General features: G+C 38.8%; 55 protein-coding genes and 1 other annotated feature (1 of these 56 running past the window's edge). Of the genes, 7 read left to right on the forward strand and 48 right to left on the reverse strand.

The features are described from left to right. Positions 1-69: 69 nt before the first annotated feature. Complete coding sequence (locus BGM26_RS10460) at positions 70-447, reverse strand: YybS family protein (protein ID WP_302053229.1); 378 nt, start codon at positions 445-447, stop codon at positions 70-72. Between the two features lie 620 nt (positions 448-1067). Here BGM26_RS10460 and BGM26_RS10465 point away from each other — a divergent pair. Then, positions 1068-1640, forward strand: coding sequence for a hypothetical protein (locus tag BGM26_RS10465; RefSeq protein WP_217039756.1), 573 nt, complete (start codon positions 1068-1070; stop codon positions 1638-1640). A 255-nt stretch (positions 1641-1895) separates the two neighbouring features. Here the strand turns inward: BGM26_RS10465 and zur are convergent, their stop codons facing one another. Genes zur through BGM26_RS10480 form a run of 3 tightly spaced genes read right to left on the reverse strand, consistent with a single transcriptional unit; the run spans position 1896 to position 3967 of the window. Beyond that, complete coding sequence (gene zur / locus BGM26_RS10470) at positions 1896-2306, reverse strand: zinc uptake transcriptional repressor Zur (RefSeq protein ID WP_217039757.1); 411 nt, start codon at positions 2304-2306, stop codon at positions 1896-1898. Between the two features lie 24 nt (positions 2307-2330). After that, positions 2331-3170 carry a metal ABC transporter permease gene (locus BGM26_RS10475; RefSeq protein WP_217039758.1) on the reverse strand — a complete coding sequence of 280 codons (840 nt, stop codon included), beginning with the start codon at positions 3168-3170 and terminating at the stop codon, positions 2331-2333. After that, positions 3167-3967, reverse strand: a complete 801-nt coding sequence (locus tag BGM26_RS10480) for a metal ABC transporter ATP-binding protein (RefSeq protein ID WP_217039759.1) — start codon at positions 3965-3967, stop codon at positions 3167-3169. Before BGM26_RS10480 ends, BGM26_RS10475 begins: the two co-directional genes overlap by 4 nt. A gap of 178 nt (positions 3968-4145) precedes the next feature. Between BGM26_RS10480 and BGM26_RS10485 the strand changes: the two genes are divergently transcribed. Continuing rightward, positions 4146-4400, forward strand: coding sequence for a DUF2624 domain-containing protein (locus BGM26_RS10485; RefSeq protein WP_217039760.1), 255 nt, complete (start codon positions 4146-4148; stop codon positions 4398-4400). Between the two features lie 87 nt (positions 4401-4487). Here BGM26_RS10485 and BGM26_RS10490 read toward each other — a convergent pair whose 3' ends face one another. Together BGM26_RS10490 and BGM26_RS10495 are read right to left on the reverse strand one after the other, a co-directional pair. Continuing rightward, a complete protein-coding gene (locus BGM26_RS10490; protein WP_217039761.1) occupies positions 4488-5381 on the reverse strand; it encodes a deoxyribonuclease IV in 894 nt (297 codons plus the stop codon). Between the two features lie 26 nt (positions 5382-5407). Next, on the reverse strand, positions 5408-6721 hold the full coding sequence (locus BGM26_RS10495; RefSeq protein ID WP_217039762.1) for a DEAD/DEAH box helicase: 1314 nt from the start codon (positions 6719-6721) through the stop codon (positions 5408-5410). Positions 6722-7265: 544 nt separating this feature from the next. Here BGM26_RS10495 and BGM26_RS10500 point away from each other — a divergent pair. Then, positions 7266-7907, forward strand: a complete 642-nt coding sequence (locus BGM26_RS10500; RefSeq protein ID WP_217039763.1) for a YqfQ family protein — start codon at positions 7266-7268, stop codon at positions 7905-7907. Positions 7908-8356: 449 nt separating this feature from the next. Then, the gene (locus BGM26_RS10505; RefSeq protein WP_217039764.1) at positions 8357-9295 is read left to right on the forward strand and encodes a 4-hydroxy-3-methylbut-2-enyl diphosphate reductase; all 939 of its coding nucleotides are present in this window, start codon (positions 8357-8359) and stop codon (positions 9293-9295) included. 151 nt (positions 9296-9446) lie between these two features. On the opposite strand, the gene BGM26_RS10510 is transcribed toward BGM26_RS10505, so the two are convergent. The 27 genes from BGM26_RS10510 to rpsU form a co-directional block, all read right to left on the reverse strand. Then, positions 9447-10562 (reverse strand): Nif3-like dinuclear metal center hexameric protein, encoded by a 1116-nt coding sequence (locus tag BGM26_RS10510; RefSeq protein ID WP_217039765.1) that lies wholly within the window; start codon positions 10560-10562, stop codon positions 9447-9449. After that, on the reverse strand, positions 10559-11260 hold the full coding sequence (locus tag BGM26_RS10515; protein WP_217039766.1) for a tRNA (adenine(22)-N(1))-methyltransferase: 702 nt from the start codon (positions 11258-11260) through the stop codon (positions 10559-10561). The genes BGM26_RS10510 and BGM26_RS10515 overlap by 4 nt, the downstream gene beginning before the upstream one ends. Positions 11261-11480: 220 nt before the next feature. Continuing rightward, positions 11481-11843: a cytochrome c550 gene (cccA, locus tag BGM26_RS10520; protein ID WP_217039767.1), complete on the reverse strand. Its 363-nt coding sequence runs from the start codon at positions 11841-11843 to the stop codon at positions 11481-11483. Positions 11844-12155: 312 nt separating this feature from the next. Then, positions 12156-13295 (reverse strand): acyl-CoA dehydrogenase family protein, encoded by a 1140-nt coding sequence (locus tag BGM26_RS10525; RefSeq protein WP_217039768.1) that lies wholly within the window; start codon positions 13293-13295, stop codon positions 12156-12158. A 100-nt stretch (positions 13296-13395) separates the two neighbouring features. After that, on the reverse strand, positions 13396-13926 hold the full coding sequence (locus BGM26_RS10530) for a hypothetical protein (protein WP_217039769.1): 531 nt from the start codon (positions 13924-13926) through the stop codon (positions 13396-13398). Positions 13927-14094: 168 nt separating this feature from the next. After that, complete coding sequence (gene rpoD / locus BGM26_RS10535) at positions 14095-15219, reverse strand: RNA polymerase sigma factor RpoD (protein WP_217039770.1); 1125 nt, start codon at positions 15217-15219, stop codon at positions 14095-14097. A 44-nt stretch (positions 15220-15263) separates the two neighbouring features. Next, the gene (gene dnaG, locus BGM26_RS10540; RefSeq protein WP_217039771.1) at positions 15264-17075 is read right to left on the reverse strand and encodes a DNA primase; all 1812 of its coding nucleotides are present in this window, start codon (positions 17073-17075) and stop codon (positions 15264-15266) included. A 60-nt stretch (positions 17076-17135) separates the two neighbouring features. After that, positions 17136-17576, reverse strand: a complete 441-nt coding sequence (locus tag BGM26_RS10545) for a YaiI/YqxD family protein (protein WP_217039772.1) — start codon at positions 17574-17576, stop codon at positions 17136-17138. A 327-nt stretch (positions 17577-17903) separates the two neighbouring features. After that, a complete protein-coding gene (locus BGM26_RS10550; protein ID WP_217039773.1) occupies positions 17904-18722 on the reverse strand; it encodes a pyruvate, water dikinase regulatory protein in 819 nt (272 codons plus the stop codon). A 166-nt stretch (positions 18723-18888) separates the two neighbouring features. Next, positions 18889-19518, reverse strand: coding sequence for a transcriptional regulator CcpN (gene ccpN / locus BGM26_RS10555; RefSeq protein ID WP_217040745.1), 630 nt, complete (start codon positions 19516-19518; stop codon positions 18889-18891). Between the two features lie 449 nt (positions 19519-19967). Then, positions 19968-22040, reverse strand: a complete 2073-nt coding sequence (gene glyS, locus BGM26_RS10560) for a glycine--tRNA ligase subunit beta (protein WP_217039774.1) — start codon at positions 22038-22040, stop codon at positions 19968-19970. Next, entirely contained in the window at positions 22033-22923 is an 891-nt protein-coding gene (glyQ, locus tag BGM26_RS10565) for a glycine--tRNA ligase subunit alpha (RefSeq protein ID WP_217039775.1), read from the reverse strand. Before glyQ ends, glyS begins: the two co-directional genes overlap by 8 nt. A 70-nt stretch (positions 22924-22993) precedes the next feature. Next, positions 22994-23180, reverse strand: a binding site (T-box leader). 128 nt (positions 23181-23308) lie between these two features. Further along, on the reverse strand, positions 23309-24061 hold the full coding sequence (gene recO, locus BGM26_RS10570) for a DNA repair protein RecO (RefSeq protein WP_217040746.1): 753 nt from the start codon (positions 24059-24061) through the stop codon (positions 23309-23311). A gap of 31 nt (positions 24062-24092) precedes the next feature. Further along, positions 24093-24236 carry a YqzL family protein gene (locus tag BGM26_RS10575; protein WP_217039776.1) on the reverse strand — a complete coding sequence of 48 codons (144 nt, stop codon included), beginning with the start codon at positions 24234-24236 and terminating at the stop codon, positions 24093-24095. A gap of 185 nt (positions 24237-24421) precedes the next feature. Next, positions 24422-25336: a GTPase Era gene (gene era, locus BGM26_RS10580; protein ID WP_217039777.1), complete on the reverse strand. Its 915-nt coding sequence runs from the start codon at positions 25334-25336 to the stop codon at positions 24422-24424. After that, a complete protein-coding gene (locus tag BGM26_RS10585) occupies positions 25329-25727 on the reverse strand; it encodes a cytidine deaminase (protein WP_217039778.1) in 399 nt (132 codons plus the stop codon). Before BGM26_RS10585 ends, era begins: the two co-directional genes overlap by 8 nt. A gap of 268 nt (positions 25728-25995) precedes the next feature. Then, the gene (locus tag BGM26_RS10590) at positions 25996-26379 is read right to left on the reverse strand and encodes a diacylglycerol kinase family protein (RefSeq protein WP_217039779.1); all 384 of its coding nucleotides are present in this window, start codon (positions 26377-26379) and stop codon (positions 25996-25998) included. Continuing rightward, the gene (gene ybeY / locus BGM26_RS10595) at positions 26357-26827 is read right to left on the reverse strand and encodes an rRNA maturation RNase YbeY (protein ID WP_217039780.1); all 471 of its coding nucleotides are present in this window, start codon (positions 26825-26827) and stop codon (positions 26357-26359) included. The genes BGM26_RS10590 and ybeY overlap by 23 nt, the downstream gene beginning before the upstream one ends. Further along, positions 26824-28995, reverse strand: a complete 2172-nt coding sequence (locus BGM26_RS10600) for an HD family phosphohydrolase (RefSeq protein WP_217040747.1) — start codon at positions 28993-28995, stop codon at positions 26824-26826. Before BGM26_RS10600 ends, ybeY begins: the two co-directional genes overlap by 4 nt. A 370-nt stretch (positions 28996-29365) precedes the next feature. Beyond that, positions 29366-30328, reverse strand: coding sequence for a PhoH family protein (locus BGM26_RS10605; protein ID WP_217039781.1), 963 nt, complete (start codon positions 30326-30328; stop codon positions 29366-29368). Further along, on the reverse strand, positions 30325-31518 hold the full coding sequence (gene yqfD, locus BGM26_RS10610; RefSeq protein WP_217039782.1) for a sporulation protein YqfD: 1194 nt from the start codon (positions 31516-31518) through the stop codon (positions 30325-30327). Before yqfD ends, BGM26_RS10605 begins: the two co-directional genes overlap by 4 nt. 164 nt (positions 31519-31682) lie before the next feature. Next, positions 31683-31973 (reverse strand): sporulation protein YqfC, encoded by a 291-nt coding sequence (gene yqfC / locus BGM26_RS10615; protein ID WP_217039783.1) that lies wholly within the window; start codon positions 31971-31973, stop codon positions 31683-31685. Positions 31974-32063: 90 nt separating this feature from the next. Next, the gene (locus BGM26_RS10620; RefSeq protein WP_217039784.1) at positions 32064-32555 is read right to left on the reverse strand and encodes a hypothetical protein; all 492 of its coding nucleotides are present in this window, start codon (positions 32553-32555) and stop codon (positions 32064-32066) included. A 32-nt stretch (positions 32556-32587) separates the two neighbouring features. Continuing rightward, entirely contained in the window at positions 32588-33586 is a 999-nt protein-coding gene (floA, locus tag BGM26_RS10625; RefSeq protein ID WP_217039785.1) for a flotillin-like protein FloA, read from the reverse strand. A 21-nt stretch (positions 33587-33607) separates the two neighbouring features. After that, positions 33608-34879, reverse strand: coding sequence for an NfeD family protein (locus BGM26_RS10630; protein WP_217040748.1), 1272 nt, complete (start codon positions 34877-34879; stop codon positions 33608-33610). A gap of 493 nt (positions 34880-35372) precedes the next feature. Further along, on the reverse strand, positions 35373-35816 hold the full coding sequence (locus BGM26_RS10635; RefSeq protein ID WP_217039786.1) for a GatB/YqeY domain-containing protein: 444 nt from the start codon (positions 35814-35816) through the stop codon (positions 35373-35375). Positions 35817-35831: 15 nt separating this feature from the next. After that, complete coding sequence (gene rpsU, locus BGM26_RS10640) at positions 35832-36005, reverse strand: 30S ribosomal protein S21 (protein ID WP_217039787.1); 174 nt, start codon at positions 36003-36005, stop codon at positions 35832-35834. A 234-nt stretch (positions 36006-36239) separates the two neighbouring features. Between rpsU and BGM26_RS10645 the strand changes: the two genes are divergently transcribed. Beyond that, positions 36240-37160 (forward strand): Na/Pi symporter, encoded by a 921-nt coding sequence (locus tag BGM26_RS10645; protein WP_217039788.1) that lies wholly within the window; start codon positions 36240-36242, stop codon positions 37158-37160. 105 nt (positions 37161-37265) lie between these two features. Here the strand turns inward: BGM26_RS10645 and deoC are convergent, their stop codons facing one another. The 13 genes from deoC to gpr all read right to left on the reverse strand — a co-directional run bounded on the left by deoC (position 37266) and on the right by gpr (position 53127). Next, positions 37266-37937, reverse strand: coding sequence for a deoxyribose-phosphate aldolase (gene deoC, locus BGM26_RS10650; protein ID WP_217039789.1), 672 nt, complete (start codon positions 37935-37937; stop codon positions 37266-37268). Positions 37938-38171: 234 nt separating this feature from the next. Next, a complete protein-coding gene (gene mtaB, locus BGM26_RS10655; protein WP_217039790.1) occupies positions 38172-39530 on the reverse strand; it encodes a tRNA (N(6)-L-threonylcarbamoyladenosine(37)-C(2))-methylthiotransferase MtaB in 1359 nt (452 codons plus the stop codon). 5 nt (positions 39531-39535) lie between these two features. Next, entirely contained in the window at positions 39536-40285 is a 750-nt protein-coding gene (locus BGM26_RS10660) for a 16S rRNA (uracil(1498)-N(3))-methyltransferase (protein ID WP_217039791.1), read from the reverse strand. Positions 40286-40359: 74 nt separating this feature from the next. Continuing rightward, on the reverse strand, positions 40360-41301 hold the full coding sequence (prmA, locus tag BGM26_RS10665; protein WP_217039792.1) for a 50S ribosomal protein L11 methyltransferase: 942 nt from the start codon (positions 41299-41301) through the stop codon (positions 40360-40362). 20 nt (positions 41302-41321) lie between these two features. Next, positions 41322-42443 carry a molecular chaperone DnaJ gene (dnaJ, locus tag BGM26_RS10670; RefSeq protein WP_217039793.1) on the reverse strand — a complete coding sequence of 374 codons (1122 nt, stop codon included), beginning with the start codon at positions 42441-42443 and terminating at the stop codon, positions 41322-41324. Positions 42444-42897: 454 nt separating this feature from the next. After that, positions 42898-44730, reverse strand: coding sequence for a molecular chaperone DnaK (gene dnaK / locus BGM26_RS10675; RefSeq protein ID WP_217039794.1), 1833 nt, complete (start codon positions 44728-44730; stop codon positions 42898-42900). A gap of 27 nt (positions 44731-44757) precedes the next feature. Next, positions 44758-45381: a nucleotide exchange factor GrpE gene (gene grpE / locus BGM26_RS10680; protein ID WP_217039795.1), complete on the reverse strand. Its 624-nt coding sequence runs from the start codon at positions 45379-45381 to the stop codon at positions 44758-44760. 166 nt (positions 45382-45547) lie between these two features. Next, positions 45548-46579, reverse strand: a complete 1032-nt coding sequence (gene hrcA, locus BGM26_RS10685; protein WP_217039796.1) for a heat-inducible transcriptional repressor HrcA — start codon at positions 46577-46579, stop codon at positions 45548-45550. 233 nt (positions 46580-46812) lie between these two features. Continuing rightward, positions 46813-47946 carry a radical SAM family heme chaperone HemW gene (gene hemW / locus BGM26_RS10690; protein WP_217039797.1) on the reverse strand — a complete coding sequence of 378 codons (1134 nt, stop codon included), beginning with the start codon at positions 47944-47946 and terminating at the stop codon, positions 46813-46815. 104 nt (positions 47947-48050) lie between these two features. Then, positions 48051-49886, reverse strand: a complete 1836-nt coding sequence (gene lepA / locus BGM26_RS10695; RefSeq protein ID WP_217039798.1) for a translation elongation factor 4 — start codon at positions 49884-49886, stop codon at positions 48051-48053. 326 nt (positions 49887-50212) lie between these two features. Beyond that, positions 50213-50557 (reverse strand): YqxA family protein, encoded by a 345-nt coding sequence (locus BGM26_RS10700; RefSeq protein ID WP_217039799.1) that lies wholly within the window; start codon positions 50555-50557, stop codon positions 50213-50215. Between the two features lie 21 nt (positions 50558-50578). After that, the gene (gene spoIIP, locus BGM26_RS10705) at positions 50579-51784 is read right to left on the reverse strand and encodes a stage II sporulation protein P (RefSeq protein WP_217039800.1); all 1206 of its coding nucleotides are present in this window, start codon (positions 51782-51784) and stop codon (positions 50579-50581) included. Between the two features lie 218 nt (positions 51785-52002). Further along, positions 52003-53127 (reverse strand): GPR endopeptidase, encoded by a 1125-nt coding sequence (gpr, locus tag BGM26_RS10710; RefSeq protein ID WP_217039801.1) that lies wholly within the window; start codon positions 53125-53127, stop codon positions 52003-52005. 298 nt (positions 53128-53425) lie between these two features. On the opposite strand from gpr, the gene rpsT reads away from it, so the two are divergent. Further along, entirely contained in the window at positions 53426-53692 is a 267-nt protein-coding gene (rpsT, locus tag BGM26_RS10715; RefSeq protein WP_217039802.1) for a 30S ribosomal protein S20, read from the forward strand. 80 nt (positions 53693-53772) lie between these two features. On the opposite strand, the gene holA is transcribed toward rpsT, so the two are convergent. Beyond that, the gene (gene holA, locus BGM26_RS10720) at positions 53773-54804 is read right to left on the reverse strand and encodes a DNA polymerase III subunit delta (protein ID WP_217039803.1); all 1032 of its coding nucleotides are present in this window, start codon (positions 54802-54804) and stop codon (positions 53773-53775) included. A gap of 316 nt (positions 54805-55120) precedes the next feature. Here holA and BGM26_RS10725 point away from each other — a divergent pair, with 316 nt between their 5' ends. Next, the gene (locus BGM26_RS10725) at positions 55121-55255 is read left to right on the forward strand and encodes a YqzM family protein (RefSeq protein WP_217039804.1); all 135 of its coding nucleotides are present in this window, start codon (positions 55121-55123) and stop codon (positions 55253-55255) included. A gap of 92 nt (positions 55256-55347) precedes the next feature. On the opposite strand, the gene BGM26_RS10730 is transcribed toward BGM26_RS10725, so the two are convergent. Beyond that, a protein-coding gene (locus BGM26_RS10730) for a DNA internalization-related competence protein ComEC/Rec2 (RefSeq protein WP_217039805.1) crosses the window boundary here: on the reverse strand, positions 55348-57671 show its 3' portion. The gene runs 13 nt beyond the window's last position; the window shows 2324 of its 2337 coding nt (coding positions 14-2337); its start codon lies beyond the right edge, outside the window; its stop codon occupies positions 55348-55350.

Raw genomic sequence — 57671 nt, forward strand, 5'->3', positions numbered from 1 at the left:
TTTAATAACGAAAAGAGGGCTGCCCTCAAAAGTCATTTTTGATGACTTTTGGGACAGCCCCTATATTGTTTAAAAAAACGGCAGGATAAACATACCTACAATGATCGAAACAGCGCCAATTCCGATAGCCCAGCTGCCTACACTGCTTGCTCCTCTTCGGCGGGCAACAAAGCCGAGTACAATTCCTGTCGCTCCAAACAAGATCGGTAACACGAACAAGGATATGATTGATAGTGCCAGTGCAGCAAAACCGACTCCTCTGCCTGCTACAGCCGTCTCTGTATCCCTTTCATCTACCCGATCCAAGCCCCTGTCAAATGAAATCGGTGCAGCAAGTTCAGCAGAGGTTTCTTCTTTATAATCTGCAGCTCCAGATTGGTTCTTTTCTCCAATTTGCTCGCTATAGCGAAGATCGTAATCCTCGTAATCGCGCTCTTGATCTGCCATCATGATCCCTCGCTTTCAAGTATGGAAACATTTATCGGTTCCATTTTGCAACCTGACTCTTTTAGGAAACAAAGATGTATTCGCAACTTCAATCAAATTCGCCTTGGCGTATTTGCGCCCAGATTTTCACCTTAGCTTGCTCGATAAATTCCTTTAAAAAATCTAAAGGCTCGCCGGAGGCTTAACTTTATTCAGCCGACTTTTGCTGAATAAAGTTAAAAATCAATGATCGGTCCACAAAGTTCTTTCGATTCCCTTTTGAGCGCATTTGTTTTTAGTGGAGCATTACTATTGTTTACGGAAAAAGCTGTTTTTAAGATGTTAATATTTCACTCTGCCACAGGTTTTTTCTATTAGATCAAATTCGCCTTAGCATATTTGCGTCCAGATTTTTACCTTAGCTTGCTCGATAAATTCCTTTAAAAAATCTAAAGGCTCGCCGGAGGCTTAACTTTATTCAGCCAGGGTTGAAACCCCCACTGAATTGAATACCTGTTTACATTCATCTCGCCACTTATTTCGTTTAGAGACTTCTGCTGAGTAAAGTTAAAATTTCTTTAGTCCATTACATACTTCTGATAAGATAAATAAGAACTAATTGTTAGAAGGGAAGTTTTCTTATGAAAAAGCGTTTTGGAATCGATATTGATGGGACGGTCACTTGCCCGACTTCATTAATTCCATATTTAAATAAAGCATTTAACCTCGATATTACATTAAAGAATGTTAAACAATATGATTTAACGCCCTTAGTTGATATTTCTGAACAAGAGTTTGCCAAGTGGTTTGCTGAAACGGAGCCCATTATTTATGCGGAATCACCGTTAGCAAAAGGGGCAAAGGATGTTCTAAAAAAATGGGAAAATAGGCATGAATTATATTTCATAAGTGCACGCGGGTCTCATCTACTAGAATTAACAGAAGAATGGTTTTTAAAAAACGCGCTTACTTTTCATCATATCGATTTAATTGGCACACATAATAAATTACAGGCAGCAAAAGACTATAAAGTAGATATTTTCTTTGAGGACAAGCATGATAATGCTGTAATGATCCATGAAGAATGTAAAATTCCTGTCGTGTTATTTGATACTCCTTATAATCAGGATCCAGTCCCTGATGGAGTTATTCGTGTCAATGATTGGTCAGAAGCAAGTAACTGGGTTGAAAATTGGCTAAAAGAATATAAATAAAAAAACGGCAGAATAGCCGTTTTTTTATTTAGACTGTATCGTAAACTTAGTTGCTATTTAACCGAAAAGTGGTGTAGTTGATTTCCGCTCCAGGATGCTCGCTTTCCGCGGGGCGGGCGGTGAGCCTCCTCAAGCACTAAGGCTGTGGGGTCTCACCTGTCCCGCTACCCCCGCAGGAGTCTCGCACCTTCCGCTCCAATCAACGTCATACAAAATCTATCTAAAAACAACAATCATTTAGAAAACAACCTTTATTTAAAAACATTCAGGACAGCGTCCGTATATTTCAAATTTATGTCCTGATACATCATAGCCTTTTAGATTGTCTTGAAGTTCTTTCATCGGACATGTTTCAATTTCTTTTGTTTTTCCACAATCTAAACAAATAAAATGATGATGATGCTGTTCATGAGAACAAGTGTAACGAAAGTGCTTTTCTCCAGATAGCTCAGTCATTTCAAAAATACCAAGATCGACAAATAAAGATAAGTTCCTGTAAATTGTATCAAAGCTTAGACCTGGATATTCATCCTTCATCCAAGCAAGCACATCCCTCGCTGTTAAATATTTATTACTTTCAGCAAAAAACTGAAGCATTTCTTCCCTTTTCCCGGTTTGTTTATAGCCTTTATCCTTTAAAAGCTGCAACGCTTCATTGACATTCATTTGATTCACCTCTTAGTATAAGGGTCAGACCCCTTTAACTGTTATTTTTTTCAAAAGAATCGTTATGACCAAGATGAGAACAGCAATCATGACAATCGTTCCGCCAGGAGCTAAATCCAAATAATAAGAAAGCGTTAATCCACCTAAAACAGAAGTTTCTCCGAATATAACTGAAAATAAAATTGTTTGTTTAAACCCTTTAGCAATCCGTATACTTGCCGCAACAGGCAACGTCATTAAGGAAGAAACAAGTAAAATGCCGACAATTCTCATTGAAGCTGCAATGACGAGTGCAACCATGATGATAAATATAAAGTGAACACTTTTCGCTGGAATTCCAGAAGCTTTCGCATGTTCTTCATCAAATGATAATAAAAACAATTCTTTATACAAGCTGAAAATAATGACGATAACAAATAGGCTAATGATCAGAATGGTCCATAGATCCAAACGGCTTACGGCACTTACGCTTCCAAACAAATAACTGAAGAGATCCGTATTAAATCCCTCTGCAAGGGAAATAAAAATGACGCCGAGCCCGATTCCTCCAGATAAGATAATTGGGATGGCGAGTTCTTGGTAATGCTTATAAACAGCGCGCAATTTTTCAATAAATAATGAACCGGTCACCGAAAAGACCATTCCCATATACATTGGATTTAAGCCGCTAAAGGTCACGAATTTTTTCTCAAGAAATAGACTGGCTGCGATGCCAGCAAGAGTCACATGGCTTAGAGCATCCGCTATGAGAGAAAGTCTTCGAACGACAATAAAGACGCCTAACAGCGGGGCAATTATGCCAATAATAATCCCAGTTAAAAAGGCATTTTGCAAAAATTCGTATTGTAAAATCCCAGCTATCATTGCACTGTTCCTCCGTGATGATGATGCTGATGATCATGGTTATGTGAAAGGATGTGAACATCATGACCATAGAATTCGGACATTTCATCCATTTTAAGCTGTTCAAATTCAGCTGTGTTGCCATGAAAATGCAGATATTTGTTTAAGCAAGCCACATGTGTAACCTTGTCGGAAATAGTCCCGATATCATGAGTCACTAACAAAAGGGTAATTCCTAACTTTTTATTTAATTCATCAAGCATTTGATAAAAAGCCTGCACATTTTTCGTATCAACTCCGACAGTTGGCTCATCGAGAATCATTAATTTCGGATCACTCACTAAAGCTCTCGCGATGAACACACGTTGCTGTTGTCCACCTGAAAGCTCGCCAATATTCCTGTTTTTAAATAAAAGAAGGCCGACAGAATCGATGGCCTGAATTACTTTCCGCTGATGCTCTTTTTTCATTAGCTTAAAAAGTCCGAGCTTTTTGGTTAATCCGCTTGAAACAACTTCATAAACGGTCGCTGGAAAGCCAGTATTAAATGAATTTGCCTTTTGGGAAACAAAGCCAATTTCATGCCAGTCCTTAAACCTGTTGATATCCTGCCCAAAAAGTTGGATATTCCCTTTTTGCATTCTAAGTAAACCTAGAATAAGCTTTAATAATGTGGATTTCCCTGATCCATTTGGTCCAACGATTCCTACAAATGCGCCTTCATCAATCGACAAGTTAATATCCTCAAGAACATCCTCTTTCTCATATCGATATGATAATTGATTTATTTCAATAATTGGCTTGTTATGCCCTTCCATTTATATCACCTTTTAATTTAAGAATCATTCCGATTTAACAAAAGTAGTATACAGGATGTACGAGAAATTGTAAAGGAAACTAGACCCGCCATCGTCCAAGGACTCTGCACAAATTGCAAAAATAAATGTCACGATTTCTATTCATCCCTCATAAAGTACAATGGAGGAGTGATGCGAGATGAAGATATTCGAAAACATCATCAATCATAAAATAAACAATATAACAACCGATGAATTACTTAAGTATGGAGATCAATTCCAAATTTCAATCACAAGGCAGCAAGCAAAAAAAATAGTTGATTATCTCCGTGGAAAACAAGTCAACATTTTTAATGATAGCGAGCGTACTAAAATCGTCAAGGAAATTGCAAGGATAGCCGGACCTGAAACAGCTAGAGAAGTGAACCGGTTATTTACTCAATTGACAAAATAGAATGGCCAAAAAAAAGAAAAAGCTGTGGAATTTGTTCACAGCTCTTTCCTGATGTTAACAGACAAAAGTATTTATTGGTAAAAGCAATTACCCTTTCAGAATCAAATCTAACAAATTTTCGTCAAATTCCTTTGCGCCAAGCATGGCAATTTCATGTTTATATGGCGCTTTTTTATTATTTTTGTCCTCCCCGACAAAAGGTGTTTCGAGAATCTTAGGCACATCCTTTAATTGTGGGTGATGAACAATGTAGTTTAATGCCTTAAAACCGATATGGCCAAACCCAATATTTTCATGGCGGTCTTTTTTCGCGCCGCGCTCATTTTTACTATCATTGATATGAAGAACCTTTAAGCGGTCCAAACCAATCATCTTATCAAAGGATTCTAATACCCCATCAAAATCCTCGACAATATTATATCCAGCATCATGCGTATGGCATGTATCAAAGCAGACAGATAGGTGCTCATTATGTCGAACGCCATCAATGATCATAGCTAGTTCTTCAAATGATCTTCCGCATTCAGACCCTTTTCCCGCCATTGTTTCCAAAGCAATCTGAACGTTTTCATTCCCATTTAATACCTCATTTAAACCTTCAACAATTTTCTTAATTCCAATCTCTGTGCCCGCGCCAACATGAGCGCCTGGATGTAGCACAATTTGTTTCGCCCCTAATGCCTCTGTACGGTCAATTTCTGTTCGCAGGAAATTGACACCTAGCTCGAACGTATCAGGGTTTGTTGAATTCCCAATATTGATGATATAAGGGGCATGAACAACGATATCCGAGATGCCATTTGCCTTCATATGTTTAAGACCCTCTTCAATATTAAGGTCCTCAATTTTTTTTCTTCTCGTGTTTTGCGGAGCACCTGTATAGATCATAAAAGTATTAGAGCCGTATGATACAGCCTCTTCACTAGCTGCTAAAAGCATTTTTTTCCCACTCATAGAAACATGTGAACCTAATTTTAACATTCTAAACTTTCTCTCCCTTTGCCCTATTATTTTTTACGTTGAATTCTTCTTTCACGTTTTTTAATACTTTCCATTTGGTACTGCATTTTCTTTTTATAACCAGGCTTTACTTTGGTTGGTTTTTTTACAAGGGAAGATGCTTTTTTATCAATCTCATCTGCTTGTTTTTGGCGATTTTTCCGTTTGTTCCGGTCACCAAGATTTACCCATTCCCCTTTTTGCAAATCAGTATGATGGAATTCAATCCCCATTTTCTCAAGTTTGTTTAATGCATCTTCATCAGAAGGTTCATAAATCGTCAGTGCAATCCCTGAAAAACCAGCGCGGGCTGTTCGGCCGACACGATGAATATAGAAGTCCAGATCCGTTGGCAGCTCATAGTTAATGACATGGCTAATCCCTTGTATATCAATTCCCCTAGCAGCAAGATCTGTCGCAACAATATACTGAAATTCAAGATCATTGATTTGTTTCATCATTTTTTTCCGTTCACGAGGATTGAGGTCTCCATGGATTCTGCCGACTTTTAGTCCTTTTCCGATTAATGAATCGGCAACTTCATCTGCCATTTTTTTCGTATTCGTAAACACAATCGCTAAATAAGGATTAAAGAGCGTTAAAGCTTCGTGAACGAGTTTTACCTTATTTCGATGCTTTGAAGGAATAATTCGATGTTCTATTTTTGCAGCTGTCACCTGCTTCGGTTCAACATGGACAAATTTTGGATTTTCCATATACTTTTTCAAAAATGGCTTTAACTTTTCAGGAATCGTCGCTGAGAAAACGAGAATTTGCAATTTTTCTGGCATTCTTGCAGCAATTTGATCGACATCTTCAATAAATCCCATATCAAGCATTAAATCCGCTTCATCTACTACAATCATATCAGCAGTATGAACAAATAAAGCTTTCTCTTTGACTAAATCATTTATTCTGCCTGGCGTGCCTACAACAATCTGCGGCTGCTTTTTTAATTTTTCGATTGTTCTCTGCTTGTCCGTTCCACCGATGTAACAGCGGGCAGTTATTTCCTCCCCTTCATGGCAAAGTTCTGTCACTTTGAGGATTTCATGATAGATTTGATTCGCAAGCTCCCGTGTAGGGGCAGTAATTACGGCCTGTACTTCCTGTCTCGTATGATCAATTTTTTGCAGGATCGGCAATACATAGGCATGGGTTTTTCCTGTTCCTGTTTGCGATTGACCGATTGCACTATCACCTTTAATAATGGTTGGGATCAATCTTTCCTGTATTTCAGTCGGCTCAAAAAATCCTAATTTTTTCACCGCTTCTATAATAAAAGGTTTAAAATCATATCGTTCAAATTTTGTTTCAGTCATTTTGATAACTCCTCGTGATTCGATTCATTTTTAATCATCCTGTTATTATAATAAAGTTTTCATGAAATAACCACCTATACCATCTAGATTTATGTGATCTGCTTGTTTTTTAAGGATCTTTTCGGATATTGTTGTTTTTAGACTTCAAAGATTGCCCGTTTATTTCCGCTGCGGGCACTTGCTTTCCACGGGGAGGGACGGGAGCCTCCTCGGCGTTACCGCCTGTGGGGTCTCCCGCTTCCCTCTATTTCCGCAGGAGTCAAGTGCCCTCCGCTCCAATCAACTCAGATAGTTATATAAAATCATACTAATAAAGCAACAAAGTTTACAAAAACAGCCTTTTTTAATATAGATTCTCGAAAGGGATCGCCATTATTTATTAACAATCAAATTCACCTTGGCGTATTTGCGCCCAGATTTTTTACTTTGACTTGCTCGAAAAGCCCATTAAAAATTAACGATTAGGCTTCCGATTATTACCTAAACCAATTAGGGATAAATGCATACTTTATTATGATTAGAGTTTTTGAAAGGAGGCAAAATTATGTTTCAAGGACCAAGAGCACCTTTCCCTGGAGGGATGCCCCCGCAGCCTTTTATGAATCCGATGCAGGGTCGTCCACCGATGCCACCCCCGCAAATGATGCGAGGAATGGGGCCACAAATGATGAGAGGAGCCGCTCCGCAAATGAAACGGGGCGGAGGATTACTTGCCAAGCTAATGGGCCGCGGGGGGAACCCGACTGGAGGAATGAGCGGGATTCAAGCAGCAAGCAGAGCCGCCGGAACAGGAGGCGTTCAGGCAGCAAGTAGAGCCGCTAGTTCAGGCGGAGCCGGTGCGGGTGGATTATTAAAATCCTTATCCAATCCAACAGCCATTAACGGCTTTTTAACGAATACACAAAAAGTATTATCAACAGCCCAGCAATTCGGACCAATGGTTCAACAATACGGCCCGCTTGTAAAAAATATTCCCTCCATGTGGAAGCTTTACAAAGGATTGAAGAATTCTTCCGATGAGCCTAAAAAAGGCAATTCCAAGAAGGATAGTAAGGAAAAGCCTTCTTCCACTAAAACAAAGGACTCTGTAAAGACGAAGAAAAAACAGGTTGATATTGAACCTACCGAACCCCAAGAAACACGAAAGGAAATAAAAGGACAATCAATTCCGAAAATGTATATATAAAAAAGGATGCAGCTGCATTCTTTTTTATTTTGGGTTCTGCTAAACTTGCCTGTTGATTGGAGCGGAAGGTGCGAGACTCCTCGAAAATGCTATCGCACTTCCTTCGTGCGTGTGCAGATTCAAGGATTAAATACAGTGTCCTGCGGGAGCGGGACAGGTGAGACCCCACAGCCTTAGTGCTTGAGGAGGCTCACCGCCCGCCCCGCGGTTCGCTGAGCATCCTAGAGTGGAAATCAACTACTTTTGGCTTAAATAGCAACAAAGTTTATAAAAACAGCCTTAATTTGGAGCCATGATTATATACACTGCCCCTTACGCCGCCTTTTAGTATTATTATTATCGTAAGTCTTATATAATAGTATACGCGATCATTGAAAAGCGTATTTTTCAAGAAACAAAGTAAAATCATACTTATAATATAGATGCTTAATTTAGGGGGTTATTTAAATATGGAAATTATTAAGATTTCACCGCGTGGGTATTGCTATGGCGTGGTTGACGCAATGGTGATTGCGAAAAACGCTGCCCTTGATAAATCATTACCGCGACCTATTTATATACTTGGGATGATTGTTCATAACAAGCATGTAACAGATGCTTTTGAAGAAGAGGGCATTATTACGCTTGATGGCAGCAACCGAAAGGAAATCCTTGAAAAGGTTGATAAAGGAACGGTCATTTTCACTGCACACGGCATCTCGCCGGAAGTAAGGGCATTAGCGAAACAAAAAGGGCTTGTTACAATTGATGCCACTTGTCCAGATGTGACGAGAACGCATGATTTGATCAAAGATAAAGTAAAAGATGGCTACCAAATTATATATATCGGAAAAAAAGGTCATCCAGAGCCAGAAGGAGCGGTAGGGGTTGCTCCAGATTCGGTTCACCTTGTTCAATCCATTCCAGATGTGAATGCACTGCAAATTCAAAGCGAAAAAGTCGTTGTTACAAATCAAACGACAATGAGCCAGTGGGATGTAAAACATGTAATGGAAAAAATAGAAGAAAAATACCCGCATGCTGAATTTCATAAAGAAATTTGCCTTGCCACCCAAGTGCGGCAGGAAGCTGTAGCCGAACAAGCAGGTAAAGCAGATGTGACAATTGTAGTTGGAGATCCGATGAGCAATAACTCCAATCGCTTAGCACAAGTATCAGAGGAAATCGCCGGTACAAAGGCTTACAGAATTGCTGATGTAACAGAGCTAAATATTGAATGGATAAAGAGCGCCTCAACGGTAGCAGTCACTTCCGGCGCCTCAACGCCAACACCGATCACAAAGGAAGTTATTTCTTTTATCGAACAGTTTGATCCAAATGATGAAACAACTTGGATTAGAGAGAAAAAAATACCCTTAAACAGAATTTTGCCGAAAATTAAGAGATAAATGAATGAAGAGGGACCCAGTTTCGGATGAAACTGGGTCCCTTTTCATATTAAAAGTCTAATTCTATTTCTAAATCCAGCTGAATTTTAATTTAACGGCTATATTCGTAGTTTTATCGGCCAATTTACTACCTTTAACGGCCAATTACAAATTATACAAATTGAAAAGGATCTGTATTTAATTCCGATGAAAAAATGGAAACTTCATATCCCTTTTCTTTACACATATTATTTAACTTATTAGCTACGCCCTTTTTCATGACTTTTTCAACATTATGACCCGGATCAATAATGTTTAAACCCATCGTCATTGCATCATGTGCAACGTGATAATACATATCCCCTGTCACATATACATCGGCACCTTTAAATTTGGCAGAAGTTACATATTTATTCCCATCACCGCCAAGTACAGCCACTTTTTTCACCTTGGCAGTCAAATCACCTACTACCCGGACACCCTTTACGTCTAATGTTTTTTTAACATGTTCGGCAAATTCTTGAAGAGACATTTCTGTAATTTCGCCCACTCTTCCAAGTCCTAGTACTTCTCCTTTATTTTCCAAGTTATAAATATCATAGGCCACTTCTTCATATGGGTGCGATTTAAACATAGCAGAAAGAATTCTCTTTTCTAGATGCTCTGGAAAAATTGTCTCCACTCTTTCTTCACGAACCGATTCAACTTTTCCAGGTTCACCAATATGCGGATTAGCGCCAGCGCCAGGTAAAAATTGTCCAGTTCCAGAAGATGCAAATGAACAATGACTGTAATTTCCAATTGCACCAGCACCTGCATTTCCAAGCGCCCGTTTAACGGTCAATGCGTTTTCTTCTGGCACATAGACGACGAGTTTTTTCAATTTTATTTCATGAGTGGGGTACAAAACTTCCGTGTTGGTCAGCTGCAATGCTTCTGCAAGTAAGTCATTTACGCCGCCAATTGCAACATCAAGATTCGTATGAGCAGCATAAACAGCAATGTCATGTTTAATTAACTTTTCTATTAAGCGGCCTGATGGAGAATCTGTAACAATTGTTTGAAACGGGCGAAAAATTGGCGGGTGGTGTGCAATAATAAGCTGAACATTTTTTTCAATTGCTTCGTCAACCACTTCTTCCAATACATCAAGTGCAATCATGACATTGTCGACTGACTTATTTAGCCTTCCAATCTGCAGGCCTATTTTGTCGCCATCCATCGCATAGCTTTTCGGAGAAAATTGTTCAAATAACTGGATGATTTCATGCCCATTTACTCTTTTCAATGATTCAAAGCCTCCTCTACCATATTTATTTTTTTGCTTAGCTCTTCTTTTTTCTGATTGTTCTCTTCTGTTTCTGCAGCGTTCTCAATCTGGTCTAAAATGCGCTGCCAATTTTTCAGTTCAGCCTGCCACTTTTTCTTAAAGATATCTGAATTCTCTTTCATTAAAAACGGACCAAGCAATAATTCTATTTCAGTATAAGGTCTATCTAAAGTCCCTTTTTCAGCTACTAATATTTCATAAGTTTTATTATCTTCTTCAAGTATTGTTTCCGCCATTAACTTCCAGCCATTATTCAGAAGCCAATCTCTTATTGTAACTGCACTAATATTCGGTTGCAGAATCAATCTTGTAACAGTACCTAGCTTTTCTTTTCCTTCTTCTAGGATACTGGCGATTAAAGCACCGCCCATCCCGGCAATCGTCACACAATCAATCTCACCAGGTTGAATGACTTCTAATCCGTTCCCTTTCCGAACAATAATTCTCTCTTCAAGACCATCCGCTTGAACCTGCCGTTTAGCCGACAGAAACGGGCCTTCAACGACTTCGCCTGCAACCGCAAAGGGGACAATCCCCTTTTTCACGACATGACACGGCAAATAAGCGTGATCCGAGCCAATATCAGCCAGTCGAAAGTCTTTTGGTATGTAATTTGCAACAGCCTCAAGGCGTTTTGATAATTTTTCAGTATTCATTACAGTCACCACGATTCTAGATTTGGGAGGTTAGATGTGAAAACGAGAAAATCGGCGAATGAACCGATTACTTTTTTCCTTTATCTTATCACTTAACCTTGATCCCCTATTTTCTTTAAAAGATTTTCAATGATAGAAAAGGCCGCTATCGATGGAGGCATCTCTTTGCAATAGTATAAAAAAAGTCCCTTACAGATGCAAAGGACTTTTTTAATATATCTTATTTTAGCTCAGCTAACCATGCTGCCATTTCTCCAGCTTTGTCTGCTGGAACAAGCCCTGGAGGCATCGCGCCTTTCCCATTTACAAGGATATCAGAAATTTCATCCGCTGATAAATGATCGCCAACACCAGTTAATGCAGGACCAATTCCACCTTGATGTTGGTCTCCATGACATGCGATACAGCTTTTCGCGTAAATTTCTTCTGGAGTAGCTGCTGTTGCAGTTTCTTCGGTCTTTCCTCCGCCTTCGGCCTCAATAGCAAGCTTTTCCATATCGCCGAGCCCTTTAAAGGAAATAAGGAACATTGCTGCGATACCGAACACAAAAATTAAGATGTACGGCATTATTGGATTTTTCATGTTTTAACCTCCCTTATGTAAGAACATCTCATTTTTAAGTAAATATTTATACAAACAACCTCTATTTTACTTTAAAACTTGCGGAAGGAAAAGCCCTAAAGCAAACTTTATCACAGCAAGTTCAAAAATTAGACAAAAACTCCATCAATTAGATGGAGTTTATATCAAATATTATAGCTAAATAAAGTTACATTTTGAATTTCTTTTGGCTCTTTTCGCATATATTGTTGTTTTAGCCTTGAAATTTTGCCCGTTGATTAAATAAAAATCACATTATAAAAACAACAAACTTTAAGAAAACAGCATTTCATTTTAACAGCCAATTTGACGTGCAATGACCATTCTTTGAATTTCAGAAGTACCTTCCCCAATTTCTGTCAGCTTGCCATCCCGCATATATCGTTCTACATGATAATCCTTCATATAGCCATATCCGCCATGGATCTGAACAGCCTGGTCTGTTATCTCCATACAAATCTCGGAAGCATATAGTTTACACATTGAAGCTTCTTTTGAGAATGGTCTGCCCTGATCCTTTAACCAAGCCGCCTTATAAACCATGTTTCTAGCAAGTTCAATTTTCATTGCCATATCGGCCAATTTAAATTGAATGGCCTGGAAGTGGGAGAGTGAACGTCCAAATTGCTGTCTTTCCTTTGCATATTGAAGAGTTTTTTCATACGCAGCCTGAGCGATCCCTACAGCCATTGCTCCAATGCCTATTCTTCCGCCATCTAAGGTAATCAGAAACTGCTTAAAGCCTTCCCCTTTTCCGCCGAGCAAGTGCTCAGTCGGAACGCGCACGTCTTCTAAGACGAGTTCCGTTGTATTAGACGAGTGCAGGCCCATTTTCTCGTAATTATCGATGACCTTGAAGCCTTGCGCATCTGTAGGGACAATTATCGCACTAATTTCCTTTTTTCCATCCTTTTCACCTGTTATAGCTGTTAGGGCCAAATGTTTTGCATAACTAGCGTTTGTAATAAAACATTTATTTCCATTAATAATAAATTCTCCGTCTTTTTCAATAGCCGTTGTTCTTGTTCCACCAGCATCAGACCCTGCACTTGGCTCTGTAAGTCCAAATGCTCCAAAAGATTCACCTGTACAGATTGGAACAAGATATGTTTGCTTTTGCTTTTCGGTGCCAAATAAATACAGGGGGGCGCCTCCTAATGAAATATGAGCAGAATACGTAATCCCAGTCGATCCGCATGCACGGCTTAATTCCTCTGTCACGATGGCAAAGCTTACGGTATCTGCACCCGCACCGCCATATTCCTCAGGAAAAGGCAGGCCCATTAAGCCAAGATTCGCCATTTTCTTAAAAACCTCAGCGGGAAATTCCTTATTTCGATCCCTTTCAAGTGCACCTGGAGCTACTTCTTCATCAGCAAATTCTCGAATGGTCTTTAAAATCATTTCCTGTTCAACAGTTAGATCAAAATTCATTTCCATCCCCCTAAAAATGCTATTTGAATGCGCTTTCAATACTATTATATAAGGGAATGGATAAAATTCTCAACATTTAAAATTTTTATAAAATATTTTGTTATGTGAAAATAAAGATAATAATTAAAACCAAGCCTAACAAACCTGATATAATGAAGGATGGGAGCTTTAATTTCCAGCCTGTAAGCAACCATAGAATACTATTTATTATTAAGATAAAATAAAGAATTTCCTGCCTTTCCGGATAAGCTCTTGAAATAAATTCAACGGAAGATAACAATAAAATTAGAGCTGAAGAAATGAGTGGGATTTGCAATAAGATTCCTTTTCTAGAAAAGTAAAATGTAAAACAAATTCCAGCAAATATCGATAAAATAGAAAAGGCCATTTGCAAAGAGATAGATAATTCAGTAAAATGAATTAAATATACAATCAAAGGAATAATCATCAAGAAAAGAAATTGAATCATCCTGATCTTATTTCCTTTTGTCTTTTTTCTTATTTCTTGCGGCGGCTGTTCTCCTTCTGTATATAATGCTAAAAGATAATCACAGTAATGCTCCGGAAGCATCCGACTTTTTTTCCAAGATACAATTTCATTCACGATTATTTTCTTTCTAGTTTCATTCACCTAATCACACGTCCAATCATAAGTAAAAGGGCAAGCAAAATAAAAAATAGTTTACCTCTATTGTAAGAAGTAAACTATTTCCTGGCAATCCTTTTGAATAAAAGAGGTGAAGCTCCTAATTATTTTTCCAAACAGTAATTGACTTTAAAAAATCATCCTGATGTAGTATTATTCTAAAAAGTCCTTTAAACGTTTGCTTCTGCTTGGATGTCTTAATTTGCGCAATGCTTTTGCTTCAATTTGCCGAATACGCTCTCTTGTAACACCAAATACCTTGCCGACCTCTTCTAACGTCCGTGTACGGCCATCATCAAGCCCAAAGCGGAGACGAAGTACGTTTTCTTCTCTGTCGGTTAAAGTATCGAGTACATCCTCTAGCTGCTCTTTTAACAGTTCGTATGCAGCATGTTCAGAAGGCGATGTAGCATCCTGATCTTCGATGAAGTCACCTAGGTGGGAATCATCCTCTTCACCAATCGGTGTTTCTAAAGAGACTGGCTCCTGGGCGATCTTTAAGATTTCTCGGACCTTTTCTGGCGTTAAATCCATATCTTCCCCAATTTCTTCAGGTGTTGGTTCACGGCCAAGATCCTGAAGTAACTGGCGCTGAACGCGGATTAATTTATTTATCGTTTCTACCATATGAACAGGAATACGAATAGTCCTTGCCTGGTCCGCAATCGCTCTTGTAATTGCCTGGCGAATCCACCATGTGGCATACGTACTAAATTTAAAGCCTTTTCTGTAATCAAACTTTTCAACAGCCTTAATCAAGCCCATGTTTCCTTCTTGAATTAAATCAAGGAAAAGCATTCCGCGGCCAACATATCTTTTCGCAATACTGACAACTAAACGAAGGTTGGCTTCTGCAAGGCGTCTTTTTGCCTCTTCGTCACCTTCCTCAATCCGTTCGGCAAGTGCAATTTCTTCTTCAGCAGAAAGAAGGTCAACACGGCCAATTTCTTTTAAATACATACGCACGGGGTCATTTATTTTCACTCCCGGCGGAACACTTAAATCGTTTAAATCAAATTCTTCTTCACCTTTAGCCAATTCTTGAGCATCGGGATCGGAATCTTCTTTTTCGCCAACTAGTTCCACGCCCTGCTCACCTAGGAATTCGTAGAATTCATCCATTTGTTCGGAATCTACTTCAAAATTTGCTAATTTTTCAGCAATATCATCATAGGCAAGAACGCCCGTCTTTTTCCCTAATTCGGTTAAGTGCTCTTTTACTTGTTCCAGGGTCAATTCTGAATCAACTTCTTTTGAACGAGCTGATTTTTCAGCCATTTGTCCCCCTCCTTCCAAATTCACAGACAATCCTTACAAAACATCTATAGAGACTTGCGCAATTGAATAATTTCCATTGCGATCAAGGCTGCCTTTGCAAAATCCTTTTGTCGTTCTGCTTCTTTTTGTTCAATCTTTTTTTCTTTTATCTTTAACATTTTTTGATAATTAAACACCTGTTTAATATAATCAGTTAACTCTTGTTCCGTTATTTCATCATTTATTAACATCATTTCGATATTAGCAACAGTTCTTTTGAGCTTATCATCATTAATAAAATTGATAAATGCACTTGGATCAGGCATATGGCCATTTTCATAAAAACCTAACAAATAAGTGATAATCGCCTGATGTTCATCAATATTGAAGGTGTTTCCCTGAAGTAACCCCTGCACTTTAAAAGCAATATCGCTGTCTCTAAGCATATGAGCAATTAATCTTCTTTCAGCCGTATAATAGGCAGGCTTAAGCTGATTTGTTTGTTCGACATAAACAAGCTGCTTTTTGGCTAAATTATTATTTTGCCCTTTATCCATTCGCTTTTCAGCATAATAAATTTGTTTCTGCTGCTCTTTGAGAGCATCTAGCGAAAGTGAAAATTCATTCGCTAACTGTCTTAGATAGTGGTCTCTTTCAACAGCTTTCTCAAGTCTGCTAATTTCTTTTAATACTTCTTCGATATAGAGAAGAAGATCTCCTTCATCATGCAGCCTTTTTCCTCTTCGGAAATAAAGTAATTTGAATGCCATTAACGTGACACCTGAATCAATTACATCGTGATGAAATTTTTCTTTGCCGAACTTTTTAATGTAGTCATCCGGGTCCATTCCATCTGGCAGTAATGCTACTCTTACTTGGCACCCTGCATCAGATAGCATATTCGCTGCCCGATAGGCTGCTTCAATTCCCGCATTGTCCGCATCATAACAAATCGTGATTGACTGAACGTTTCTTCTTAAGGCTGATACATGATCGGCCGTAAGAGACGTTCCCATTGTGCCAACACCATTTTCAATGCCTGCACGGTCTGCAGCAATCACATCGGCAAACCCTTCAAAAAGAACAGCTTGTTGCAATTTCTTTATCTGCGGCCTGGCTAAATGAAAATTATATAAAATTTTACTTTTATTAAAAATTGGCGTTTCAGGACTGTTTAAATATTTGGGTTCTTCGTCCCCTAGAGATCTTCCTGAAAAGGCAATTGTATTTCCACTTCGATCAAAGATTGGAAATATGATCCGGTCGCGAAATCGGTCAAAATAATTTCCATCTCTCTCGCGCCTAATTATTAGACCGGCTCTTTCCATCACTTCCACTGGGAAATTCCTTTTTTCTAAGAATTTATAGACGAAATCCCAGGATTTAAGTGAATAGCCAATTTGAAACTTTCCGATGGACTCCATTGTAAATCCACGGTCTAGCAAATATTCTAGCGCATGCTGACCATCTTTTGTGTTCACAAGAAGATGGTGATAAAATTTACGCAGAAGTTCATGTGCTTCCAGCATCTGTTTAATATCTGGAGGGACAGACTTTGGAGATGGGATTGCAGAAGCATTAATTGCTAGCTCCACATTTCCTTTTTCGGCAAGCTTTACGGCTGCCTCCTGAAAAGAATAGCCTTCAAGGTCCATAAGAAATGAAAAAGCATTTCCGCCAGCCCCACACCCAAAACAATGAAAAATTTGCTTATCCGGTGAAACTGAAAAAGACGGTGTGTTCTCTCCATGGAAAGGGCATAATCCAAAATAATTTCGCCCTTGTTTCTTTAATTGGACATAGTCGCTTATAATATCAACAATATCAACAGCTTGCCGAATTTCATTCACTTTTTCCTCGGCGATGCGCTCTGCCATAGGAACAACTCCATTTTACATATGAGGTTTTCTCTTTACTTATTATGAATTCTATAAAAATTACCGAATCCCTTCAAAATTCGACAAAATTTTTGTTAACTGATTAACAAACCTTGAACGATCTTCCTGACTGAAAGGCTTGGGACCTTTATTATATATCCCCCTTCGACGCGCCTTTGCAGATAAATATCTCATATCAAGCGCAGTATGAATTTCACTTTCTTCATATAGAGTTCCCCTTGGAGAAAGGACAAAAACTTCTTTAAGCAAAAGTGTCGATGCTAATCCAATATCTTGTGTAACAACAACATCTCCCGCCTTTACATTGTTCATTATGAATAAGTCAGCAGCTTCTTTACTGGAGTCCACAAATTTCCATACCGCGTCACTTATATCATTTTTCATATGAGCGTATGATGCAACAAACACTGAATCAATTAAATACATCTTCGTAATTTCGACAATTTCTTCTTTCACTGGACAAGAATCTGCATCCACCATTACAGTTGGTTTGCCTAATGTTCTAGTAATTCTACATCACTCCACATATTCCTTCTTTCTTAAAGGAACTTTTGCCAAGAGGCTTATGTCGAATTTTTTTCAAGGAGTAACCTTGACTTCTCACAATAAATAGTTTATTCGTTCATACTGAACTCTAAACCTAATCTATAACATTTTTATCACAATTTTTTATTATAGTATAAACTGCTAAGATTATCTATTGTTTTTTGAATAAAGCAAAATTCGTCGGAGTAAATTTCTAATTATCGAAATGTTCTGTGAGATTTTCTCCAAAAAAGAAAAAGGCACATAATGGGAAATTATGTGCTAGCTTTTCGGAAAGCTTCTGCGGTAATGATTTAATATTAGATTTGCTGTTTCTTCTACTGCTTTATTTGTGACATCAATTACAGGACAGTTGATCTTGGATACAACTGTATCAAAGTAGTTGATCTCTTCTTTAATTCGTTCGATATTGGCGTAGCTTGCGCTGTCGCTTAATCCTAATGAAATAAGACGTTCCCTGCGGATATGGTTTAATTTATCCGGGCTAATTTTCAACCCAAAGCATTTTTCCGGTGGAACGAGAAATAGCTCTTCAGGCGGATCCACTTCAGGTACTAAAGGAACGTTTGCGACCCTGAGCCTTTTATGTGCCAAGTATTGAGACAGCGGTGTTTTAGATGTTCTTGAAACACCTACAAGTACAATATCTGCTTTTAATATTCCCCGTGGATCACGGCCATCATCATACTTAACTGCGAATTCGATTGCTTCAATTTTTTTGAAATAATCCTCGTCAAGTTTGCGAACAAGCCCTGGTTCAAAGAGTGGTGTTTTTCCGTATAAAAGCTGGATCTGATCCATTAATGGTCCGATGAGGTCACATGCGTAAATCCCCTCCTTAGCGGCCACTTCATTGATATAATTTCGCATATCCGGCTTAACTAGCGTGTATGCAATCATCCCATTTTCTAATTTCGCAAGCGAAATCACTTCGTCTATATGTAATTTGTCCTCCACAAACGGAAACCGCTTAATTACAAGGTTACTGCCATTGAATTGGCTGATAGCTGCTTTTGTAACAAGCTCTGCCGTCTCCCCAACAGAGTCAGACACAACGTAGATGACTGGTTTCTGATTCATCCTTAAATACCATCCCCTCTGTTTATATTTTTATTATTATTTAGCTCAACAAGGAATGCTTCGGCAGCAATGCACTTCCACGAGGAAAATGCGTTAGCATTTTCGAGGATAGACAACAATGAGTAAAGCATTAGCTTTTTAGGGGCTCGAGTCGCTTCTGCTTTTATTATTCATCTGCAAGCGCAACAAAAGCTTTTGTTAGATTGGTTTTTGTAATTCTGCCAATTACTTCATAGCCTTTATCCGTCTCTTTAACGATTGGCAATGCATCGATTTGTTTTTCAATTAGTTTCTTTGCGATATCGATTAATAAATCCTCTTTATCACACATTGTAATATTAGGCATCCTGGTCATAATAATATTGACAGGTATCGATGTTAATTCCTGTTTCCCAATGCTAGCCCGCAGCAAGTCTTTCCGCGAAAGGACACCAGCAAGCAATGATGACTGATCAACAACAAACAATGTCCCAACATCTTCTAAGAACATCGTACATATTGCGTCATAAACAGAGACATTTTCATTCACTACGACAGGTATGGATTGATAATCCTTTACATAAAGCTTCTTCAAGTTTTCTGAGAGAAGCTGTGTACCTGATTTCCCCGTATAAAAATACCCTACACGTGGCCTAGCATCCAAAAATCCAGCCATCGTTAGGATAGCCAAATCTGGTCGTAAAGTAGCTCGTGTTAAATTTAATCGTTCCGCTATATTTTCACCAGTAATCGGACCGTTCTCTTTCACAATCTCTAATATTTTTTCCTGCCGTTTATTTAACTCTATTGTCCTCACCACCTTATTTCTTTCTTGCTTTTTTCAATCCACGCATCATGTAAGATGCGACGACTTTACTCGCTTATAATCGAAATTTATGAAAAAAGGACAGTTCACGTATATTAAAGTTTATTATTTACCAATTAAATTATATAAAAAGAATGGCTTTTTTCGCATATATTGTTGTTTTAGCCTTCAAAGTTTGCCCGTTGATTCCCGCAGGAGTCAAGTGCCCTCCGCTCCAACCAACTCAGATTATTAAATAAAATTCACATTATAAAAGCAGCAACAAACTTTACGAAAACAGCCAAAAGTATAGTTTGTAAATATCAATTGGCAGTCTATGTATTATCGTTTATGGTCAAACAACTGAGGTGTATCCCATTATTAAGTGTAAGAGCCTGTCTGCATTTGGACAGGCTCTTACTTATTTTAATGGCTATTCTAAGAAAAGGCAAAAATTAAGCTTATTTAACGATAATTTCATTCACATTAGCAAATTTCTTAATCATTTCCCCAATCTTGGCCATTTGATTCAGCCTATTTTGGCGGATTTCAATGTTTTCTGCCATGACCATCGTATGGTCGAAATATTGATCAATATCAGGCTTCATGGATACAAGAAGATCGTATATATCCTTTTCCGTAACTATTTTCTCCAGCTGCCCGCTTACAAGCATGTATTTATTGTAAAGGTTGATTTCAAATTCATTTTCAAAGAGATCGCGGTTTACTTCCCCAGCTTCTTCTACTTTGGATGAAATATTTAAAATGCGGCTCAATGCCTCGATACTTTCTTTAAAACCTTCAGTATCTTTCATTGCTTCAAGGATTTCCGCTCTTTTCACAAGTGAAGACAGCGCCCCGATTTCATTTCCAAGTACAGCTTCGATTAAATCGTATCGAACATGTTTTTCTTGAAGAATATATTTAATTCTCAACTTAAAGAACGAAATCATTTCTTTGGCCATTTCTTCTTTATCTTTCTTGGCAATTCCCGCTTCCTCTACTTGATCCAAGGCGGCATTAATTAAAGCTTCCAATGGTATATTCCACTCTTTATTCAAAAGGATCTGGACAATCCCTGTCGCCTGGCGTCTTAATGCGTAAGGATCCTGTGAACCGCTTGGAATGATGCCAATGGCGAAACAGGAGGCAATCGTATCCATTTTCTCAGCGATCGACAGGACTGCTCCAACGTTGCTTCGAGGTGTTTGATCTTCAGCATTCCTTGGCATGTAATGTTCATTAATCGCTTTAGCAACAGCTTCTTTTTCACCCTTCTGCAGAGCGTATTTTTCTCCCATAAAACCTTGCAGTTCTGGGAATTCATAAACCATATTGGATACAAGGTCAAATTTGCAAATTTCAGCTGCTCTGTCGGCAGAAATTTTTTCCTCACTGCCGAATTGCAGTAATTCAGTCATTTCATTTGTCAGCTTGCGTACCCGGCTAACTTTTTCAGCAAGCGTCCCGATTTCTTCATGATAAACAATCGTTTTTAACTTTGCCAATGCCGTTTCTATCGTTGTTTTTTGGTCTTCTTTATAAAAGAAAGCTGCATCCGAAAGCCTTGCTCTTAAAACCTTTTCATTTCCCTTTGCAACTTTTTCAAGATGTTCATGCCCTCCGTTACGAACGGTAACAAAGAATGGGAGAAGCTTTCCGTCACCCGATTTCACAGGAAAATATCGCTGATGCTCCTTCATCGAAGTAATAAGGACCTCTTCCGGAATTTCAAGAAACTCCTCCTCAAACTGGCCGTAGAGTGCAGTTGGATATTCTACAAGATTATTTACTTCCTCTAATAGATCCTCATCAACTGGAATAACCCAGTTATTTTCTTCTTCGATTTTAGTTAATTGGGATCGAATCGCATTCTTTCTTTCCTCTGGATTAGCAATCACATATTGTTCAAGAAGAGCTTTTTCATATTCCTTTGGCTCATTGATCGCAATTTTCCCACCTAGGAAACGATGACCTAAAGTCCAGTTAGATGCTTCAGCGGTCGTAATTGCGAATGGAATAATCTCTTCGCCAAATAAAGCAACGATCCATTTAATCGGCCTAATAAAGCGAAGTTCCTTATCTGCCCAGCGCATATTTTTGGGGAATGTCATTGCAGTAATGAGGTGTTGCAATTCTGGTAATAACGCTTTCGTCTCTTGACCTTTAGTGAATTTTTTTACATGAACATATTCGACACCATTTAATTCTTTAAAAAAGATGTCCTCGACATTAACCCCTTGTCCGCGGCAGAAGCCGATCGCTGCTTTTGTCCATCCTCCGTTTTCGTCTAAAGCAATTTTTCTAGCAGGGCCCTTTGCTTCTTCATGGATATCTTCCTGTGCTTCATTTATTCCTTCCACAAGCACCGCTAAACGGCGTGGAGAAGAGAAAGCTGTTATCTTTTCAAAAGAAATTTTCTTTTCTTGCAGCCATGCTTGTACTTTTTCTGATAGCTGGTTCATTGAATTTGTTACAAATCTGGCCGGCATTTCCTCCAAGCCAATTTCTAAAAGGAGATCTCTTTTAGCCATTGATATCTTCCTCCTTTGCTTGCAATATAGGGAAGCCAAGCTTCTCACGTTCTTCGTAGAAAGTTTTTGCAATCTTTCTTGCCAAATTTCGGCAGCGCCCGATATATCCTGTTCTTTCCGTAACTGAAATAGCGCCCCTTGCATCTAAAAGATTAAAAACATGAGAGCATTTCAACACATAATCATAGGCTGGATGTACTAGCCCTTCTTCCATTTGCCGATGAGCTTCCTTTTCATAAATCGTAAACAGATTAAAAAGCATGTCAGGATCTGATGTTTCGAATGTGTATTTCGAATGTTCATACTCTGGCTGCATAAAAATATCCCTTACCGTAAAACCAGTCGTCCATTCAAGATCAAACACATCTTCTTTATCCTGAATGTAAGAAGCAAGCCTTTCAATTCCGTATGTGATTTCAACAGAGACTGGTTTACATTCAAGACCCCCGACTTGCTGGAAGTAAGTAAATTGTGTAATTTCCATGCCATCCAGCCATACTTCCCAACCGAGCCCTGCACAACCGAGAGAAGGATTTTCCCAATTGTCTTCAACAAAGCGAATATCATGCTCCAGTGGGTTGATACCTAGGGCTCTGAGGGAGTCTAAATACATTTCTTGAATATTATCAGGTGATGGTTTCATAATAACCTGGAATTGATGATGCTGGTATAGACGGTTTGGGTTTTCCCCATACCGGCCATCAGCTGGACGACGGGAAGGCTCAACATAAGCCACACTCCATGGCTCAGGTCCAATTGCCCGCAGAAACGTATAAGGACTCATTGTTCCCGCCCCTTTTTCAACATCATAAGCTTGCATTAAAATGCAGCCATAATCAGACCAATGTTTTTGTAAAGTTAATATCATGTTTTGAATATTCATAAAACACCCTTCCTTCATTTTCTTTAAAATAAATGAAAAAACAAAAAACTCCCGTCTCTATGCGTTTAAGCATAGGGACGAGAGTATACCCGCGGTTCCACCCTATTTGCTGTGATTAAAAACACAGCCACTTTATTGTCATTCCTTGACAATGTTGCTCATGAGTGCCTTCCTTAGCGCTCTATCACCTAGCTCTCACCGTCCTAGGCTCGCTTCTATAGAGTTAGTTAAGTACTTTTCTCTTTCACTGCAACTATTTTATTAATTTGAATCATAGCGAAAACGTGATCAATTGTCAAATAGAAATGCTGAATTCCACTTTAATCAGCGCCAAATTTCGTGATCAAAGCAATCTCATAGGGTATACGTCAGTTCGGAAAAAAAATCAGAATAGACCATCGAATTTAGCCATTTGATTAATGAATTTTTTGGTTTTTAAATTCAGCCCAGAATATTCATCATAATAAGCGGAGATCACTTTTTTTAGTTCTGCCTTTGTTTCGGGCTTAACAGAAATGTTTCCTAAACGGCCAAGATCAAAAAAGTAAAAAAGCCGCAAAAGCTTTACGGTTGCTGGCGATATTTTGAAGTGGTATGGATCTTTTCCCAGACAGCGGTGACAGATGAGTCCTCCTTCACGAATTGAAAAAGAAAAATGCCCGTCTGCACTTCCACAAACGGAACATTGATTTAAAACCGGATAAAGACCGAGCGAGTTCAACATTTTCATTTCAAAAATATTGCTGATAATCTCAGCGTCAAACCCTTCATTGACCAGGTTTAATGTTTGATGCACTAATTCGAAAAGAAAAGGATTTGGCTTCCGATCTTCCGTACTTTTATCAGTCAAATCAACAATATAACTTGCATAGGCAGTAAGGAAAATATCTTCCCTTATTGCTCGCATGGAAGCAATCATTTCTCCTTGCTGCATCGTGCCTAAACCACTGCCTTTTTGAACTAAAAAATAACCATATGTAAAAAGCTGGGTGACAGCAGCGAGCCGGCTGTTCGGCTTTTTTGCACCACGCGCCATCACACCAACCTTCCCCCATTCACGTGTATATAGAGTGACAATTTTATTCGTTTCACCATAATTTGTTGTTCTAATGACGATGCCCTCACATTTTTCAAGCACCATAGTCACCATCCCTGTACATTAAACAAACCTATGAGATGGGAAAGTCAACTTCAGCTAATTCTGCGTCTTGATTACTAGGTATTTCTCGAGTTTCCATTTCTAGCTCCTTAAAAAGAAGATATGTGTCAATATTACCTGTCTGTGAAAAAACCTTCCAGGTAAAATCCATCATCGAAAACCCCACCTTTCCGTTAGTCAACGCAATTTCTTTATCCCAAATCCTTACCATTATCATAGCCTGTCAATGCAATTTCATAAGAGAAAAATATTGTAAATCAAAAACATACATATTCTTTAACATTTAGTAATAGCTTAGATAGGGCTGATAAATTTTCATTGTCTAGCCTCGTGCTATTCTTAGTAGTCATCTTCACGGAAACCAAAATCCCTTAGCTGGGACATTTTGTTGCGCCAATCTTTCTGTACCTTTACCCAAACCTCTAAAAATACTTTTGACCCAAGGAGATTTTCAATATCGAGACGCGCCCGTTGCCCAATTTCCTTTAGCATTTTCCCTTGCTTTCCAATTACAATCCCCTTTTGGGAATCCCGTTCAACAATAATCGTAGCCATTACATGAACAAGATCCTTCTCATCCTTACGCTCCATTTTATCAATGACTACTGCAAGAGAATGCGGTATTTCTTCCCTAGTTAGATGCAGAGCTTTTTCCCTGATCAGCTCTGAAACAATAAATCTTTCAGGGTGATCTGTTACTTGATCTGCTGGATAGTATTGCGGCCCTTCTGGAATATAGTTATAAATCTGCCCTAATAGCGTTTCCACATTATTTCCTTCAAGGGCGGAAATTGGAATAATTTCACTGAATTCGTATTTTTCTTTGTATGATTCAATGATTGGCATAAGTTCATCAGGATGAATCTGATCAATTTTATTTATGACAAGGAAAATCGGTGTACGGACCGATTGAAATTTTTCTAGAATAAACTCCTCACCACGGCCAAAGCCTTCAGTAGCATTTACCATAAACAAGATAACGTCTACTTCTTTCAGCGTATTTACGGCCACTTTCATCATAAAGTCGCCAAGTTTATGTTTTGGTTTATGGATGCCAGGTGTGTCGATAAAGATATATTGAGCCTCATTTGTTGTTAAAACACCTTGGACTTTATTCCTTGTCGTCTGCGGCTTATCGCTCATGATGGCAATCTTCTGCCCAATAACGCGATTTAAAAATGTGGACTTTCCAACATTTGGTCTTCCAATAATAGAAATAAATCCTGATTTATGCCCTTGTGTCGTATTATTCATGTAAATCCTCCGGTGAAAAGGCGCCAGGCAATAGTTCTTCAACTGTCAGCTCTTGAATATCCCCTTGTAAATTCGTTAAGATTACCTTCATCTCTTTCGGACATAATTCCGCGATGACTTGACGGCATGCGCCACATGGGGGAACAGGACGGCCTGTGTCTGCAACAACAGCCAGTGCTGCAAATTTTTTATCTCCTTCAGAGTATGCTTTGAAAATTGCCGTCCTCTCAGCACAATTCGTCATGCTATATGCGGCATTTTCAATATTGCATCCATGATATACTTTACCGTCTTCTGTTAGGAGCGCTGCTCCTACTTTAAATTTTGAATAAGGAACATAAGCTTTATTCATAGCTATTTTCGCTTCTTCGATTAGCGTTTCAACATTCACAGGTAGTTCTTCCTTTCTAGTAAAGAAGGTGTTGCTTCTTTTTATTTTACCGCATTTTTACATTAAATACATCTATTGTTGCAAAAATGTAATGTAAAAATTTGAACTTTCTAAAAATTAATTCATGATATTTCTTGGTGCTCTGTCATTTTATCGAATTTAGGAACTGTTATCAAATGGTCGAAGGATAATTTTGCTCCACTTGTTAAAATTGTTTTGATCTATAGTGATTATAAACAGAAAAACTGCCCCAAAGGACAGTTCTCATTTAATGAAAGTGCAAAATAATTTTTGGGAGAAAAATGATCAACCCAGTAATGACCGACAATAAAGCGTAAATGAGTACAGACCCTGCCGCAATATCCTTTGCTTCCTTTGCCAGAGGGTGGTATTTCGCTGTTACAAGGTCAACTGCTCGTTCGATCGCTGTATTCAGCAGCTCTAGTGATAGCATTCCTCCGATAGCAAACAGAACAAATAGCCACTCAACTGTGGACAACGATAACCATATCCCCAAACCAATGACTGCGATCGAAATCAATAGATGGATCTTCATATTTCTTTCTTTTAACACGGCTGATTTGATCCCAGAAATCGCAAAGCCGAACGACCTGATTAACTGATGCTTCTTAACGCCGGAGCCCGAATTCATCCAATATATCCTTCTGACGGGAGAACATTTCTTTTTCCTCTTCTGTTGTTTCATGATCATAACCAAGAAGATGGAGAAAGCCATGCACAGCCAGGAACCCTAATTCACGCATAAAGGAATGGCCGTATTCTTCAGCCTGTTCTTTTGCTTTTGCAACCGAGATAATAATATCTCCTAATATTCGGGGCATATCAAGACCATGAAGTTCTATTTCTCCTTCTCCCATCTCTTCCATCGCAAAAGAAATGACGTCTGTGACACTGTCTTTATTTCGATACTCTTTATTAATCTCGGTGATTTTTTCATCGCTCACAAAAGTAATCGAAACTTCACTTTCCGGCTCTACCTTTTCCATTTTAGCTGCCAAGTTAAGAAGCTCGACAATATGTGTTGTTTCCTTCTCTGTCAGCTCATTCGTTTCATCTAAAAAATCAATACTTAAACTCATGCCTGCTTCACCTTCTGTTTAGTCATTTCTGGATACTCGATTCGAGAATGGAAAATTCCGTTTAACGTTTCGCAAAAAGAGTGTGCAACCGTTTCAAGTTCTTTCAAGGTTAAATCACATTCATTAAGCTGGCCGTCATTGAGGCGATCAGCAATAATATTTCTAACTAAGCCTTCAATCTGTTCAGGTGTCGGGTGGGACATCGAACGAACTGCAGCCTCAACACTATCAGCAATCCCAATAACTGCCGCTTCTTTTGTTTGAGCTTTCGGACCAGGATAGCGATAATCTTCTTCTCTCACTTCGAGGCCATCTTGATTTGCTTTATGATAAAAATATTTTAACAAAGTAGTTCCGTGGTGCTGCTCAGCAATATCGACAATTTCCTTTGGCATCTTATGTTTTCTTAGCAATTCTGCTCCATCTGTTGCATGAGCGATAATAATATTTTTGCTCGTTTGCGGTGGAAGCCGGTCATGCGGATTTTCAATATTTATTTGATTTTCAATAAAAAACTGGGGCCGCTTCGTTTTTCCAATATCATGATAATAACAGCCAACTCTTGCTAGCAATCCGTTCCCGCCGATCGCTTCACATGCTGATTCTGACAAATTGGCAACCATAACACTGTGATGATAGGTACCCGGAGCTTCAGTCAGGATTTTACGAAGCAACGGATGATTAGGATTTGAAAGCTCAATTAATTTCATCGTCGAAAGAATACCAAATCCCGCTTCAAAAAACGGAAGCAGCCCAATCGCTAGAACAGCTGAAGTAATACCGGAAATCAAAGCAATGACAAAGTAAAAACCATACTCAATCGCATCAAATTGGCTGTTCCTCAATAACATAAGCGAAAAGATGACGATGATGTTTACAGCTGCTACAAACATCCCTGCCTGCAATATCTTTGAACGGTGATTTTGATTGCTTAAAAACATAATCCCAGCATATCCACTGCAAATGATATAAATGCCTGCCGAAACATGAAGCGATCCAGTAATCCCTTCATTAAAAATAATACTTCCGCAAATAGCCATAATAATCGTAAACAATCCAGCCATTCGTTCATCAATTAATATTTTTATTAACATCGCACCCATTGCTGCTGGAAAAATATAGCTGATCTCTGAATATTTTATTTCATGGAAGAAACTTATGCTCTTCATTATTAATAATGATAAAGCAAAAATAATGCTAAACAATAATAAAAAGTTTTGTTTCACCTCAGAATGAAACTTCATTTCATAAAAATAATAATAGAGTGCAGCTAGTATAATAATAATGATTAAAAATAGTCCGATAAAGGGCTGAATGGAATTGACGCTATCCAGCATACCGATTAGCTCTAACTGCCGATAAACATCCCTGCTGATCAATTGTTGTTGTTCGACAATGATCTGTCCTTGAAGGATTTTTACCGGTTCTATACTCTCAATCGCCTGCTGCCGAAGCTCTTCAGTTGCTACTGGATCATAAAATTCATTTTGGGTGATAGCGTATCTTCCAAGCTCAATAGCTGCAGCTTTTAACCCCATATTCAAACTAGTGAACTTAAGCTCTTCCTCTAAACGCTTTTTCCCATTTTCAACCTCATCAGCAGGTATCCGCTTACTCATGACATTATTTATAGCCGTCACGGTCAAGTCTTTTGCGACTTCCAGTTCATCTCTTGAGGCCTGAACAAAAGCTAGTAATGCTTGGTCTGATATTTCTCTAGTTACATCCTCAGTGAGTTTTTCTTTCATACGTGATAACTTATCAGCGGGGGTGGGCTCTGCCGAAATAATGTTTTCATTCTCTCCATCTTCCGCTTGCGATGTAGCTTTCTGCTTTGCTTCCAAATCGTCTCTAATCTCATCATTGACTTCTGTCGCAGATCCGAAAATAGAGGTGATAAGATCGACACGGTTTTGAGTGATTTCCTTTTTGATTACATAAACATCCTGAACATGGTCTGCGGCTTCTTTTTTTCTCTTTTCCGTGTTAGCCTTATCTTCGACAGTGATTGGCGATCTAATTGTTTGTTCAGCAACAGAAAACAAACTTAAATCCAATTTTTCCGGTTTGACATTGCTAAACATCGCAAGAAACATAATGATTCCAAGAAAAATAAATAAAAGGACTCTAAAAAAAGTCACATCTAATAAATTTCTGATCTTTGCCATATATAGCTGAAGTTGCCCCAACTAAACTCCTCCTATCTTGGCTAATTAATTGTTAACCAGATAAGCTTAATAAAAAATTATAATCGTGTTAGCGCCACCAATTACGATTAATCACTCAGTGTATTTTATATAGCTATTTAGTTTTACCATATTTCCTTAAAATATTAATCCTTAATTATGTAAAATGATATCAGTTTTTCCGTTAAAGTGCATCCTCAAAAAACTAACGATTTAAAACTAAGTTTTTATTAGGTTACCCTTGTTTCCTCTTTTTGGCATCCCCATTTATTTTTACTTAAGAGGAATCGAGCGTTAAAATGTCCGTCACAAGAAGATCCACAAAGAAAACCGTACGGTAATACCGACGGTTTTAGCTTTCACTTTGTCCATATGCCCGAATGATTTTTGCAACAAGAGGGTGGCGGACAACATCACTTTCTTCTAGATGTACAAAAGAGATCCCCTTTACCCCCATTAAGATCTCCTCACCGGCAATTAATCCTGATTTCGCTCCTTTAGGAAGGTCCACTTGGGTTTTGTCACCGGTAATGACCATTTTAGAACCAAACCCAAGCCTGGTTAGGAACATTTTCATTTGCGCATGAGTGGTATTTTGAGCCTCATCCAAAATGACGAAAGCATCATCAAGCGTTCTTCCCCTCATATAAGCTAAAGGAGCAATTTCAATTGTGCCTCTTTCAATTAACCTTTGTGTATGTTCTGCACCAAAGATATCATGCAGTGCGTCATATAACGGCCTTAAGTAAGGATCTACTTTTTCCTTTAAGTCTCCTGGTAAAAAACCGAGGCTTTCTCCAGCTTCTACAGCAGGCCGTGTAAGAATGATTCGTTTTACTTGACCGTTTTTTAAAGCATTCACAGCCATGACGACAGCTAGATAGGTTTTTCCTGTTCCGGCTGGACCGATACCAAATACAAGGTCATTCTTTTTCATCGCCCGAATATATTGGCTTTGGCCGATCGTTTTGACCCTGATTGATTTTCCTTTTGCATTTTTAATGATTTCTTCATCAAATAAATCACTAAAATATTCTAAGGTTCCCTTTTTTGCCAACTGCAGAGCATACAAAACATCTCTTTGGCTAATAGTGATTCCTTTTCTAATTACTTTTAATAATTCGGCCAATATGTTGCCAACAATTTCGACCTTTTCCATTTTTCCGGAAACAAAGACAGATTCGCCTCTCGTTATAATGGATACATTCAATTCTTGTTCGATCATTTTTAAGTGGGCATCTGCATTTCCGAATAGCGCAATCGCTTCATTTGGGTTTTCCAGTTGTACATTCATTGTCTTCAGCTCTTCTGTCATTCTGTTTCTCCTTGAACAATAGGTTGTCCTTCTGCAATATTCTCAATAATTTGGAAATGTATTGATAAGATTACTTTACCATTCTCTACAGACTTGTGTAAAACTTTTTCACCTTTAATTTTAGCATCTTCATTTAACCTGCTTTTTATATCATTTCGCGCCATTTCTTTTGCCACATCAAAGGCTTCTTCGTTTGAGTAGATTCTAGTTACCTGCTCTCTCTCTCTAATCGTTTTATTTGAGTAGGAAATAGGAAGCTTCCATTTGATAAAATGAATATTCTTTTCATTTGTTTCTGTTTCAAACTCTTTATATTCCACCTTGCCAAATCCCCAAACGGGTATTCGCAAAGGACCAATCCCAATATAATGTTTCCGCTTTTCATTGCCATTGAATACTTGAAAGATACTTTTAAGAGGAAGTTCGACTTGTGACATATACCATGTTTCTCCAAATATTTCTCCTTTTGCAGAAACGATTTCTGTTTGACCCTCTTTTCCGATAATTCCGGAAACAAGGAGCTGTCCTGGCTGCACATGCTCATTAACACTGACTAAAGGCTGTCCTTCTTCAACAAACATGTCCACAATCACAGCCTTCTTTTTCGCCACCAAATGTCGAGGGCTAAAATATTCGGGTTTCTGCGGCTCATTTTTTTCCACGACTTGAAGATGGTAGGTTGTCCCTTTTAATTCCACACCTACCCATGTAATTTCCTGGATATTATTAGATAATTTCCGTTGGATGGATTCAACATTATCAATAAAAAATTGCAATTTCCCCCTTTGAACGCCGAATCTATCAAGTTCTTTACGAATTTTATACTCTGTTGCAGGATCTGCTCCCTTGATTTCTATACCCCAAACCATATTGGACAGAAGCATGATCACAATAAAAAAAACGGTAGCACCCACGGCCAACCCACTATTTTTAAGTAGTTTTTTTAATTGAAATGGCATGCCTGTCCGATGCAGGAACTCGACTTTACAATCGCTGTTCCTGACAACTTGTCTAATTTTTTTCACATCAATAAGTTTCATTTTAAAAGTTACGGCTTGGTTCCCATGTCTTTTCACATTCCAAATATGGATCCCACTTCTTGTCAGTGAATTGATAAAACGCTCAATTCCTGTACCGCTTGTTCTTACAGTCACGATACCTCCAAAATATTCAACCCACAGATTCTTCATATCCTTCCCCCTGATTATCTTTGTTTCAACCGTATATAAAGACGCTTGCCTAAATGTTCAATTGCAGACTTATTTTATTAATTTGGTGAATCATCGATTGCTTCTAGTCGAACCTCTGACCTCAAACAGTGCATAGATTCTATGAGTACACTAAAAAAACAAAATTATACCTTTTCATTAATATATGTGACTTGATCAATTGTTCCTTCGAGTAATATTTCCTCAGGTAAGATCGTTTTTATAACAAATGATTTTCCTTTTATCAGCAGCTGCCCCTGCTTAAGCAGCAGTCTTAGCTCTTTATCTGAGAAGGCTAGTAATCCCCGGTGGTTCTCGATATAAATATGGATTTGTCCGATCATCGTAACGCGGGGTAAATCCATCATGACATCTTGAGGAAGCTCCATGTTATTAGTCATCCATTTCCGGACGAATTGTCCCCACTTTTTTGCCATAAAAAAGAACCCCCCTTCATCTCATATGTATGAAATGAAAGAAGGTTCTAGCACTTATTTTTCTTATTAGGACTTGTTTTATTAGCCTGTTTACTTTCCTTTAATCGACCTGTGAGGATTCCTTGCTCTCGGCGGCCCTAATATTTCTGACCAGATGATTCCATCAACGAGTTTTTGTTCTCTTGTTGATTGGTTAGCCTTATTCTCCCTTTCGAGTGGAGAGGACGGCTGCAAAGTTCTTATTGGTGCGGTAGCCTGTATTGCCTGCGCTTTTTTCTCAGCATTTCTTTGCTGTTCCTTTAAAGCTTTTATTTTTGCTTCCGCCCGCTTTTTCTTTTCCAAATACTCTTTTTCAATTAGATCAGTGACATTTCTAGCCTGAATTTCTTCATCTTCAAATTTCCTTGCTTCAAAGTACGGATCTTGAATTGGCTTTTCCGTGCTAGGTCGCATAGGAGTCTGCTGTTGATTTGGAGCGGTTTTTCGATTATTATTCTCTTTCTCCTTCCTTTTTTTAAAAAGGGTGGATATAGCTGTGATAATTAAAAATAGAATAATTGGATTTTCGAATAAAACTCTCAAAAAGACACCCTCCCTTCATTAAGGTAGGAATATTAATCATTTTTACGTTCGTCAGTGTGATCGCCAGATAGCTTTCCGATCGAACCTCTCATATCCGTATCAGCAGAAATATTTTTAATGTTCATATAATCCATGACACCAATGTTACCGGAACGAAGAGCTTCTGACATAGCAAGCGGAACTTTTGCTTCTGCTTCAACAACCTTTGCTTTCATTTCTTCAACACGGGCTTTCATTTCTTGCTCTTGTGCTACTGCCATTGCCCGACGTTCTTCTGCTTTTGCCTGGGCAATTTTTTTATCTGCTTCTGCCTGCTCTGTTTGTAAGTTCGCCCCAATATTTTTACCAACATCAACATCCGCGATATCGATCGAAAGAATTTCAAACGCTGTACCAGCATCTAAACCTTTAGCAAGAACAGTACGAGAAATCATATCCGGTGTTTCAAGAACATCTTTATGGTCTTGTGATGAACCGATCGTTGAAACAATCCCTTCGCCAACACGGGCAACAATAGTTTCTTCACCTGCACCACCGACAAGGCGTTCAATATTAGCTCTAACGGTAATTCTCGCTTTAGCCTTTACCTCAATTCCATTCATCGCAACACCAGCGATAAACGGTGTTTCAATAACCTTTGGATTAACACTCATTTGAACAGCTTCCAACACATCACGACCTGCTAAGTCAATGGCCGCACTACGCTCAAAGCTTAATTCAATATTTGCACGATGGGCAGCAATTAAAGCATTGACAACACGATCCACATTTCCACCTGCTAAAAAGTGGCTTTCTAATTGGTTTGTCGTTACATTCAAACCTGCTTTGTGCGCTTTAATTAACGGATTAATGACTCGGCTAGGAATAACCCGGCGTAATCTCATCCCGATTAACGTAAAGATACTAACTCTAACTCCGGCAGCTAATGCTGAAATCCACAGCATAACCGGAACGAATGTAAATAATACCCCCAATAACATAAGGCCAATAACAATGGCCACGAGTAAAATAATTGTTGTAGGATCTAACATTTCATTTCCTCCAGTAATGTTTTATTTCTCTAAATTTGGAATTTCTCTAACGACAATACGTGAGCCTTCTGCTTTAATCACTCTGACTCTCGCTCCTTTTAGAACAAATCCGCCCTCACTGACTACATCGATATGTTCATCATTAAGGACGACCGTTCCAGCTGGCCGGAGATCTGTCATCGTAAATCCATCCAGACCGATAAGCTCCGTCCTGCTCTTGTTTGATATATACCCTTTTTCCGTTGTTGTTGAATCAGTTAATATGATCTTTTTGAAAAATTTCATTTTTCCACCAAACACCTTTATCATTAAAATAGATGCTAAAATAGAAATACCGATTGCAATTAATAATGAAATCCCCATATGAATGGCATTATCCGAAGCTAAAAATAAGCTGGCCACTATGGCTGCGGCACCCAATATCCCGGCAATTCCACCAGGCAAAAAAAATTCTGCAATAATCAACCCAATTCCAAGGACAAATAAGACAATCGTTTCATATCCTGCTAATCCGGCAACTAAATGCCCATAAAAAAACAGAATCAGTGCGGATAAACCCATAAACCCAGGGATCCCGAAGCCCGGAGAATATAATTCCAATACAAGGCCTAAGCTGCCAATAGAAAGAAGGATTGGTATGACAACAGGATGCGTAATAAATCGGGCCATTTTCTCAGCAAAGCTTTCTTCCACTGTAAGAATCTCTGCATTCGCGTAGCCAAGATCAGTTAACAATTCATCTAGGTTTTTGACCGTTCCTTCTGAATAGCCAACTTCTAGTGCCTGATCAGCTGTCAGCGTCAATAATTTCCCCTTTGGTGCACGAAGATTAGGCAAATCAATGGATTCATCTGCCATTGCAAGAGCATAGATAGGGTCTCTATTATTATGCTTTGCAGCACTTTCCATCGCCGCAAACCAAAAAGATTCAGCTTTCTTTCCAGCCGTATTTCCCTGCTGGTCAATGATGGCAGCCGCTCCCATAGTAGAGCCCGGAACCATATAAATTTCATCAGTATTTAGTGAAATATATGCACCTGCCGAAAGAGCCCGGTTATTAATGAACGATACCGTTTTCATTTGTGTCGAAGTTAATAATTTGCCTATGTCCCCTGCGGCATCCACTGCTCCACCTGGAGTGTTTATTTCAAAAATAATGGCTGAAGCGTTTTCCTCTTCCGCAGTATGAACAGCCCTGCTTAAAAAGGCATATAACCCTTTTTCCACAGTTTCTTCGATTGGCACAACATAGACAATTTCATTTTTCGCATTTCCATTAAAAGGGGCCGCCATTAAAAGAATTGCAAGTAGAAATGAAAAAATCGTAATATTCCTTATAAAATTCAAGCCATCCCCCTCCCCTCATTTGATCTCCCTTTGATAATACGTTTGTAAATGAAAAAGGTTTTAAGCTTTAACATTATTCAGCAGAAGCTTCTAAACGATATAAGTGCGAGATGAACGCAAACAGGTATTCAATTCAGTGTGGTTCAAACCCCGGCCGAATAAAGTTAAGCCTCCGACGGATGCCTCAGATTTTCACCGAGCAATCTAAGGTAAAAATCTGGGCGCAAATACGCCAAGGAATTTGATTTGCCCAATTAAATCCTGTTTATACTATAATAGCTTCTTTTGTCGTTAACTTACAAGGAAACAACCACAATTGCGCTATAGTTAAATGAAAGATACCAATTTTACAAAGAAATTCTTACATTATACTAATAAATATTCCTAAATAAAAAAGACCGGTAGCAAGAGCTCTCGGTCTTTTATACTTAGTTTGATTTTATGAAAGGTGTTGTTGAACAAGTTTATTTACAAGTGCTCCATCTGCTTTACCTTTTACTTTCGGCATAATGGCAGCCATCACTTTACCCATATCAGCTTTGGAATTTGCACCTGTTTCAGCAATCGTTTCTTGAACGATTTTTGAAACCTCTTCTTCTGAGAGCTGCTCAGGCATATATAATTCGACGTACTGAAGTTCCGTACGAATTTTTTCAACAAGATCTTCACGACCTGCTTTATCAAATTCATGGAGGGAATCCTTGCGTTGTTTCACTTCGCGAGAAAGGACTGTTAACTCTTGTTCTTCAGTCAGCTCTGCTCCAAGCTTGATTGCTTCATTTTGTATCGAAGCTTTAATCATCCGAATAACAGTGAGCTTCACTTTTTCTTTGTTCCTCATCGCTTGTTTCATATCATCATTTAAACGTTCGAGAAGACTCAATACATACACCCTCTCTTAGAACTTACGTTTTCTTGCAGCCTCAGACTTTTTCTTACGTTTAATACTTGGTTTTTCGTAGAATTCGCGCTTTCTAGCTTCTTGTAAAGTACCAGTTTTAGAAACTGTACGTTTGAAGCGACGAAGAGCATCTTCAAGCGATTCGTTTTTACGAACGACGGTTTTAGACATTCTCTTTCCCTCCCTCCGAGCACAACACACTAACATCAACTACATGGTTTTCCATGTACCTTGCAATTATAATATAACAGCGAAACGAGGTCAACTGTAATTCGTCTGTAATGGCGGTTGTTTTTACATTTTAATACTTAAAACGTGGGACCCGTCTATTAGTTTGACTTAAATTCACAAAAAAGGCATGTCACCTCCTAAATAACCATAATGATATATTTAGGGGGTGAAGGCTTGACCCAGCTATTTATTTTCATCTTATTAATTGGGTTATTTATTTACGGGATGGTGTTACTAAGAACCGGACTTTTTAATTTATCCCCTGATTCCCTAAGAATTTGGCTGGCTAAATTGACGGATACTCCTTGGAAAGGTCTTTTGGCCGGAATCGGGATTACGTGTATTTTGCAAAGCAGTTCGGCGGTTATGATCATTGCGATTGGGCTTATTTCCGCAAGACTAATAACTTTTCCTCAATCAATCGGAATTATTTTAGGAACGAATATAGGAACGACAGTAACGACAGAACTAATTACATTTGATATTGAGGCTTTTCTCGTTCCAATCGGAATTTTAGGAGCTGTTTTCCTTTTAACCGGAAGAAAAAACTTGCAGAGTATCGGATTAATTCTACTAGGTATTTCGGCTGTTTTTGCGGCAATGGGTGGATTTGAATATTTAGCGGGCCCGTTAAGATCGATTGAGTATGTCGATCAACTATTACTAAATTTAAAAGAAAGTCACTTTTTGAGCATTCTTGCAGGTACCTTCATTACGGCTATTATTCAATCTAGTACCGCCACAACCGGCATCATCATGGGCTTCCTGACAGATGGGGCTTTTAAACTTGATACAGGAATCGCCATCATGCTTGGTTCAAATATTGGGACATGTGTGGACGTCTTTTTAGCATCAATAGGCGGAGGAAAAGAGGCTAGACTTTCCGCTTACGCACATATTTGGCTAAATATAATCGGCGTTATGGCTTTCTATCCTTTCATCAATCTATTAACTTCAATTGGACTACAGCTATCGACAGCGGCGGATGTGCAGCTTGCACATATCGGTGTCCTATTTAATGTTAGTTCATCCCTAATGGTGCTTCCTTTTGCAAATTCATTTGGAAGGTTAATTATGAGGATTCATGGTCGTTAAGCACTAAAGTGTATTCGTACAAAAGACACTTTAGTGGTCTTGTCCACGAGCGGTGTCAGGCACCTTAAAAAAAGAAATGCCGGATTTTTATCCGGCATTTCTTTCTTAATAGTCAGATTCGCTTGTTAACCCATTGACAATGGCTGCGCCTGAGCTTGCGCCGATTCTTGTGGCTCCAGCTTCGATCATCTTCTGAGCATCTTCAGCACTTCTAACGCCGCCTGATGCTTTTACACCAATATTAGGGCCAACTGTCTTTCTCATCAGGGTGATATCTTCAACTGTTGCTCCCCCTGTTGAGAAACCAGTTGAAGTTTTTACAAAGTCTGCTCCAGCTTTAACAGATAATTCACATGCTCTTACTTTTTCTTCTTCCGTAAGCAGGCAAGTTTCAATAATTACTTTTGATAGAGCCTTTCCTTTTGCTGCATCTGCAACAGCACGGATATCTCTTTCTACCAATTCATTGTCTCCGCCTTTTAAAGCTCCGATATTAATAACCATATCTACTTCTGTTGCTCCATTTTCGATTGCATTTTTTGTTTCAAATGCCTTTGTTTCAGGTGTAGAAGCACCTAGTGGAAAACCAATAACTGTACATACTTTTACGTCTGTACCGCTTAATAATTCACTTGAAAGCTTTACCCATGTTGGATTTACGCACACTGATGCAAAATTATATTCTTTCGCTTCTGCACAAATTGCTTCAATTTGCCCTTTTGTTGCATCAGCTTTGAGTAATGTATGATCGATCATTTTTGCTATATTATTTGTCATTAATATGACTCCCTTCAAAACAAATAAGTTGTACGTACCTCTTGTATCATACCACTCTTAATAAAAAATATCGAGTTGTATTTCGTATCTATTCGTTCGTTTGCAAGATTAGTTTATCCAAATGAATTTTTCCCATTAAAAAAGGAACTACCATCAAGGTAATTCCTTTTTTATTGCATGTTGGAATTATCGCAGATTAACTTGCAGTAACCCCCCACTTATGGAAGTTTCTCTTTATACTGCCGCTTCTTCTTCGCTATTGTTTACTAGTTCATCTAGAACACGGACAAACCGGCCTTCATTGTAAGGATAACCAGCTTTTGTAATTTTGACTTTTACAATTTGGCCGATCATTTCTTCCGTTGCAGGGAAAACAATTTTCAAATAATTATCTGTGTAGCCAATATATAGTTCGTTATCTGGCTGATCTTTGAAAGCTTCTTCTGGAATAACTTCAAGAACCTCGCCTTCAAACTGTGATGCATATTCTTTTGCCAGCTGATCAGATAGAGCAATTAGACGATGGACACGTTCGTTTTTCACTTCTTCGTCAACTTGGTCTTCCATTCTTGCTGCAGGGGTTCCTGTCCGCTTGGAATATGGAAAAACATGAAGCTCAGAGAATTTATGTTCTTTAATAAAATTGTAAGTTTCCATAAATTCTTCTTCTGTTTCACCAGGAAAACCGACGATGACATCGGAAGTGACCGCTAACCCTGGAAGTGCTTCTTTCAGACGGTCCAAACGCTCACCGAAAAACTCCATTGTATACTTTCTGCGCATTCTTTTTAGAACGGTATTTGATCCTGATTGAAGCGGGATATGAAGATGTCTGACAATGACATTTGACTGATCCATCACTTTGATCACTTCATCCGTAATTTGGCTTGCTTCAATAGATGATATTCGAAGACGTTTTAAACCGCGTACTTGGGCTTCTAAATCTCTTAAAAGCATAGCTAGGTTGTAGTCTTTCATGTCCTCGCCATAGCCGCCAGTATGAATGCCTGTTAAAACAATTTCCTTGTAGCCGGCATCAACTAATTGCTGTGCTTGACGGATAACCTCTTTCGGATCTCTTGATCTCATTAATCCGCGCGCCCATGGGATGATACAGAACGTACAGAAATTGTTACAGCCTTCTTGGATTTTAAGTGAAGCACGTGTTCGATCTGTAAAAGCGGGAACATCAAGTTCTTCGTACACACGATTTTTCATGATGTTGCCAACCCCGTTGATCGGCTGGCGCTCCTGCTTGTATTGTTCGATATACTCAAGCATTTTTACCCGGTCTTGTGTACCAACAACGATGTCTACTCCAGGTATTGCCATAATTTCTGCCGGTGAAGTTTGTGCGTAGCATCCTGTTACACAAATAACAGCATCAGGGTTTTTTCTGATTGCCCTTCGAATCACCTGCCGGCTTTTTTTGTCACCTGTATTTGTTACTGTACAAGTGTTGATAATATACACATCTGACATCGATTCAAAATCAACACGGTCGTAGCCAGCTTCTTTAAATAATTGCCAGATCGCTTCTGTTTCGTAATGGTTGACCTTACAACCAAGTGTATGAAATGCAACTGCAGGCATTAAACTCACTCCATTAGTTCAAAATGATAGGATGCGGCTGATAGTGCATAAAGCGGGGCCGTTTCCGTTCTTAAAATTCTTGGGCCCAATCCACATGCAAGAAAGCCGCTTTCCTTTAATATCGAGACTTCATGATCGGCAAGGCCGCCTTCAGGTCCGAATATGAGGATTAATGATTGGCCTTTTTTCATTTTGGCCAACGTTTTTGAAAGGTTAGAGGCTTCCCCTTGTTTCGCTTCCTCCTCAAAAGCAATCAATTTAAAATCGAAATCCTCACTTATTTTTAAAAGGGATTTTAAATTTTGTGGGCTCATCACTTCAGGAAGTTGTGTGCGATGGGACTGTTCGGCTGCTTCTTTCGCAATTTTCTGCCAGCGTTCGACTTTTTTCGCAGCCTTTTTCTCATCCCATTTTACTACTGAACGCGCTGAAATAAAAGGGATAAACTTATGAGCACCAAGCTCAGTCCCTTTTTGGACAATCCATTCAAGCTTATCCCCTTTAGGCAGTCCGCTCACAATTGTTATGTCTATAGGCAACTCTGGTGACCCTTCGTTCCATTGTACAATGTTTACTCTCACATGGTCATCGGTAATTTCTGCAATTGAACAGATCGCACTTTTATTCAGAGGATCAACACAAATGATGTGATCGCCTTCATTCATTCGCATAACCCTGACAATGTGATGGTGGTCGTCTCCTGAAATAATAAAGCGGTTATCGATAGCAGGATTTTCGACAAAATATCGCTGCAACGATGACACCTCTCTTTCCGAGTAATTGAGATAACAGATAAAAGGGGGAACGTTTTTTTGTTCCCCCTTAAAATCTATTGCTTTCTTTTTCCGATAATAGCTACCCAGTCTTCCATCTGAATGGTTTCTTCAATTTCAAAGCCGGCAGCCGCTATCGCTTCTTTAACATCCAGCTTCTTCTGCTGAATAATGCCTGAAGCAATGAAATAGCCACCCGGTTTTACAATAGAAGCTACTTCATTAGTAAATCGGAGAATCACTTCTGCCAAAATATTGGCAACAACGACATCTACCGCTTCGTTCACCCCATCAAGCAGGTTGTTTCGCGACACGTCTACAATATCATGTACTTTGTTCAGCTCAATATTAAGCCGTGCGGAGGTAACAGCTACTTCGTCCAAATCAAGAGCTCTTACTTTCTCTGCACCCAACATAGCAGCCGCAATACTTAACACGCCTGAACCCGTACCAACATCAATAACGGAGTCCCCTTTTTTCACCATTCTTTCTAAGGCCTGAATACACATAACGGTTGTTGGATGGGTTCCCGTTCCGAACGCCATACCTGGGTCAAGCTCAATGATCAATTCATCGGTATTAACAGGCGTATATTCTTCCCATGTGGGAACAATCGTAAATCGCTCAGATATTTTCACTGGATGGTAATATTTCTTCCAAGCCGTTGCCCAATCTTCTTCATTCACTTCACTGATACTGACATTATTTTTCCCAATATCAATATTATATAAAACAAGACTGCTAATTGCTTCTTTTATTTCATCTACCGTCTCACCGAGAAAGCTGTTAACTGGCAAATATGCTTTGACAATAACCCCTTCTTCGGGATAGTCCTGCGGGTTGAGTTGGTAGATTTCGCCGAATTGATCCTTTCTTTCCTTTATAAGTTCAAAAGGATCTTCAATCACCACTCCGCTTGCTCCGGCTTCATGTAAAATATTCGAAATCGGTTCCACTGCCTCATTTGTTGTATGAATACTGATTTCTGACCATTTCACTACTACCAACTCCATTTCCTTTAATCGCCCTTAAATGCTCGTTTCACTTTCGCAAAAAAGCTTTCTTCTTGTTCTCCTTGAGGTACTTGACCACTTACCTCAGCAAACTCATGAAGCAGCTGTTTCTGCTTTTCTGTTAGCTTTGTAGGGGTAATAATGCGTACAATTATATGCTGATCGCCTTTCCCGTAACCTCTAACATTTTGAATCCCTTTATCTTTTAAGCGGAATTTTGTACCTGTCTGTGTACCCGCTGGAACTTTTAATTTAATTTTGCCATATAGGGTTGGAACTTCCACCTCATCCCCTAAAGAAGCCTGGACAAAAGTAATTGGCATTTCACAATAAACGTCATCGCCATCACGCTCAAAAAACTCATGAGATCGGACATGGAACACAACGTATAAATCTCCTGAAGGACCGCCATTGATTCCTGGTTCTCCCTGTCCGGATACGCGAAGCTGCTGTCCATCATCAATCCCGGCTGGAATCTTCACTTGAATCTTCCGGCGCTTTTTCACTTTGCCGGCTCCACCGCATGTAGAACATTTATGTTTAATCTGCTTGCCTGTTCCGCTACAGTGATGACAAACTCTTCGATTGACAATTTTGCCAAATGGCGTATTTTGCTCAACATTCAGCTGACCAGAACCATGACAATGCCCACATGTTTCAGGCTTTGTACCAGGTTTCGCACCTGATCCGTTACATGTTTCACATGTTTCCTCACGCGGAATTTCAATTTCAGTCTCCTTGCCGAAAACCGCATCTTCGAAGGAGAGGGTCATTGTATATTGCAGATCTGCCCCTTGTCTTGGTGCGTTCGGATCCCGGCGTCGCGAGCCCCCGCCTCCAAAGAATGTGCTGAAAATATCTTCGAATCCGCCAAAGCCGCCAAAATCACCGCCGCCAAAGCCTTGATTTGGATCGGTATGGCCAAACTGGTCGTAATGAGACCGTTTTTGATCATCACTTAAAACTTCATAAGCTTCTGTCACTTCTTTGAATTTCTCGTCTGCATCTGGTTCCTTATTAATGTCTGGATGATATTTTTTGGATAGCTTTCGATAAGCCTTTTTTAATTCATCCTTGGATGCCCCTTTACTGACACCAAGAACTTCATAGTAATCCCTTTTATTCATGATTACCACTCCCCGATCATTTCACATAAAGATTATTTTAACATTCTCTATTTGTGTTTTGCAACTAAGAAAAAAGCCAAGTACATGCAAAAAATAAAGGCTGTTTTCGCATATATTGTTGTTATTAGCCTTCAAAGTTTGCCCGTTGATTTCCGCTGCGGGCACTTGCTTTCCGCGGGGAGGGACGGAAGCCTCCTCGGCGTATCCGCCTGCGGGGTCTCCCGCTTCCCTCTATTTCCCGCTGGACACTGAATTTACATCCTTGAATCTGCCCACGCACGAAGGAAAAGCGATAGCATTTTCGAGGAGTCAAGTGCCCTCCGCTCCAATCAACTCAGATTATTAAATAAAAATCACATTATAAAAGCAACAAACGTTACGAAAACAGCCAAAATAAAAGTCAAAGCCAAGAAAGACCTGACTTCGACTTTTAAAAGATTAGAGGTTATTCGACTTATTTATCGTCTTTAACCTCTTCATATTCTGCGTCAACTACATTGTCATCGTTATTTTTTCCATCTTGGCCTTCAGCACCTTGAGCAGCTTGGGCCTGTTTTGCAGCTTCTTCATAAAGCTTCATTGTTAAAGCTTGAACGATTTCTTGTAAAGCATCCTTCTTCGAACGGATTTCTTCTAATTCGTTCTTTTCGATTGCTTCTTTTAAAGCATCTTTCGCTTCGTTTGCTTTCGCAACTTCTGCTTCGTCTACTTTACCTTCAAGGTCTTTTAATGTCTTTTCAGTCGTAAAGACTAGTTGATCTGCTTCATTACGAAGCTCTACTTCTTCTTTACGCTTCTTATCAGCTTCAGCATTTTCTTCCGCTTCTCTAACCATTTTATCGATTTCTTCATCAGATAAACCAGTTGAAGATTTGATCGTGATTGCTTGTTCTTTATTCGTTCCAAGATCTTTAGCGCGAACGTTTACGATCCCGTTTTTATCAATATCAAAAGAAACTTCGATTTGCGGAATTCCTCTTGGAGCTGGCGGAATATCTCCTAACTGGAAGCGTCCTAAAGTTTTATTGTCGGCAGACATTGGGCGTTCGCCTTGTAGGACATGAATATCAACAGCCGACTGGTTATCAGCAGCAGTAGAGAAAACCTGGGATTTAGATGTTGGGATTGTCGTATTACGGTCAATTAATTTCGTGAATACGCCGCCCATTGTTTCGATCCCAAGTGAAAGTGGTGTAACATCTAGTAAAACGACATCTTTTACATCACCAGAGATAACTCCACCTTGGATTGCAGCACCCATTGCCACAACTTCGTCCGGGTTAACCCCTTTATGAGGTTCCTTGCCTGTTTCTTTCTTAATTGCTTCTTGTACAGAAGGAATACGAGTTGAACCACCGACAAGAATAACTTTATCGATTTCAGATGGTGAAAGCCCAGCATCTTTTAATGCTTGGCGAGTAGGTCCCATTGTTCTTTCAACCAAACTTGCAGTTAGCTCATCAAACTTAGCTCTTGTTAATGCAATTTCAAGGTGTAATGGACCTGCTTCTCCTGCTGTAATGAAAGGCAAGGAAATTTGAGTTGATGTAACCCCTGAAAGGTCCTTTTTCGCCTTCTCAGCAGCATCTTTTAAGCGTTGAGTAGCCATTTTATCTTTAGAAAGGTCAATGCCATTTTCTTTTCTGAATTCCTGAACTAAATAGTCGATAATTGCTTGGTCAAAATCATCTCCGCCAAGACGGTTATCACCGGCTGTTGCTTTAACATCGAATACACCGTCTCCTAGTTCAAGAATGGAAACGTCAAACGTTCCTCCACCAAGGTCGAAGACGAGAATCGTTTGGTCTTCATCTGTTTTGTCCATTCCATAAGCCAAAGCAGCGGCTGTAGGCTCGTTAATAATACGTTCTACTTCAAGACCAGCAATAATTCCTGCATCTCTTGTCGCTTGACGTTCAGCGTCGTTAAAGTATGCTGGAACAGTAACAACTGCTTTTGTTACTTTTTCACCAAGATACTCTTCAGCATATGATTTTAAGTGTTGAAGAATGATTGCAGAAATTTCTTGAGGTGTATACTCTTTTCCTTCTGCCTCTACTTTAAAATCTGTACCCATATGACGCTTTACAGACATGATTGTATTTGGATTTGTAATCGATTGGCGTTTTGCCACTTCCCCAACTTGGCGTTCGCCATTTTTGAACGCTACAACAGATGGAGTTGTACGGTTTCCTTCTGGATTTGGAATAACTTTTGATTCGCCGCCTTCTAAAACGGAAACACATGAGTTGGTTGTACCTAAATCGATTCCGATGATTTTGCTCATGTTTCATTACCTCCCTAAAATATGTAATTATTGATTTACTTTAACCATTGCAGGACGAATAACTCGATCCTTTAACATATACCCTTTTTGGAATTCTTCCACAACTGTATTCGAATCGAAACCTCCTTCTTCTACCTGCATAACTGCTTGGTGAATAGTGGGGTCAAATTCTTTCCCAACAGCTTCAATCTGTTCTGCACCTTCATTTTTCAGGGCTTCTAGCAAGCTGCGGTAAACCATTTCCATCCCTTGTAAAAGCGATTTCGTCTGTTCATTATCCGCTTCTAATTGAAGACCTCTTTCAAAGTTATCCATTGCAGGCAATAAATCAGAAATCAAGCTTTGAGCTCTATATTTTTCAGACGCTTCAAGATCCAATCTTGCACGGCGTCGGGAATTATCAAAATCTGCCTGAAGACGATAATAACGATTTTCGGCATCCACTAACTTCGCTTCTAATTCAGCATTTTTCTCATTAGCAGCCTTCAACTGATCATCAATTGAAACTTCTTCATTGGCCTCAGTAACGGATTCATCCGTTTCATCAGCTTCTGCAAATACCTCTTCAATTGTATCTGAAGCCACTGAATCATCAGTTTGGTTAGATTTATCGGTTGTTTCCTCATCTAAAATATTTTTTCCATCTGCCAACTTGTTCACCTCCCTTAAAGAATAGCTTTAACTTTATTCAGTAGGGGTTCAAACCCCTACTGAATAAAGTTAAGCCTCCTGCGGATGCCTCAGATTTTCCAAAGGAATTTATCGAGCAAGCTAAGGTAAAAATCTGGGCGCAAATACGCCAAGGCGTATTTAATTGTCAATTATTGTTATACAGCTTTGTTAGAACAGAAGATAAGTCTGTACTGATATAATCTAGCAGGCTGATCACTCGAGAATATTCCATTCTTGTTGGACCTAAAATGGCTATTGTTCCAAGCTGCTCTGTACCTACCGAATAAGTCGCAGTAATTAAGCTACAGTCTTCCATCGCTGAATTATTATTCTCACGGCCAATTTTAATCGTGATGCCGGATTGATTTTTGCGGATTAATTCGTAAATGCTTTCTTCTTGATCAATCATGTTCATTAGATTTTTGATTTTCTCAATGTCATGAAATTCTGGCTGACTTAGCATGTTCGTCTTTCCGCCAAAGAATAACTTTTCATTCGTTGGGATTTTAAATGTATCTGTAATCGAGTGAAGCATTAAATCAAAATTATGAATATGTTGCCGTAAAAGGACAGCAACTTCTTTATAAATTTTATCATTGAGTTTTTCAATTGACACACCTTCAAGGCGGTCATTTAAAATATTAACTAATTTTTCAAGCTCCCCGGAATCCATCGTGTCTGGCAATTGAAACATTCGGTTTTCAACATGGCCTGAATCAGTAACGATGATTGCAATCGCCGTATGCTTGTTTAAAGGGACAATCTGAATTCTTTTTAGTTTATTTTCCCGAACAGCCGGTCCCAAAACAATGGAAGTATAGTTCGTCAACTCAGAAAGGATTTTTGCTGATTTTTGCACAATTTTCTCTAGTTCATAGATTCTCTCTGCAAAAATCGATTTTACCTTATGAACATCGTGTTGATTTAGTTTTTGCGGAGCAAGTAAATGGTCCACATAATAACGGTACCCTTTCTCGGAAGGGATTCTCCCGGATGAGGTGTGTGTTTTTTCGATAAACCCAAGCTCTTCTAAATCAGACATTTCATTGCGAATAGTCGCCGAACTTAATGAGATTTTCTCCTTTTTCGACAAACTTCTTGAACCGACTGGCTGCGCAGATTGAATAAAATCATCAACAATTACTTGGAATATCAATAATTGACGATCAGTCAACACAGTTATCACCTCTGTTAGCACTCTTGAACTGCGAGTGCTAATTCTAATAATAAATTATCAAATCAAGGGATTGGTGTCAATAAAAAACGCTGAGCGTTTTTTGAAGTTGGCGGACAGAGGCCAGAAAGAAGGAAATCGGCGAATTCGCCGATTTCTTTATTTTCGACAAATACGGTCGAAATTTCTATTAGTTATTATCTTTCTTCGACATCTTTTTAATTAATTGCTGCGATTTATTTTAAAAATGCCTGAAAAACTTCATTACCTAGAAGGCGGCCCTTTTTTGTCAATTGAATATGATCATTTGAAATGATAATTAACTCACGGGCTGTAAGATCGATCAATTCTTTATCGAATAATGCAATCGGATTTTTTTCGAATTTTTCCGTAAAATGCGGAACGGATACACCTTTTGTTTTTCGCAGACCGAGAAACATTTCTTCTTCTATTTGCTCCATTTTGGTTACTTTATGTTGATCTAGGATTGGTAACTGGCCCGCTTGGACGGATTCCATATATTTTTTTATCGGACCGTGATTGGATCGTCGGAATCCATTTACATAGCCATGTGCACCAGCTCCAAATCCGTAATACCATTCATTATTCCAATAGGTTAGATTATGTCTGCTCTCATATCCTGGTTTTGAGAAGTTGCTAATTTCATACTGGTTGAATCCATGCTTATCCATCTCTTCCATTAATATTTCAAACATTTCTGCCTCTGCATCTTCCCCCGGCGACTGAAGTTTTCCTTTTCGCATTAAGTTATAGAAAACAGTTTTTGGCTCAATAATAAGCGAATAACCTGAATAGTGGACGATATCTAAGCTGAATGAAGTTTGAAGCGTTTCCTTGAAATCTGCCACTGTTTGTCCAGGCAAACTATAGATCAAATCAATACTAATATTTTCAAAACCCGTTCTCTTAGCCGCTTCAATAGATTGAAAAACATCTTTCGCCCGATGCACTCTCCCGATTTTCTTAAGCAGTTCCTCGTTAAAAGTCTGGACCCCAAAGCTGATCCTGTTTACCCCTGCTGCAAATAAGATCCGCAGTTTCTCTTCCGAAAGATCACCCGGATTTGCTTCAAATGTAAACTCCGTATCTTCGTCGTACGGGAGGTGAACTTTTATTATTTGACATAGCTTTTCAAGCTGTTGTTCATTCAACGCTGTCGGTGTTCCTCCACCGATAAAAATTGAATTTAAATGATCAGTAGGAGATTCAATTAAAGCCAATTCGATCTCTTTACCTAAGGAATCGAGATACTCATCAACGGGCTGCCCTTGTAAAAATACTTTATTAAAATCGCAATAGTGGCATATATGCTCACAAAAAGGGATATGAATATATGCTGCTTTTATCATTTTTACCACAACCTAATATTTTATTGCATTTCATTGATTAACGAAAAAGGAGGGAGGATATGCCTTTTTATTACAAGCACATCCACCCTCCCTTTAACAAATTATTATTTCTTCGTATTGTTGTCGTCCATCTTCAACACAGCCATGAAAGCTTCTTGCGGAACCTCTACAGATCCAATCTGCTTCATGCGTTTCTTTCCTTCTTTTTGCTTTTCAAGCAGTTTTCGCTTACGAGAAATGTCCCCTCCATAACATTTAGCCAATACGTTTTTCCCCATTGATTTAATGGTTGAACGAGCCACAATCTTCTGACCAATTGCCGCTTGAACAGGAACCTCAAATTGCTGACGCGGAATGAGTTCCTTTAATTTTTCTACGATTACTTTACCACGCTCATATGCGAAGTCTCTATGAACAATAAAGCTCAAAGCATCCACTTTTTCTGCGTTCAATAGAATATCCATTTTCACAAGCTTTGAAGGCTTATAGCCAATTAATTCATAGTCAAAGGAAGCATATCCTTTTGTGTTTGATTTAAGCTGATCAAAGAAATCATACACAATTTCAGATAAAGGAATTTCATAAGTGATATTTACACGCGTTTCATCCATATATTGCATATTAATAAAGATTCCGCGTTTTTCCTGACATAGCTCCATGATCGCCCCAACATAATCATTTGGCGCCATCATTGTTGCTTTTACATATGGCTCCTCAATGCGATCAATTTTTTGCGGATCAGGCATTTTGGATGGGTTATCAATTTTTATATTAGACCCATCTGTCATTATGACATCGTATATTACACTAGGAGCTGTAGTAATTAAGTCGATTTTGAATTCACGCTCGATGCGCTCCTGAATAATCTCCATATGAAGCAACCCTAAAAACCCGCAACGGAAACCAAATCCAAGTGCTTGAGATGTTTCAGGCTCAAATTGGAGGGCAGAATCATTTAACTCCAGCTTTTCGAGTGCTTCACGCAAATCATTAAATTTAGCGCTATCGATAGGATATAATCCGCAATAGACCATTGGATTTAATTTTCGGTAACCAGGAAGTGCCTCAGTTGCTCCGTTTTTCGCGTTTGTGATCGTGTCACCAACACGGGTATCACCAACATTTTTAATGGAAGCAGTTAAGAAACCTACATCGCCAACAGTTAGTTCATCTAACACTTGAGCTCTCGGTGAAAAAACACCTACTTCGATTACTTCAAATTCTTTTCCAGTTGCCATCATTTTGATCTTATCTCCGGCCTTTACCGTGCCCTCAACTACACGAATATAGGCAATGACACCCCGATAAGGGTCAAACAAAGAGTCGAATATCAGCGCTTTTAATGGAGCATCTGGATCACCAGTTGGTGCAGGAACTTTTTCTACGATTTGTTCTAAAATTTCCTCAATCCCTATCCCTGCTTTAGCGGAAGCAAGAACAGCTTCAGAAGCGTCAAGTCCAATCACTTCTTCAATCTCATTCCTCACACGCTCTGGGTCAGCGCTTGGAAGATCGATTTTATTTATAACAGGAACAATTTCCAAGTCATTATCAATCGCTAAGTACACGTTTGCCAACGTTTGCGCTTCAATACCCTGGGCTGCGTCAACAACTAGAATCGCGCCTTCACAGGCAGCTAAGCTTCGGGAAACTTCATAAGTAAAGTCGACGTGACCTGGTGTATCAATCAGATGGAATGTATATGTTTCCCCATCTTTCGCATTGTATTTTAATTGAACGGAATTCAATTTAATTGTAATTCCACGTTCTCTTTCAAGATCCATGGAATCAAGCAGCTGAGCCTTCATTTCCCTTGACGTCAATGCATTTGTCTTTTCAAGAATACGGTCAGCTAATGTAGATTTCCCATGATCAATATGGGCGATAATAGAAAAATTTCGTATTTTTGCTTGTCTATTAAGTCTATCTTCTCTGTTCATTGTTTCACTCCTACTGTAAGAAAAACACTTCGCGCTTGTTTAAGCTTAGTGGTTGGATTAGAAGTTATTGCAAGTGAGCCGATTCTTTTTTCCGAATCTAGTTCATATCCTCTAAAAATTTATACACTATGCACTATTTTTAGATTATAGCAGTACAATTATCAAGATTCAATGCTAATGAAGCGAGAAATTAACGCATAATGACGCGAACACACGCAAATAACACCTCATTTAGGATAACGAAAAAGGGGTGAAATCTATTTAGTTATTTGAAAATCTAATTCTTTCATTTGCGAAAATAAAGGCAGCTACCTGAAAGCAGCTGCCTAAATGCCTTTTACTAGATCCGTTAAGAAATGAATCATTTTTTCTGTTGCTGCGGAAAGTCCGCCAGAGAGTTTTTTTCCCATGGATGAAAAAAAATTATATGCTTTCATTCCTTCCAGCTTTTCTTTTTTTTGCTGCAGGTCATGGCTAGATACTTTATTGCCTAGAATTGAAGCTTGGATCTCCCCGTTTTCATTTTCCTGAACAGTAAAAGCACCTTTGAAATTAGCATCATTGAATCCTTTCATATTCTGGATCCCAAGGTTTGCCTGCTGCATGCCAAATAATACAGATACAAACATCAATGCTACGAGAAGAAAGGTTTTCGTCATAAACATTCTCATATCTAATCACACCTGCTTCATTTATTTCTTTTCGACTGGTTCCTTTACTGACTGGTTTACTTCTTCTGCCTGCCAGTAATACTCGCTGAACACGTCCGCGAGGGCTTCTGCCGATCGATTCAATTCCTCGAATGTGTTATCCACACCGCCAAATTCAATAAGGATTGCATTATCTGATAAATCCTGATTAAACTTCCCGTTTGTTCCTGCACCTTTTGATTGGATAATTCCCCTGCTTAATCCTTTATACTTTGTTTCTAGCTTTTTGTGCAGTTCATTTGCGAATCGTAAATTCTTTTCATAATTTGGATTGTCTGCACCAATGACAAAGGCAAGCTTTGCATATGGCTTTCCGTTAATTTCCTTCGTTGTTTTCTCTTTCCTTCCAGCATCTCGATGGATATCAATAAAATATGTTAAATTTCGATCATTTGCCGCCGCAGCCTGTACCACTTCTCTTGATTCCAAATAAGATTTAGGATACAACCAGCCTTTTTTATTCAAATTGCCCTGAATATCCGTTTTGTCAACTTCCGTTCCGATTCCCTTGCTTTCTAATTCCTCTTTGAGCTTATCACCAATTTTCATCACATTTATTTGTGAATGATAGGCTAAATTCGGATTAGTCACTCCTTTTAAATAGGGGAGATAGGACTCCCGATTATGAGTAAAATAAACATAGACAACGTTTCTATCTCCAGTTGTGTTCGAAGGCGCTCCTGACGGTTTCTTTTCACCAGCTATATCTAAGTCCTCTGTGTTCTGCAAAGTGGCTTCCTGTTCAGCTCTAAGAACCTCAAGCGGAGGGGCCGACTCCACCGGCATATTCGTATAATCTGTTCCTTCACCAGCAACCAAAATCTTGCTATCGTATAATGAAAATAACGGCAATTCCCTCCCTAGTAAACTCCGCGGATCATCCAAATTTACATTGGTTGAAAGCTTAAATATCATACTTGTTAATGGAAGGGAAGAATTCTGTTCACTTAATCCTTGCATAAAATGATGATTTTCCCATCCAAGAAAGTGATACAGCATTTCTCCAGTAATATTATTCGCCGCTGAATTGACTGACGATGAACTAATTCTGTATTCAGGCTTTAAGGATGTTAGCACACCACTTATTGAAAAAATCAACAGCAAAAACAGCAGGAAACCGCCGATTATTTTAAGTAGGCTCGTCCCTTGAACAACAACGATCATTCCGGTAGTTTTTAATGGTTTCATCCTTCCACCTCTCCTAGCGAGTCTAGTAAATCTTATGACTTTGCTAGGGAAGATAGAACCTAAAAAGCTAAAATAGGATTTCTAAGCAGCAATTAAGAATCACGCTATGTTAAACAAAGTTGTTAGACACGCGGGTTCTGTTAAGTTATTTAACATAAGTTTGAGCAGAGCTTGTTTTGAAAGAATTTTTCTATGCGTATGTTACTCTGTATTCTTTTTTACCGTGTGTAAAATCCAGCATTTTCCTGATCAACGTTTCGATGGAGGGCAGCATTTAATCCATTGGCCAAGAGATTTGCCATATCTTCAATGAACACATCCACTTCTTTTGGCGTTACCATCAAATTATGCCCAATAGGGGATAAGACCTCATAAATTAATTTTCGCTTTTCTTCGTCTGGAAGTGTTCCAATCATGCCAAGGAATGTCTTTCGATGATGTTCTTCAGGCAAGTCCTCTTCGGTCAGCTTTTTTCTTTTGCCAAAACTCATTCCTGCTGGTGCCAATGCCCTTGAAGGTCTGTCCCCTTCCTTCATTTCTTTTCCGAAATGCTTTAATATGAAATCGATAGTGTCACTTGTTATTGAAACAGCATCAACCACTGTTGGGACACCGATGGCAACAACTGGAATCCCAAGTGTTTCCTTGCTGATTTCCTTGCGTTTATTTCCAACTCCTGAACCGGGATGGATTCCTGAATCAGAAATCTGAATGGTTGCGTTCACCCGTTCGATCGACCGCGCTGCGAGGGCATCAATAGCAATGACAAAATCTGGCTTTGACTTTTCAACAATGCCAAAAATAATGTCGCTCGTTTCAATTCCTGTTATCCCCATAACGCCAGGTGCAATCGCACTAACCGGACGGTAGCCTTCTTCGACGCTTTCTGGCTGTAATTGATAGAGATGCCTTGTAACAAGCAAATTTTCACAAACCTGGGGCCCTAATGCATCTGGCGTCACATTCCAGTTGCCTAAGCCAACAACTAAACAAGAGGCATCTTCCTTTATTCCGAGTTGCTTGATAAACTGGGCAAGCTCATTGGAAAATATTTTCACCACTTTTTTTTGCATTTCTGTATCCTGCTGACGGATTCCGACGGCTTCAAGTGTTAAATATTTTCCTTTCTTTTTCCCTAAAGCTTCGGCACCTTCCTTTGTCACTTCAACAAAGGATACCTTTATGTCATCTTCTTCTTTTTCTTTTATGATAACCCCTTCAATTTGGGAAAGATTTTCCTGTTGCTGAACAAGATTCTGCCGGCCAGCGATGAACATTTCTCGCGCCTCAATGGCAAGATCTGTTCTGATCGAATATTTACTTAAATCTAATGTTTCCTCCATATAGATCCCTCACATTCTCGTCTTTTAATGATCCGCCGCTTCTTTTTCACAAAAATCACTAAACCTAGAACTATTTTCTATCTTTGCCTTTTCATCAGAGAAACATTCACAAAATAAGCCTCTCTCTCTTTTGTCAGGAATACCATGTGAAAAATAATAGAGTTATCAAAATAAAAGCAGAGTATTGCAATATGGCCTAGTGTTTGATAAAATATCACTTGTTCTTAATAAATTGATTGTTAATGAATGTGAAAGTCGAGTTTATATATTCTCGATGCTTTTTTAGGAGGTGAATGGAATGCCAAACATTAAATCTGCTATTAAGCGTGTAAAAACGAACGAAGCTCGTAACGCGCAAAACACTACTGCTAAATCTGCTATGCGTACAGCTATTAAGAAGGTTGATGCTGCTATCGTTAATAACGATGCAACTGCTGCGAAAGAAACTTTCGTTGATGCTGCTCGTAAACTAGACAAAGCTGCGTCTAAAGGTCTTATTCACAAAAACGCTGCTGCTCGTAAAAAATCTCGTTTAATGAAAAAAATGAACTCTTTAAATGCTTAATATTTAAAGAATAACGGCTATCTTTCAGAGATAGCCTTTTATTTTGAAAAAAACGACCCTTTTTCGGGTCGTTTTTTAGATTATTTTTGCAAAGCATGATCATGCAATCGAAATAAAAACATTTCTATCAGCATGACTTTGTTCATGCCGCCTGTTTTCATTTGGTAATCAGCGTCCGCCAATAATTTTATGATCATACTAAGTTCCTCATCGCCAAATAGTTGGGCTTGACCAGCCGCAAGCTTGATCCGAAAAGGGTGTACCTTTAAATAACCAGCGATTTGCTGCTGCCCATATCCTCTTCTTGCTAGCTCTTTAACCTGATAAATTAATCGGAATTGTCCTGTAATAACCGCCAATATTTTAATCGGCTCTTCATTTTGCTTTAACAAATCATAATAGATCCTTAAAGCATCGTCTATTTTTCGGTGGACAATTTTATCAACAAGTGAAAAAATATTTTGCTCTAATGAACGGGAAACAAGCTTTTCAACTGTCTGCTCATCGATTTTATTTCCAACACCGGAATATAAGGCCAGCTTATCGACCTCACTTGTGAGCATAAACAAATTCGTGCCGGTAAGTGTAAGCATTAAGTCCACTGCTTTCTCATCTATTTGTACCCCGTTGATGGACGCCCGTTCCTTAATCCAAGCCCTTAATTCTCCTTCATTGAGCTTTTTTGCTTCGAGTAAAGCCGCTTTTCTTTTTAATTCTTTTGTCATTTTCTTCCGTTCATCTAATTTTTCATAAGTAGCTGCGAACACTACAATTGAGTAAGGGGCAGGCTCTTTAAGATACGCCTCAAGTTTTGCCAAGTTATGTTCCGTTTTTTCTTTTGTTTTTTCAGAGGTTAAAAAATAAGGATTATGTAGAAAAATTAATCTTCGTTCACCCATAAATGGAAAGGTTTCTGCATCTTCTAATGCAGCATCAATTGGGGTTTCCTCTAAATCATAAGAAGACAGATTAAAGTCCGCTTCCTCATCATTCAACACGTTATTAATCAGCAAATGCTTTGTCTCATTTATAAGAAATGACTCCGGACCATATAATAAGTATAAGGGTGCAAACTGTTTTGCTTTAATTTGTTTCCATAAATCAAAAATCAATGTATTTCGCTCCGTTCATGTTACCATTCTTCTTTTTTATCTTAAAGAAGCTAAGGAGTTTTGACAAGGTACAAATTTCTTCATCAAAAGGAATTGACACCATCGATCAAGTGCCAATTCCCCATCTATATAGAACGTCGGAACATGAGGCCTAGGATACTCAAGAAACGACGGTATGCATACTGTACAAATTATTCTTTCCTTGCATTTGTATCTTATTTGTGACAACTCTTGTCATATAAGGAAAAGCCTCGAAGAACGGTAGATTTTTTTATTCTAATCGCTTATACTTAGTAGGAAATAGGAGGGGTAGACTGTGAACCAATTTGAGAAAAACGTCCAAAGTAAGCGGAATGATGCGATTGACTCTGGAATGGGATTTGCCGTATCTTTCGGTTTTTTCGCAGTATTGTTTATTATTGCTACAGTCATTAAAGTTGTCGGATCTTAATGGCTACATAAGAATTTTTTGGGCTGCATTGCAGCCTTTTTTCTTTTGGCTAGTTTTAAGTTATCCGATGGGGGCCGAATCTTAAGTAATTCTTAATCTATATTATGGGTAATTACAGAAAAGGTTCCATTGTCCCCTTTAAATACATAGGAAATTGCCCCATGCTGGTCTGTTCGCAGTACTTTTATATGTCTTACTGCCAATTTTTCGAGGATCTCCCTTTTCGGATGTCCGTAGCGATTATTTTTTCCCACTGAGATGATTGCAAGCCTTGGTTTAATTTGATCTAGAAAAGGATCGGAGGTTGAGGATTTACTGCCATGATGACCAACTTTTAACACATCGATTTTGAGCTTTTCGTAGGAAGAAATTAGTTTTTCTTCTCCCGCCTCTTCTAAATCACCTGTAAAAAGCCATTTGATTCCCGCGATATTTGCAAATAGAACGATTGAGCTATTATTTCTCTCTGTCTCCATCCCCATTTGCGGTGATAATACTTGAAAGAAAGCATCGCCAGAAATCCACCTTTCTCCTGCTTTCGTGAAATGAAAAGGGATTTTCTTTCCTTTCGCTATATTTAATATCGTTTTTTCGAGTTCTGACAGTTCTTTCACCTTTGGCAAGAGCAGTTCTTTGACATTTAACTCCTTGATGATCTCTAAAGACCCTCCAATATGGTCCATATCCCCATGGGTTAAAATTAACTTATGAATAGTTGTTATTCCTTTGCTTTTTAAATAAGGAACGACCACATCTTTTCCAACTTCAAACTGCTTCTGTCGTTCCTTCCATTCTTCTGTATTGAATCTTAATGTACCGCCCGTATCAATTATATAATTCCCTTTTCCATGTGGCAGTTTTATTAGGATACTGTCCCCCTGGCCGACATCAATAAAGGTGATTTCCCCATACGGAGAAAGCGTATTCCCTAAGGCATGAATGATCATAACAATCAATGGGAGAAATAAAATCTGAATAAACCTTTTCACTTGAATGAATCGCTCCCATAACGAAAAAAATATCGGCATGATCAATAAATACAACAAAAAAACGGAGAGTGAAGGCCGACCAAGTGTGAGTGTCGCAAATGGAATCAGTGAAAGCCTCCCAGCTGCATAATCCATCCAAATAATGAGTAAATTTAATGGATTCAACAGGAGATTAATCGTTGCACCGAAAAATAAATGCAACAAAAAAAGAATGAAAATCACAGGTAAGATAAAAAGTGAAAACAGAGGAACAAAAATCGCATTAGCAAGAATGGAGATGACGGACACTTCAAAAAAGTAAAAGAACATAATGGGAGTGGCTGCCAGCTGACAAATAAATGACGTGGCAAACAATATAGATAGAGGGTGAGAAAACCGTTTTAAAATGATCGGCGCAGAAAATACTAATGAAAAACTAACACTAAAGGAAAGTTGAAAGCCTACTTCATATATCACTAAAGGAGAGAAGAAAGTGTACAATACAAAAACAATACTTATCACATCAATTGTTAATAGTGAGAATTTTCTGCTCCATTTTTTTAGAGCTAAAAAAATGATCATCATAAAAACAGCACGAATCACGGAAGGCGCGGCACCTGTTAATAAAGCATAACAAGGTAAAAACAGGAGTAAAGCTGTCGTCATCTTCTCCCTTGTCACACCAATTCGGAGGCCGAAATAATAAATCATACTTGCAAGCATGCCAACATGAAGTCCCGAAATCGCCAATAAATGGACAATTCCAAGTTTTTGATATGATTTTAACACATCCGCTTCAATTAGATCTCGATCACCGAAAAGCAGAGCTACTGCTAATGGTGCCGTTTTTTTAGGGAAATAACTCTGTATGTATAAAATTCCATTTTGTCTAATCGTACGAAAGAATGAAAGAGGGGTTTGCTTTTGAGGACTGCATTTAGAGAGGTTTAAATGATCAATTTTTACTATCCAAAACATTTGGTTTCTTTTCAAATATTCTTTGTAGTTAAAAGCATTTTCGTTTGTTGCAGAAGCAGGTTCTTCGAGGCTGCCAGTTACTTGACACGCGATGCCTGTTTTTAAATTTTCTGTGATGGCCTCCTTCTCTTTCTCCGTTTTAATTTTGTATCTAATGACAAGCTTTTCACGATGATCAGATTCCTTGCCCCTAGCAGTTAACAGCTCTCCGTCTACCTTTATCTCTTCTTGAAAATAGAGGTTAAAAACAGTTTCTTTCCCTGTTAAGCGGGATTTGTTCCCTTTTTCAACAGTTTCACCACGGACAAAGAAGAGAATAAAAATCAAGCTAAAAAAAAGAATTTGCTTACGAGTAAAATTTTTCCTTTTAGAAAGTAAAATGGCCATTAAAATATAAACCGCAAAAAATATAAATGGATTGATAAAGGCTGCTAAAAAACCCGTAAGCGCGGAGACTGCAAAATAAATCC

It is taken from the genome of Bacillus sp. FJAT-29790, from assembly GCF_019039215.1.
Classification (GTDB): domain Bacteria; phylum Bacillota; class Bacilli; order Bacillales; family Cytobacillaceae; genus Cytobacillus.

Coding starts and splice junctions, on each gene's coding strand:
- BGM26_RS10460 (WP_302053229.1), bottom strand. CDS start 447: ATGGCAGATCAAGAGCGCGATTACGAGGATTACGATCTTCGCTATAGC.
- BGM26_RS10465 (WP_217039756.1), top strand. CDS start 1,068: ATGAAAAAGCGTTTTGGAATCGATATTGATGGGACGGTCACTTGCCCG.
- zur (WP_217039757.1), bottom strand. CDS start 2,306: ATGAATGTCAATGAAGCGTTGCAGCTTTTAAAGGATAAAGGCTATAAA.
- BGM26_RS10475 (WP_217039758.1), bottom strand. CDS start 3,170: ATGATAGCTGGGATTTTACAATACGAATTTTTGCAAAATGCCTTTTTA.
- BGM26_RS10480 (WP_217039759.1), bottom strand. CDS start 3,967: ATGGAAGGGCATAACAAGCCAATTATTGAAATAAATCAATTATCATAT.
- BGM26_RS10485 (WP_217039760.1), top strand. CDS start 4,146: ATGAAGATATTCGAAAACATCATCAATCATAAAATAAACAATATAACA.
- BGM26_RS10490 (WP_217039761.1), bottom strand. CDS start 5,381: ATGTTAAAATTAGGTTCACATGTTTCTATGAGTGGGAAAAAAATGCTT.
- BGM26_RS10495 (WP_217039762.1), bottom strand. CDS start 6,721: ATGACTGAAACAAAATTTGAACGATATGATTTTAAACCTTTTATTATA.
- BGM26_RS10500 (WP_217039763.1), top strand. CDS start 7,266: ATGTTTCAAGGACCAAGAGCACCTTTCCCTGGAGGGATGCCCCCGCAG.
- BGM26_RS10505 (WP_217039764.1), top strand. CDS start 8,357: ATGGAAATTATTAAGATTTCACCGCGTGGGTATTGCTATGGCGTGGTT.
- BGM26_RS10515 (WP_217039766.1), bottom strand. CDS start 11,260: ATGAATACTGAAAAATTATCAAAACGCCTTGAGGCTGTTGCAAATTAC.
- cccA (WP_217039767.1), bottom strand. CDS start 11,843: ATGAAAAATCCAATAATGCCGTACATCTTAATTTTTGTGTTCGGTATC.
- BGM26_RS10525 (WP_217039768.1), bottom strand. CDS start 13,295: ATGAATTTTGATCTAACTGTTGAACAGGAAATGATTTTAAAGACCATT.
- rpoD (WP_217039770.1), bottom strand. CDS start 15,219: ATGGCTGAAAAATCAGCTCGTTCAAAAGAAGTTGATTCAGAATTGACC.
- dnaG (WP_217039771.1), bottom strand. CDS start 17,075: ATGGCAGAGCGCATCGCCGAGGAAAAAGTGAATGAAATTCGGCAAGCT.
- BGM26_RS10545 (WP_217039772.1), bottom strand. CDS start 17,576: ATGGTGGATGCAGATTCTTGTCCAGTGAAAGAAGAAATTGTCGAAATT.
- BGM26_RS10550 (WP_217039773.1), bottom strand. CDS start 18,722: ATGAATCAGAAACCAGTCATCTACGTTGTGTCTGACTCTGTTGGGGAG.
- glyS (WP_217039774.1), bottom strand. CDS start 22,040: ATGGCTAAAAGAGATCTCCTTTTAGAAATTGGCTTGGAGGAAATGCCG.
- glyQ (WP_217039775.1), bottom strand. CDS start 22,923: ATGAATATTCAAAACATGATATTAACTTTACAAAAACATTGGTCTGAT.
- BGM26_RS10575 (WP_217039776.1), bottom strand. CDS start 24,236: ATGATGGATTTTACCTGGAAGGTTTTTTCACAGACAGGTAATATTGAC.
- era (WP_217039777.1), bottom strand. CDS start 25,336: ATGAATAATACGACACAAGGGCATAAATCAGGATTTATTTCTATTATT.
- BGM26_RS10590 (WP_217039779.1), bottom strand. CDS start 26,379: ATGAATTCGGGCTCCGGCGTTAAGAAGCATCAGTTAATCAGGTCGTTC.
- ybeY (WP_217039780.1), bottom strand. CDS start 26,827: ATGAGTTTAAGTATTGATTTTTTAGATGAAACGAATGAGCTGACAGAG.
- BGM26_RS10600 (WP_217040747.1), bottom strand. CDS start 28,995: ATGGCAAAGATCAGAAATTTATTAGATGTGACTTTTTTTAGAGTCCTT.
- BGM26_RS10605 (WP_217039781.1), bottom strand. CDS start 30,328: ATGACAGAAGAGCTGAAGACAATGAATGTACAACTGGAAAACCCAAAT.
- yqfD (WP_217039782.1), bottom strand. CDS start 31,518: ATGAAGAATCTGTGGGTTGAATATTTTGGAGGTATCGTGACTGTAAGA.
- yqfC (WP_217039783.1), bottom strand. CDS start 31,973: ATGGCAAAAAAGTGGGGACAATTCGTCCGGAAATGGATGACTAATAAC.
- floA (WP_217039785.1), bottom strand. CDS start 33,586: ATGTTAGATCCTACAACAATTATTTTACTCGTGGCCATTGTTATTGGC.
- BGM26_RS10630 (WP_217040748.1), bottom strand. CDS start 34,879: ATGGCGGCCCCTTTTAATGGAAATGCGAAAAATGAAATTGTCTATGTT.
- rpsU (WP_217039787.1), bottom strand. CDS start 36,005: ATGTCTAAAACCGTCGTTCGTAAAAACGAATCGCTTGAAGATGCTCTT.
- deoC (WP_217039789.1), bottom strand. CDS start 37,937: ATGACAAATAATATAGCAAAAATGATCGATCATACATTACTCAAAGCT.
- mtaB (WP_217039790.1), bottom strand. CDS start 39,530: ATGCCTGCAGTTGCATTTCATACACTTGGTTGTAAGGTCAACCATTAC.
- dnaJ (WP_217039793.1), bottom strand. CDS start 42,443: ATGAATAAAAGGGATTACTATGAAGTTCTTGGTGTCAGTAAAGGGGCA.
- dnaK (WP_217039794.1), bottom strand. CDS start 44,730: ATGAGCAAAATCATCGGAATCGATTTAGGTACAACCAACTCATGTGTT.
- hemW (WP_217039797.1), bottom strand. CDS start 47,946: ATGATAAAAGCAGCATATATTCATATCCCTTTTTGTGAGCATATATGC.
- lepA (WP_217039798.1), bottom strand. CDS start 49,886: ATGAACAGAGAAGATAGACTTAATAGACAAGCAAAAATACGAAATTTT.
- BGM26_RS10700 (WP_217039799.1), bottom strand. CDS start 50,557: ATGAGAATGTTTATGACGAAAACCTTTCTTCTCGTAGCATTGATGTTT.
- spoIIP (WP_217039800.1), bottom strand. CDS start 51,784: ATGAAACCATTAAAAACTACCGGAATGATCGTTGTTGTTCAAGGGACG.
- gpr (WP_217039801.1), bottom strand. CDS start 53,127: ATGGAGGAAACATTAGATTTAAGTAAATATTCGATCAGAACAGATCTT.
- rpsT (WP_217039802.1), top strand. CDS start 53,426: ATGCCAAACATTAAATCTGCTATTAAGCGTGTAAAAACGAACGAAGCT.